This is a genomic window from Nostoc sp. DedQUE09 (assembly GCF_034530915.1).
In the GTDB taxonomy this organism is placed as follows: domain Bacteria; phylum Cyanobacteriota; class Cyanobacteriia; order Cyanobacteriales; family Nostocaceae; genus Nostoc.
In genome coordinates this window covers 1-45183 of sequence record NZ_JAVRCE010000035.1, presented here as the reverse complement: position 1 = coordinate 45183, position 45183 = coordinate 1, and the positions used below count along the sequence as shown (strand labels likewise).

The following is a 45183-nucleotide window of genomic DNA, read 5'->3' as shown; positions in this document are numbered from 1 at the left end:
AATCACGATAGCAATCAGCTAGCCGATACCACTGGTTAGCTATATCTTTCTCTTTGCCTAATTGCTCATACAGTTCACGGCTTTGTTGGTAGTAGGCGATCGCTTGTTCATATTTTCCCCATGCTTGATAGATACTACCTAGTTGATAGTACGCTAAGGCTACATCTGATTGGTTATCTAACTTCTGCCGTTTTGCCAGACACTGTTGCTGAAATTCAACCGCCTGCTCGTATTTGCCCCATTCCCGATAGCAATCACCTAACCTGTACCACTGGTTTCCTACATTCTCCTGTTTACCTAATTGCTCATATAGGTCACGGCTTTGTTGGTAATAGGCGATCGCTTGTTCATATTTACCCCATGCTTGATATATACGTCCTAGCTGATAATAAGCAAGAGCTATTCTGGTTTGGTCATCTAACTGCTGGCGAATTGCCAAATCTTTTTGCTCACACTCTAGAGCCTGCTGATATTTACCCCAATCACGATAGCAATCAGCTAGCCGATACCACTGGTTAGCTATATCTTTCTCTTTACCTAATTGCTCATACAGTTCACGGCTTTGTTGAAAGTAGGCGATCGCTTGTTCATATTTTCCCCATGCTTGATAGATGTGACCTGACTGCCAGTAGGCAAGAGCTATTCTGGGTTGCTCATCCAACTGCTGGCGAATTGCCAATTCTTTTTGTTGACACTCAAGTGCTTGTTCATATTTACCCCATTCCCGATAGCAATTAGCCAACCAATAACACTGGCTTGCGACATCCTTCTCTTTACCTAATTGCTCATATAGGTCACGGCTTTGTTGGTAGTGGGCGATCGCTTCTTCGTATTTACCCCACTCTTGATAGATGCGACCTAGCTGATAGTATCCTAAAGCTACATCTGATTGGTTTTTTAAGTTGTGCCGTTTTGCTATACACTGTTGCTGAAATTCAACCGCCTGTTCATATTTTCCCCATTCTCGATAGGAATTACCCAACCAATACCATAAGTTAGCCACATCCTTCTCTAAACCCAATTGCTCATAGAGATCACGGCTTTGTTGGAAGTAGGCGATGGCCTGTTTATACTTACCCCAGTCTTGATAAGTTCTACCTGTATTCCATAGATCACTTGCTTCATCTTCAGACTTATGAAACTCTCTGTCTATAGCTAACGCTTGCTGAAAGCATTCTAGTGACTGCTCGTATTTGGTGTATAAGCGATGACAAATACCCCGATTTCTCCAAAACAGTAGAAAAGCTGATGGATGAATATATAAGGGTAGTTTTTCAAAGCATTCTTGATAGTAGTCAATTGCTTTATCAAATTTATCTTGTTCCTGATAACAAGTTGCAATTGACCAAGCTATATAAGCACTGTGACTAACATTTGGCTGAATATTGATTTCTTCTAGAAGCTCAACAGCTTTTGTATATTTATCTGTACGAATATAAGATATTGCAGTGAGTAAGTTTAATGCATTGTGAGAGTTTTGATCGCCACCATGATTTTCTAGACAATTTTCTAAAGCAGGTGTCATTTCTTCACCTAGTTCTTTAACCAATTCTCTGAGACTACAAAATATATTAGGCTCTAGCTGATTAACAATATCAATGGCACAACTAACTAATCCTGCCCCTGATTCACCACAAGCAACATAAAGAATAGCTGTCTGTGCTTTTACCCGTATCTCTTCAGTAAGTATTGAGTCATTAGGGAATTCTTTCAGTTGTGCCAGAACTTCGCCTTTCTGGTTAAATAGTTCAATTTGGCGTAACAGCCTTAACAGTTGTTTAGTTGTCTCATCGTCAAAGTCTGTATCCAAACCAAGATAGGTAATAACTAATTTTTGAATTAGCTTTTTCCGACGACTTCTATTGACCTCAACTTGAGTTAAAACCTCCCCAGCAAATAATAAATCTTTCAACCGTAATTCCGACTGTTTACAGTTAGTAGTTGATTCCTCTTGCAAATCTGCCCAGATGATAATCGCATCCTGCGAAGATGCATTTTTTATTTTTAACTTACCACCTTGAATTGCAGGTTCATAAGCCTCAAGATTACTGAAAAGTTGCTCAACTAGCTTATTAACCTGTTTAGGAGAATAAATTCCGTAATAGCCTAAAGCCAGTAGAATCGGCTCATTCCAACGCGGCTCATGCAAATGTTTATGGATGATTTCTAAAATATCCCTTACTTCATTGTCAGCGATATAACGTGCAGCAAAATACTCCTCAAACGTCAGGTGCATAAAGCCGTAGACTCCTGGCGCACGTTCCACAAATAGACCTGTGGTTTCCCGCACTTTTCGTAAAAACTCCTGCACGGCTTGCCGTACTGAGTCTGATTCTAGGTCAGTATCATTTAGTTCTGCTAGCTTTGCTGCTAACTGTTGTTCAACTTCTGCCTCAGTGACCAAACCAGAGGGCTTCTCCTCATGCATCCAGTAAGCCAGTGGTGCTAAAAATGCCACTACTTCATTTTGGTTCAGCAGCACTTTCGGAGCATCTGGCAACTTCTTACCTAGCTGCCAATCTTCAGTCAAGGTTTGCACTGCTAATTCATAAAGTTTCACCCGGCGGTTAGGTAGGCGCTCACCATTGCGGTGAATCAGTGCCAAAATTGTCAACAGTAGAGGGTTCGCTGTCAAGCGCTTTACACCCTCATTGTCTTTAATTGCCTCTAAAATCTTCCTTGCTTGATCATCTCCTGCTCTTTGCCATTGCGCCTCACTAGCTTCTGGCTGCTGCGCTCTTTCTATAGCCAAACACCAGCGTTCCAGGAATTTTTCTACCTGTTCGCTACCCATATCTTCAATAGTGAACTCAGCAAAACGGCTGCTCAGTTTCACATCGCGGTAGCCAGCTATGCGGCTGGTAATGACAAACTTATTACTAGAGAAAGCATTCACAAACTGATCAATTCTTTCCACAATCAGCCTGCGGCTTTCTTGTTCAAATACCTCATCTAGCCCATCCAGCAGCATTAAGCACTGCCCTTGGCGCATTTTTTCTAATAGTAGTGCTGCCATCTCTGTTCCCGCTTCCACTTCATCTTGAAAGTAAGCTTCCCACTGGCGGTAAAATTGGTGCAGATAATCCAACAGACTTAACTCAGGTTCTTGTTGTAGTCGTTCTGCATAGTCGGCAATGCGAAAGAAAATTGGTAACAGAGGTTTACCCAATTCTTCTTGGGGTTCGCCACCTATTACTATTTCATTGCCATCACGTTTTGCCGTGGCAAAATGTAGCGCTAGATAACGCAGTAGCGTTGTCTTACCCGCACCTGGAGCGCCGAGAATCACGCAGTATTGGTTCTCACGCACTGCATGGGATAAATCAATTCTTTGTGTTACTGTTTTGGTGCTAGTAGTGGATATTGAACTTATTAAAACTGGTTCGTAATAGGAAGGTTCGTCTAAATCGTAGGGACTAGAGATACTCATGCTCAACCTATGTTCAGCTTGGCGAAATGTAGTCATCTCTTGGTCTAGTTTCGATGTTTCTGTAATCTGCTGTCGCCTTACTGCTTGCAGTGAAACATAAATTTGATCCAGAAAAATATCCACTTGGCGCTGGACTTGCATCACGCCACTGATTTTGAGATAGGAATTCTCAGCTATCAACCACTCCAGATAAGGATAAAACAGGGGATTTACGGGTGGACGTGCCTCAAATTTCACCAACTTACCCCGCCAATCCCAGAAATCAGGCGCACGGTTACGAAATTCTTCTAAAAATTCCTCTTTATTCAGCCAAAAAATTATAACTAATTCCCGACCAAATAGTGAATCTCTCCCTAAATTCAACTGCTTCATCTCTTGTTTCAGACGAGATGTTGGCAATTGGTCAATTCCAAACGCCATTATCAATTTGCGTTTACTTTGAGAATTGTATAGCCTTGTTTCATCTAAACTGTAAAGAAAGTTATAGAGTGAGTTATCACTGTAAAAAAAGTTTTGAGGTTCATTAAAAGTATGATCCCCATCAGATAAAAGTAATTTTATTTCCTCAACTACCGGATGTTGTGGCCCGCTCTCCGGTGCAATAGCAAAAATTGTTGTTGTCCCACTAGATAATTCTAAGAAACTAACTAATTTATTTAGCTCTGTTGCGTCATTTGCACTTAGAGAATAAGTGGTAGATTCGTTAGAAGCCATTTTTTTAAAGAATAATTGCTGATTATGAGAGAAAACAACTATTGAACTTTTGGAGAGTTAGCAGCTTGCCAACGTTGTAAATCTTCCAATAGAATAGGGTTCACATCAAACCAGGATTTTTTACTGCGATCGTAATAGCCTAATACAAATTTGTTTTGTAGAAGCTCATCACAAATCACAAACTGACCTTTGTTAGGCAAACTATGGGTGTTAGTAGTTAAGCAACCTGTGCGGTGAACTTTATCTAGTTCAGGGAAATGGTAATCACTTAAATTATATTCTCTGCGAACTTCTTGCACAGCTTCTTTAGCAACATCTAAGTTTACATATATCAAATTCAGCCTTAAAGAAACTTCACAAGCTGTACGAGCCAGTCGCACCAAGTCACGCATGACACCGCCACTTTTTTCCGAAATTAGTTCTAGCGCATCTGGATTAAATAAACCCTTATAAGCATCGCCCAAACTTGCTAAACGCTTATGAATTACACTATTAAGAATGTCTCTACCAAGTTGATTAGGGATTGTAGTAGGACATAAATTTTCATCGCACTCAAATACTGGTGGATTAGTTAAATCTAAGCATTTTTGAAAGCTTTCCATTGGTTGACGAAAGCTTGGAGAATACCTAAGTGAAATCGGAATTGCATATATAATATGGCAACTTAGCTGAGTCAGCAGTGGACTAGCGAACATTTCCAAAGCTGTAACTTGATCGTGTCGGTCAAGACCATCTACAATCACCAGTAACTTTTGGTTGTTTCTTTTCTCAGCAGCTTCTATGATGGCGTTAACTCGCTCAATTATTTTACTAAGCTGCGGACGAATATTGAGAGTTGTAGTAACTTTCCGAGTTAGTCCTTGTTTAAGAATTAAACCTAGTTTTTTGATAATTTCTGGAAGTTCAAGACCAGTGTTTTCAGCGTCTTCATCTTGATAAACTACAGTTTTGAGACTTTCGAGTAAATCATTTAATAAATCGTCTTTTAAACCCCAGTCTCGTTGAATAACTTTTTCAAAAATCTTAATTCCAATTAGGACTACAACCTCAGCATAGCCAATGTTGTACTGGTCGAGAGCAGTTACAGTATCAATCCAAATTACTGTATACCTGCTGTTCAAATGTTGTTCTAATCGTCGCAATTCTGTAGTTTTACCACCACCCCTGTGACCTGCTAGTAAAAATTTAGCTGGGTCGTCTTCCATATCCAAGAAAGTGATTAAATTCTCTACAGGACTGTTATCTCGTTGTACATAAAAATTTTTCAGTTCTTCAGGTGTAGTAAGTGGTTCCTCTGGCTTAAAAAGCTGATAAGCAGGTTTCCAAAAACTGGTATTACTCATGGTGACAAATCTCAACTGATATCAAACGCTGTTTTGACTTACACTCATGTAGCTCAGTATAACTGGGTAATTTCCTGCTGTAGATTGCTAGAAGTGAAAAACTTTATAATATAGTCTTAAATAATACTTGATTCTACTTTGATTGCATACTGAAAATTGATGTGCGATCGCTCGTTTTAAATAAATCGCCCGTTTTAAATAACTTGATTAGCCGCGTAGATACATTGACACAAAGCTGCTTCCCGTTAGCGTAGCGTCTCCAAAGAAAAAAGGTAGCAGCTCGTTGCCAAATCCAAATATTGTATGTGTATAAAATATATATAAACATTAATAATCCTTAATAGTATTAACTATTAAGGATTGTTAATATGAGCAAAAACTGCTCACAAACATGATTTTTCCTTAAAAATCATCGAGAAACTGACTAAGGCGACTGATTACGGGGTCAACCTCTTGAGGAGGGGTAGCAACAGTATAAGAAGTATTATTTACTACTTCTAATTGACTTGGAGACGGAATGAACGATCGATCGTTGACTATGAGCGCCAGTTGTGCAACTTGTTGAGAAAGTTGCAGTAGATGATGTTCCATCGCCTCCAAACGATTAGATCCCTTGGCAAAAAAACGTTCCTCAAGTCCAGCCACTTGACGTTGCAGTTCACCGATTTGTTGATCGATCGGTGTGTTTACTGCTGTTTGTGGAGCAGGTTGTACAGATTCCGGTACACATAAAGATTGCCACAAGGCTTCTTTACAGAGATCGCTGAAAGTCTTGTCTGGTTGTTTTTCCAAATAACTTTCTACTTGCGCTAACAAGCTTTCATCAGCAAGCTCTGGGTTGAACGTGACGGATTTAACTACCTTTTTTGACCATTGGAACATCAGCTTTATGCCCTAGCAGCGCGATTGGAGGATAATTGTGCCTCTCCATAAATATACTGCCCCAAAGCATTCGCCTGACGGGAAGGTGCTGCTAAATGAGCATTAATCTTTGCTTCTTTGAGTAGACGTTGAACGTCGTCCCAGAAGAACTCACCACCGCCGCCAGTGAGAATCACATCGGTGACGCGTTCTGGCAACCAGGCTAGCACACGGCTACAGATTTCGCGAGAAAACATCTCCGTAAGGTTGGGAAGAAAATCGTCTAGGTTGGTGGGCTTGCTAGCGCCTTTAGGACGGTAAAAGCGTTCACCTCTAGGTTTGTTCACAGCAGAAATCAACGCTAGAGATTGACTATCTGCTCCCTCGATTTCGGCAGACACCAATTCATAAAACTTATTCATCCCGAAGTCTTCGCTTTTAGAAGCACCTCTAGCAAAACGGAAGTTATCTACCATCAAAAGATCGACGGTTTGATGACCAATATCAACGATCGCCACCGAGATTTTTGTAAAATCGGGACTACCAGGGTTTTTCTTGGGTTGAGCTTCAGACCATAACAAGCTGCCGTAGCCTTCTGGCATGACCCATACCTTACTGACGTTGAGCGACACAGATTCGCCTCGGAAGTTCAACACATGAGGGCCACCAACTTGGCTAATCAACTGTGCTTTTTCCTTTTCAAATTGCTCTAAGGAAAGAAAAGGCAGACCTAGTACGACGGAGATATCATCTCTGAGTTTGAAGTAGCCAGCACTTGCTAACACTTTTACCAGTGCAGCCTCTACCTTAGATTGTCCGACTCCTAAATTCGCCCCAAAATCGGCTGCCAGTTGACCAACAGCATATCCATTTCCTTGATACTCCAGCCACAAATCCATTAAAGGGTCAGTAGCCCTGGCTTCAAAAACACCACCGCGTACTTGTTCGATTGACATCTGCTTGACGTTGGCAGGTACGAACACCACACTGCCAGGTTCACGACTCACACAAGTTTTTGTGGAAGTTCTGCCTAAATCAACACTGAGAATGGTTTTCCCTGGAACACCGCCTGGCTTGATACCGGCAGGAGGATTATTATTAACAGCATTGATAGGAGTTGATGCTAACGGCTGCCTATTCATGGGTATAGCAGCAGCATTTATGGGGGTAGCGGCGGAAGGTTGGTCTGTCATGAAAGCTCCTAGTTCAAACTTAACTGTAAAAAGTTGTCATGCTCATCTTACAAAAATGCGAGCAACCAGAAATTCTAGGTTGCGTCAAGTGTAGCTAGAAATACGCCAAAAATTAATTCTGGCAATACCTCTGGTAAGCTCTGCTAACGCACATCTAGTATTATTTGGCATAGTGTAGGCGAATTTTGGCCAGATGTAACCCCTGCTTTCACTGCTTTCAAATCAAAAGCGTCCGTGTTTCATTTTCTAGTGCGTCTTAACTGGCGCTTGAATATCCAGAAAGCAAATGCTAGAACCAAACCGCCAAGTACGATTTTAGATACAGGAGCAAGGTACTTGTCCACAAGTTCATACTGACTACCCAATATGTATCCTGAGTATGTTAACAAACCCACCCAAGCAGCGCTACCTAATGTTGTGTAAAACAAAAATGGTAGCAAAGGCATATTGCTAATACCTGCGGGAACAGAAATCAAGGTGCGGATTCCTGGCACCAGACGACCAATTAATACTGCTGTTTTACCTTGTCGGTCAAACCACTTTTTGGCCTTGGTGATATCTTTACTAGATATAGCCAGCCATTTGCCATACTTGTCAGCCCAAGCTTTTAAACGAGTTTCACCCAAGAACTTACCCGGATAGTACCAAATAAGTGCGCCCAATACAGAACCCAAAAGTCCTGCGAAAAATACACCAATAATATTCAGCTTTGCCCCTCCTGGTTGATATGGACTTGCTGTAAATCCAGCCAGTGGCATAATCAATTCTGAAGGAATGGGGGGAAAAAGGTTCTCTAAAAACATTAGTAGGGCAATTCCCCAATAGCCAAAATAGTTGATAGTATTAGTTATCCATTCAAGCATTGAGTCAATTCCTGAAATTGCTGGACTAGTCTTGTTGCTAAATTCAGCTTTAGCTTTTTTAAAGGGTAATTATCCCCGCTTGCTAGAGTCAAGTAATTTGACTACACTAAAAATTAGCAGCACAACTGAAAAACAGAGTAAGACAAGTGGAAGCTAGGGGTTTGTTTCATTAATGTTGAGAGTTATAAAAGTTCGTAAGTACCTCTAGCCCTTGAAATTAAACGATTTATCGCTCACTACAAACCTCACAAAATTAATGAAACGAACCACTAGGTTTTGTTTTCTAATTTTTTAGATCCCCCTTAGCCTGCTTTTAAAGGGGCTAGGAAGGATCTAAAGACTTGATGGCAAATTTAAAAACATACTCTGGGGTTTTCTGCTGAAGTTGGGGCTGTGGGGCAGCACGGGGAGAGAAAGGAGAAAATTTCACCTTGTCCCTCTTATCCCCTTCATCCCATCTTCTTTTAGACTGTGGGGGTCAAAGATTGTACCCTTGGTTCTGATTGCCAGTCTAAGGGATTCCAAACTCGATCTTCCAGCGCCATCTGCTCAATTAAACTTGCAAGCCTCAAGGCTTTGAGAGCTTGTTCGCCACCTACTGAAGGTTGATTGCCACCGTGTACGCAGTTGACAAAATGTTCTAACTCTGCACTTAGGGGTTGAATATTGCTGGTGTAGACTTTTTCAATTACACCGTCTTGCCTGTAAAGTACTTGTCGGTGGTCGGTGAGAGAATTGGCAGCCGTTTGGCGGTGAATCAAAATTTCATTCTTGAGAAAATCTGCCTCAGTAAATGAATTTTTGCAATGGGCGACAATGCGGCGAATTTTGCGGTGAGTGACTTTACTAGCAGTCAGAGTAGCAACAATACCATTGGCAAACCCCAAGGTGGCGGTTACGTAATCTAAATAACCAGAGTCTAGGGAGCGAGTACCACTAGCAGTCAATTTTGTGACTGGGGAAGCAGCTAATTCCAAAAGTAGGTCGATGTCATGGATCATTAAATCCAGCACAACTGAAACATCGTTTGCCCGATCTGAGTAAGGACTCATTCTGTGGGCTTCTAGCGCCAGTAATTCCTCTGTTTTTAGAACTTGGCTCAGTTCTTTAAAAGCTGGGTTAAAACGCTCAATATGACCTACTTGCAGAATACATCCAGACTCAGCTGCGGCATTTACTAAAGACTCTGCCTCAGAAATACTGGCTGCGATCGGTTTTTCAATCAAAACATGAATTCCCGCTAACAGACAGTTGATGCCCACGGCATAGTGCAGACGGGTGGGAACAGCTACACAAACTGCTTCCACAAGGGGTAGTAGATCGCAGTAATCTTCAAAAAAACGCACCTTGTAGTTGCTAGCAGTTTCTAACCCCCGCTCGACGTTAATATCTGCCACTCCGACTAGTTCAACATCTTTCATTGAACTCAGGACGCGAGCGTGGTGTTGTCCCATGTTACCCACTCCAATCACGCCTATGCGGATTGGTCGTGGCTGGTTGCGCTGTGTATATGGATTCGGTTCTGCCACTGACATGCTATTTTGCACTATTATTCTCTCCTCAACCACCAAATTTAGAGACGCTACGGCCGTTGGCGTTTATACTTGAAAGCCGGTTACGATCCGTCTAAAACCATCCAGATGGTAACATAGAGCCTATGTTTATGAAGAATTTCAAAGTTTGTGATCGGTTCCCGTAATCCAAATATCTTTTGTATAGATATTTCGAGTTTGCTTTGGATTTTACACTTTCTACAAAAATATATGTATTTTTATTAACTTTAAAACTTTCAGTAAGACCTAAGTATAAATTCCCCTTGGCATTGCTTTCTGGCATCTTGTTAAGGTTTGATGCAGTAATTTGAAATCCAAAATTTGCAACCGAGATGAAAGCTGTAATTCTGTTATCTGGGGGATTGGACTCTTCCACTATTCTGTACAAAGCTCAAGCTGATGGCTGTGAATGTCATGCTATTTCCTTTGATTACCAGCAGCGACATCGACGAGAGTTACAGTCAGCACTCAGTGTCGCTCAAAAAGCTGCGATCGCAAAACATCAGGTAGTTAACTTTGACTTACGGCAATGGGGCGGTTCGGCCCTTACTGATAATGCCATTGATTTACCCCAAGAGCGATCGCTAGATGAAATGTCTCAAAATATTCCTGTCACATACGTTCCGGCTCGTAATACCATCTTTTTAAGCTTTGCTCTTGGTTTTGCCGAAGCGATCGCAGCAGAGCGTGTCTATATCGGTGTTAATGCCCTAGATTACTCAGGATATCCTGATTGTCGCCCCGACTATATCCAAGCAATGCAGGAAGTTTTTCGCTTGGGAACCAAACAAGGGCGTGAGGGACAACCAATTAATATTGTTGCACCCCTAATAAACTTGAAAAAAACCGAAATCATCCAACTGGGGAACCAATTGGGAGTTCCTTGGGAACTAACTTGGTCTTGCTATGCAGGTGGAGATGTCGCCTGTGGTGTGTGTGATTCTTGTCGCTTGCGGCTAGCAGCTTTTGCCGAATTGGGACTTGTTGATCCACTGGCGTATGCACAGTAGAGACATTTGTCATTGGTCATTTGTCATTTGTCATTAGTCATTAATTATTACCCCCTGCCCCTTTGCTCCCCTGCTCCCCTGCTCCCCTGCTCCCCTGCTCCTCTGCTCTCCCCTCTTCCTCTAACCGTCGCAGTTGAATTTGATGCAGGCGTGGGCCAACGATTGATACCACGGTGAATTCGAGATTTTGATAACAAAATATTTCGCCTTTGGCAGGAATTTTCTGTAACTCATACAGCAAAAAGCCCCCTAGTGTTTGATATTCTCTGGTCAGAGGCAAATTGAGATGCAAAACTTCGTTGAGGTTTTCAAGGTTGATTTGTGCTTGCACCAAAAATTTTTGCTCACCTAACATCTGAATCAGTAAATCTTCACTGCTTTCAAGGTCGCTGGGGTCGCCAATAATTTCGGCAATGACATCTTTGATTGTCACTAGTCCCACAGTACCGCCAAATTCATTCACTACCATGACCATAGCGGGTTTCTCTTGCTGCATCATGGGCAAAAGTTCACTCAAGGGCGTGTGTTCTGGAACAAACCGGGCGGGACGCATCCAAGGTTGGATCTGTGTCTCTAAACTGAGGTTTCCGACTGCCAAGGGTTGTGCCAAATCTTTAAAATAAACAATGCCGCGAACATCGTCTAAAGATTCACCAATCACAGGATAGCGCGAGTAACCAGTAGAAGCCATTTCCCTGAGTAATGTCTGGAAGCTAGCATCTTTTGGCAGTGTGATAATACTGGTGCGCGGGATCATCACATCTTGCGCCATGACATCCCCAAACTCGAAGACATTATTGAGCAATTCTCGCTCTGCACGCTGTAACCCAGTAGACCCCCATTCTGTAGAGATGATCAGTTGCAATTCTTCGGGAGTTACAGGCGGTCGCCAGCCTTGACCTGTGTATTGGATGCCAAAAATTCGTAATAAAAAACGAGTTGATTGGTTAAGAATCCAGATGAAGGGGCCAAAAAAACGCACGATCGCTTTTACCGGAGGCCCCAAAAACCTTGCTAGCTGTTCTGAGTACAGCATAGCCAAGGATTTGGGACATAATTCTCCGATCACAATTTGCAAATAGGCAATCAAGAAAAAGGCGATAGGAATTGATAGGGAATGGGCGAGGAAGGTAGTCATCCCACTGGGTAAAGGCCAGGATCTTAACCAGGCATTCACCAGTACAACAATCGTACTTTCGCCAATCCATCCCAGTGCCAAACTAGAGAGGGTAATGCCTAACTGGGTGGTAGATAGCAGTCGGTCAATACTGCGTTGTAACATTTCTACAGCGATCGCTGGAATATCCCCAGCCTTAACTAGCTGGTGAATACGCGATCGTCGCACGCTCACCATCGAAAATTCCGCCGTCACAAAAAAGGCATTTATGGCAATCAGTAGTAGCACTGATAACAACCGCAGCGCCACTTCTATCAAACTTAAATTAGGAAAACCACTCACCACCAAAGCTCGTGTAAAACTCACGCCCTCCATTTAGGGGGAATAGGGAATAGGGAATGGAGAGTGCTGAGTGCTGAGTGCTGAGTGCTGAGTTGTGAATCTCACTTATTTACTTGGAACTCAGAACTGTTTCGCCCAATGCTCAATGCCCAATGCCCAATGCCCAATGCCCTTTCTACCTTTCTACAGGAATATTCGATGCCTCTAGCTTCAATTGTTGAGCGGGATAATCAGTCAGAGCAAGTGAGATTTTCTTGACATCATCAAGTAAAGCTGTAGGAATGCTCACTGTACCTGAAAATGCTGGTCCATTGACAGGCAATTCTGTTGGTAAACCCTCTGTACTAGCACTCAGGGTTCGTCCCTTGTCATCGGTAACATCTAAAAAACTATACAAGAAGCGCACAGAATCCTTACCTTTGTTCTGCATTTTCACTTTTAGTAGTAAATCACCACCAGAGTAGCGAGCAGATTGTACAGTCATTGTTACACCCTGACTTTGGGCAGTAACCGGAAAACCTGGTAGGGGCTTTTCTTCAACTACTTCTGGGGGTTTTTCCTCTGGCTTCTGCTTGCTGCTATTGGTTTCTTCATCATCTTCCTCTGGCTTTTCCGATTTAGCGGCTTTGGTCTTACCCTCAATTCGCGCCTTGACTATTTTCAGAATTTCTTCCTCTTTTAATAGCACTAGCCCTCCTTGTTGAGAGTTATTTGCCTTATTGCTGGCAAATTTGGTTGTGGGACGCCCATCTGGTGTAGTCACGCCTTTAAGTGCTGAACTCCCCAGGTCAAAGCCCAAAAACGCGCTCACAGAACCTGCTCCCATCATCAGAATTAACAAAATCAAAGTAAGAAGTACAGTAGAATTTATTTTCATCGCTGACAAGCTATCACAATAGAATGCTGGTCTATTTAAGAATAGTGAAGCTTTTGACCTCAATCCTTAAAGGAACTTAATCAATATTAGTTTGCACTATATCTATGATCAAATTATGTAGTATAAAAATCTAATAAACTATTGTCCAGTATTCACACGTGGTAAATGTGTGCTATATTCATGGAATTGGCTAAACTCAGTGCGTGAGGTATTTTTCTCACTCTAAAATTAGCAAATCAGGTTGACCTAAGAGTTTAAGTAATTTGCTCGTAGCAACCCACAACCCAAAAACAAGCGCCTTTGGCCGATTGGGGAGGCAACGAACTCATAATTCGTCTTCAGGCTGGTTCGATTCCAGCAGGGCGCACTGAGATCATCAAAAACTAGTAATAGAAAGGCATGGGGCACTTGTGCTGAGTGACTTGCCTTGACTTGTGCCCAGCATTTCGACTTACTTCGGCTACGCTCAGGATAAGCTCTGTATAAGTCGCTTGATGGAACCGGAGCCGAGGTACTGAAGTCGAAATGAGTGTTGGCGCGGCTTCTCCAAGAGTTGTATTGGAGTTAAGGGAGAGGTGAGGGGTGACAGGTGACAGGTGAGAGGGAATAATCTTTACCCTGTAAGCTGTACCTTTATTACCTTCTTTACTCTCCACTACCCAATCTTACCGAGATGGTAAAGTTTCAAACCGGAATTCAGTTCCTACTTTGAGTTTGTTGCTATAGCGAGGAGAGACGAGCAGCGATGTGTCATAAGGATTTGGTAAATCAGGAGTACGAATATAAGGATCGTTGCCAACTTGCTGAGTCAGGACATCATGATATAAAGTATTAATCAAATTAGCATCACGGGCAATTTCATTTTCTGGGAAGGAACCACCAAAACCAAAACCAGATCCTAGAAATGAGTCTAGCTGACGCTTGAGGCTGCCATTTTCGTAGAAATTGCGATCGTGACGAAAATAGGCTCGTTCAAATACATCATTCGTAGTTTCAGAATTAGGTGTTGCCGTTTGGGCAGATGCAATAGAGGGAAAAGCAATACCAGCAGCAAGCAGCACCAATAAACCACCAAAGGTTTTAAATTTTATACGCACGTTTCTGACTCCTCAACTTTTGCTTTAGGCGAATCTTAATTTATGCTGAAGTTCAGAACTCTGATGAGTTCAACCTTTGGTGTAGCACAACTTTTAATGTTTTGTAATGACGTATCCTACTGAAACTCTTACCCACTCAGATATTTGGGCAACCACTTCTGATTTGACTACTTTACGCCACAAGCTACTAGATTTATTTTGCCAACTTGCTTATCAAGAGGGTGATTTTCTCCTATCTTCTGGGCTGCGTAGTTCTTATTACGTCAATAAAACACAGGTAACACTCCATCCTCAAGGTGCTTTAGCAGTCGGACGATTACTATTTCCTTTATTACCTGTAGATACACAGGCTGTAGGTGGTTTAACAATGGGAGCCGATCCAATTGTGACAGCAGTGAGTATAGTTTCTGTTTATCAAAACCGCCCAATACCAGCGCTGATTATTCGCAAGGAAGCCAAGGGTTATGGGACAAGAGCTTATATAGAAGGCCCCAGTTTATCAGAGGGCGCAAAAGTAGTAGTTTTGGAAGATGTAGTAACAACTGGGCAATCTGCTTTAAAAGCGGTTGAGCGTCTTAAAGATGCAGGTTATACCGTCAATCAAGTAATTTCACTGGTAGATCGACAACAAGGGGGAGGTGAGTTGTACCAGTCAGCAGGGTTGAAGTTTGAAACTTTGTTTTCGATTCAGGAAGTTCAAGAACGCTACCGACAACTTGCAAATTCATGAACAAAAGGAGATAAACATGCAAGCAACAGTATCCACAGAACTAACACAAGAAAAAGTCGATAAAGCTGTGAGCGCAATTCTTGAAGTACTAGGAAAGCCAGAAAATGATTTACACCACAAAGCGTTAACAGCTTTTCAGGGTGGCGATCATCAAACTGTAAAGAGACTGGCATCTACCAACTTGAATGATTATTATTGCAAAGCTTTGGGATATCTGGGAGGAGCGTTGAAGCTGACTCCAAACACCGATACTATTTTGGCGGAATCGGCTCGTAGTGCAGCTGAATTTGTCAAAGAAAAAGCATTGCAGCACCTTGGTATTAAGATCGCTGATGCCTTGAATTAATCAATGCAATGAGCTTGCGTGATCGCTCTAAATAAATTACACAAACCCTCCTGAAAAACTTTTCAAGAGGGTTTGTGTAATTACCTATTGTGGTCATTTAAAAGTCATTGCTAAGAAACATTGTACTTACTTTTACTGACTTACTGTAGTAACAAAAGACTGATTACTTCACCAGTAAGGTGAGGGTGAACGCTGTTTAACCAGAAGGTGTTAAATCAAGGTGAATAGGAGTTACAGAAGCCCAGTTAAAGGCGGCATTGGGAGTTCCAGCCAATCCGCCAAATCCAGGCGATCGCAATCAACGCCCACCCAGACCTGATTTTAAAGCCGTAGCAGCAAAGCTGGGTGTCACTGAACAACAGTTGATCGACGCACTAGGTGTTGGCGGAGCCTCTCCCCAAGAAAATCGTCTTAATCAACCATAGAACACGCAGTAGGGGCGCAAGGCCTTGCGCCCCTACGACAGACAGGTAAGGTTTTTTCCCCTTTACCCTTTTCCCTTTCCCCCAAAACCCAACAAGTATTGGGTGTAGTTCAAATACATGAAAGATGCTGTATATATAGTGTGAGATTATTTGATTTTTTCTTTCACCAGAACTACTACAATTACTATTGATGCTAGATAATGGGAAGGCTTTGACATTTTCTTGCCAATCTAGCCCGGAAACAATAACTAAGACTTATGCGAACTCACTATTGCGGCGAACTCCGAAAAGAACATATTGGAGAAACTGTTACCTTTTACGGATGGGTAGACCGTCGCCGCGATCATGGTGGTGTGATATTTTTAGATTTACGCGATCGCTCTGGAATTGTCCAAATCGTCAGCGATCCGCAACGCACCCCAGATTCTTACGAATATGCGAACGCCCTGCGAAATGAATATGTTGTCGAAATCACTGGTAGGGTAACACAACGTCCCGAAGAATCATTGAATACCCGCATCCCCACAGGCGAGGTAGAAATCTACGCCGATAAAATTGAACTACTCAATGCTGTTCGCAAACAGTTACCTTTCCAAGTTTCTGTAGCTGACACCGAAACAGTACGAGAAGACTTACGGCTGAAATATCGTTATTTGGATTTGCGACGCGAACGTATGGCGCAAAATTTGCAACTGCGTCATCAAATTGTCAAAGCCATGCGTCGTTATCTAGAAGATTTGGAAGGTTTTATCGAAGTGGAAACCCCAATTCTTACCCGTTCTACCCCAGAAGGAGCGCGGGATTATGTTCTACCCAGTCGCGTCAATCCTGGTGAGTGGTATGCTTTGCCGCAATCACCCCAACTATTTAAACAATTGCTGATGGTATCTGGCTTAGATAGATACTATCAGATTGCCCGTTGTTTTCGTGATGAAGACTTACGCGCCGACAGACAACCAGAATTCACGCAGTTGGACATGGAAATGAGCTTCATGTCCCAAGAAGAAATTATCGAACTAAATGAAAATTTAATTTGCCATATCTACAAAACAGTTAAAGGCATTGAGTTACAGCGCCCTTTCCCGCGTCTCACTTATGCTGAGGGGATGGAACGTTACGGTAGTGATAAACCAGATACACGCTATGGTTTGGAATTAGTTGATGTCTCAGATATCGTCAAAGACTCTGGTTTCAAAGTCTTTCGGGATACTGTTACCAATGGTGGTATCGTCAAAATCTTGCCCATTCCTAACGGTAACGATGTAATTTCTAATGTCCGCATTAAACCAGGCGGCGATTTATTTAAAGAAGCCAGCGAAGCCGGCGCTAAAGGTTTAGCTTATATCCGCGTCAGGGATGATGGGGAAATTGACACTATTGGGGCGATTAAAGACAACTTAAGCGAAGAACAAAAACAAGAAATTTTGCGCCGTACAGGTGCAAAAGCTGGACATTTGCTGTTGTTTGGGGCAGGGGACGCTGCTACAGTTAATAAAACATTAGATAGATTACGACAAGCGATCGCTAGAGAATTTGATTTAATCAATGCCGAAAAAATTAACTTACTCTGGATTACTGATTTCCCGATGTTCGAGTGGAACGCTGACGAAAAACGTCTAGAAGCACTACATCACCCGTTTACAGCGCCACATCCTGATGATTTGAGCGACTTAAAGACTGCACGTGCCCAAGCTTACGACTTAATACTCAACGGCGTAGAAGTTGGCGGCGGAAGTCTACGGATTTATCAGCGAGAAATTCAACAGCAAGTGTTTGAAGCGATTGGGTTATCTCCTGAAGAAGCACAAAGTAAATTTGGCTTTCTCTTAGAAGCATTTGAATATGGTACACCGCCGCATGGTGGCATCGCCTACGGTTTAGATCGTTTGGTAATGTTGTTAGCTGGAGAAGAATCGATTCGGGATGTCATTGCTTTTCCGAAGACACAACAAGCACGTTGTTTGTTAACAGATGCGCCTTCGAGTGTAGATGCTAAACAGTTGAAAGAATTACACGTTGCTTCGACTTATAAACCAAAGTCTTAGAGGATGTTTGAAAAGGATTCAGGAGGCAGGAAAAACCCATCTTTAAAAACATGGGATTTTAGCTAGGACGCTTTGTATCGAGCGGAAAGTGCCGCGAGATACAATTCTTTTTTTTAGTGGGCAAATGACCCAGAAGTAAAGTTTTTACTTCTGCCTCCTGCCTTTATTTGCAAAATTTTATGCCAATCGTCTTACCATAATCCGAATGATCACAAGATAAATAAACGTTTCGGCAGTTTTAAGAAGTAGTTCATAGTCTTTATTTACAGCAATTTTCATGTATTTGAACCACACCCAATATTTGTCGAGTTTTAGGGCAAAGGGACTCATGTTAAAGGAGAAAAAACATTATATATCGAGTCTTCCGCTCTTTTTACCCTTATCATTTTCCCTTTAACCGAGTAGGGACGCAAGGCCTTGCCCCCCTAGCGCGTGGTCTATTTACCTGAGAATAGCTGTAATTGCCGACAGCAATAAAGCCAACCCAAAGTGCGCTCTATCATATCATGTCCGCCTAATTAGTTATGATTTCCACAGTCATTGCACCCCACCCCTTAATCCCCTCCCCGCTTGCGGGGAGGGGAGACGAAGCGTAGCTTTGGCGGGGTGGGGTTCTTCGGGTTTAGTAAGTAATCAAGCGGACATGATATCACCCAGTGTTTTGGAAGCAAAACAAACCCTTTGCGCTTTTTGAGTTGGAGTACTACTTGTATAATCCAACAGCAATTTTGATTATTTTAATATTTAAAACTCAGTGACAACGTTAACAGAGCAACAATTAAGAAAACGGAATATTTCCCAGTTGCTAAAGACTTTTGAAAAGCTTCACTATCAAGAAAAGCAAGTGGATCACAAGCTACTAATCTTCCTGAAGTTAAGATTAATTACCCAAGATAATGGGTTGTAAATGTAATATCCCTAATTGAACTAGATAGTTTTTCACCTCTTAAAACTTTATAAAAATTAACAGTATCACTTTTTGTATAAGGTTTGAAATAACATTGTAGCACAAGCTTAGTTTAAACCCTTGCAATGCTTAACTGCTTGATAGAACCTGTTGTATCTGATGAAGTTTGGAATGCAAATATTCTTTGCATTTAATCTGATTTATTCATTGGCTCTGATTGCAATTTGCTAGAATTACTATAGTTTTTATTTCTGAAATCTAGAAGAAATCTAGCATTTTATTATGATTATGCGCATTCCCACAATTGCTGCGACCTTTGTCGCGGCTAGTCTTAGTATAGGTACACTTTTGAGTATTGCTGCCCCAGCTTCGGCTCAAGAGATAATAACTTGTTCAAGCCAAAATAATCGAAGAAATAGTTGTTCGGTAAATGCAAGAGGTAGAGTGAGGCTTGTTAGGCAATTGTCTAACACCAGTTGTAGAGGAAATTGGGGCTATCGGAGAAATCGTATTTGGGTGAAAAATGGTTGCCGAGCTGAGTTTTCAGTTGGCGATCGCAGAAACGGCAGATATGACAGATACGATCGAAACGGCAGATATGACAGATACGATCGAAACGGCAGATATGACAGATATGATAGAAACGATAGATATGACAGATATGACAGAAACGATAGATATGACAGATATGACAGAAACGATAGATATGACAGATAAAAGACTGGGTAGTGCATCAATATAGATAGTTAAGCAGAAATTAAGAAACTTACTTCTGCTAACTTTTATAAGTAAAGCCCTTATCAACTCTAAGAGGGTATTGATTTCTATGTATTTTAATCAGACATTGCTTTCTACAGCGTGTCTAGTTGGTATTTATCCAGCGTTTCAAAACCTTTGGATAGATGTTTCTAGTATATACAGCGGATTTCAAGTTGATGAAGTACACAAGTTAATCTGAACGCCAAGTAAAAAGCTTGTTTTTCTTCTGTTAGCGCAGCAAGGCGTAGTCCATCCTTCTGAATTATGACTCTTGAATTCTGCTGTATTTTGACTTTTCAAACATCCTCTTGGGATTGACTAATAAAAAAAATACTCAACTACTTCTTGTGAGGTGAGCTTCTCGCCATTAGCGTCAACTTCAGGCAGATGCCCTGTCAAGTATTCTTTGCGTATCTTGCTAATGCGATCGCTTCTCCTTTTGTAGAAAAGCGATCGCAGTGCTTATTTTAAGTCGCGGATAAGATAAAGGAGTAATATCGCTCCTCACACACAAGTAGCAATGACATCAACCCTGCGGAAATTTCCCCGTCTCAATGCTCCGACGCTGCACAAGTTGCCCAATGGTTTGACAATCATTGCCGAGCAAATGCCAGTTGAAGCCGTAAACCTCAACTTATGGATAAAAGTTGGCTCTGCTGTTGAACCTGATGCCATTAACGGCATGGCTCACTTTTTAGAACACATGATTTTTAAAGGAACAGAACGACTGGCAAGCGGCGAGTTTGAACGTCGAATTGAAGAGCGGGGTGCTGTTACCAATGCCGCTACGAGCCAAGATTATACTCATTACTATATAACTACTGCTCCCAAAGACTTTGCCGAGCTTGCGCCACTACAAATAGATGTAGTATCGAATGCGAGTATTCCCGATGATGCCTTTGAACGCGAGCGATTGGTAGTTTTAGAAGAAATTAGGCGTTCAGAGGATAATCCCCAGCGGCGTACATATCGGCGGGCGATGGAGACAGCCTTTGATCGTCTACCCTATCGCCGTGCGGTGTTGGGGCCAGAATCGGTGATTGCCGGACTTAAACCCCAGCAGATGCGAGACTTTCATACTAATTGGTATCAACCCCAGTCAATTACGGCTGTGGCTGTGGGCAATTTGCCCGTGGAAGAATTAATTTCAACTGTCGCGGAAGGATTTACAAAAGCCACTAAAACTCATCACTCCCCACTTCCTACTCCCCACTCCCCCCTGAATCCTGAGTCACCATTTACAGAAATTGTCCGTCGAGAATTTATCGATGAAAGTCTGCAACAAGCAAGGCTAGTAATGGTTTGGCGGGTTCCAGGAATGGCTCAGTTAGATCGTACCTATGGATTAGATGTTTTAGCAGGAATTTTGGGACACGGACGGACATCAAGACTGGTGAGAGATTTACGAGAGGAACGGGGATTAGTTTCTTCAATTTCTGTGAGCAACATGAGCAACGAGTTGCAAGGGATATTTTATATTTCAGCTAAATGTGCAGTAGAAAATTTAGCAGTTGTAGAAGATGCGATCGCTCAACATATTAGCAAACTCCAAACAGAGTTGGTAACAGAATCAGAAATTGCCCGTGTGCGGCGGCGAGTAGCTAACAGATATGTTTTTAGTAACGAAACTCCAAGCGATCGCTCTGGATTGTATGGTTATTATCAATCTTTGGTGGGAGATTTGGAACCTGCCTTTAACTACCCAGCGATAATTCAGAGCCAAGATGCAACAGACTTGATGCAAGCAGCCAAAGAGTATCTATCTTCTAATGCTTATGGTGTAGTTTTTGTCAAGCCGTAAATTTGTCATTTGTCATTGGGCATAGGTAAAGAATTGAACTTTTAACTTCTTGCTCCTTTGCCCCTCTGCTCCCGATTCCCCACTCCCCAATTTAATCATGTGGACTCAAATCGACACCCATATTAGCCAGGTGACTGGCGAAAAATTTCAGAGTCAGCAACGGCGATCGGTTGGTGGCGGGTGCATCAACCAAGGTTATGCTGTCTCTAATGGTGAGATAACCTACTTCGTCAAACAAAACCTTGCATCCCAAGTTGCAATGTTTGAAGCTGAGGCGTTAGGTTTAAAGGAAATGCTAACAACAGCTAGTATTCGCGTCCCCAAACCAATTTGCTGGGGTACTGCTGATAATTCTAGCTACATCGTCCTAGAATGGTTGGAACTTGGTAGCGGTAACAGCAATTCGTGGTTAGAAATGGGACGCAAGTTAGCAGCGATGCACAAAGCTAGCAGCAGTCAAGTTTTCGGTTGGAAAATTAACAATACCATTGGTTCCACACCTCAAATTAATACTTGGACAGCAGACTGGACGGAATTTTATATTAAACATCGCCTGGGTTATCAATTTCAGTTGGCAAGGCGACGGGGAGGTAATTTTCCCAAACAAGACAAGTTACTGGCAGCTATCCCTGAACTATTGGCGGATCATCAAGTGCAACCTTCCTTAGTACATGGCGATTTATGGGGTGGAAATGCTGGGTGTACTGCATCGGGAGAACCAGTGATATTTGATCCAGCAACTTATTTTGCAGATAGAGAAGTTGATATCGCAATGACCGAATTATTTGGTGGTTTCCCCGCAGTGTTTTATAAGGGTTACAACGAGGTGTTTCCGTTAGATGCAGGCTATGAGCAAAGAAAAACGCTCTATAACCTTTATCACATTTTGAATCACTTCAATTTATTTGGGGGTAGTTACGATTCGCAAGCCAATAGGATGATTGACCAGATTTTACGATAAGGGATGCGGATTAAATAAAGTGCAAAACTAGTGACACGGCGTCGCGGAAAGTGCCACGAGACACAAGGGAGTCAGTGCAGTCTTGGGGCAAAGCCCCAAGCATCTGGCGGCATCCTTACTTCAATCCCACGTTTTTAAACGTGGGTTCCTTTCTGCCTCACTTCGACTACGCTCAGTGACCACCTGCCTTTTGAATTTGTCCTGTTGTCACAGACTCGATTGCAAGATTGATGGTATTTTATTTTTGCACAAACTCCTTTATCCCAATGGCATACAAGCTATGACACTCAATTTATATTTACTGCGACATGGAGAAACTACTTTTAGTCAAAGTGGTAATTTCTGCGGTGAAACTGATGCGGAGTTGACAACAGAGGGAATGCAGATGGCATCCGCTTTTGCCGATGTTTATCAACAATTGAAGTGGGAAGGGGTTTATGTTAGCCCGATGAAGCGCACAATTGCAACTGCCAAGCCATTTTGTGATGCTATCGGTATGGATATGCAGTTGCGTGAGGGACTTAGAGAAGGTAGTTACGGCGAATGGGAAACTAAGAGTAAATCGTTTGTTCAAGAGAATTACGCAGAAAACTATGTAAAATGGTTGACAGAACCTGCCTGGAATGCACCCATTGCTGGAGAAACTGCGGTAGATATTGCTAACCGTTCTATGCCTGTAATTGCTGAGATTCAAGAAAAACATCCCCAAGGTAACGTTTTAGTAGTTTCTCATAAAGCGACGATTCGGATTATGCTTTGCAGTTTACTGGGAATTGATTTGGGACGCTATCGTTATCGGGTGAATATTTTGGTCGCGTCGGTAAGTATGGTTAAATTTGACGTTAATGGCCCTTTGTTAGAAATATTAGGCGATCGCCATCATATACCCGATCATATTCGCTCTCGTCCGGGAACATAATAGTCTCTTAGGGACTTGCAAAAAATAAATTATCCCAAATTAATTATTTCTAGATTTGTAGGGGCGCAAGGCCTTGCGCCCCTACAATTGGATTATTTTTTTAACTGGAAGACGCTGCTTCGCCCGGCTAGCGATCGCGTAGGTTGACAAAGCCCTCAGTAAATAGGAGATTAATTTGATCGGGTATGAGGATTTATGCCCTGCCGAACCGATTTATTTTCATAGGTTCTAGCGTATCTTTGGTAAGATGCCTATCCCACAAGACTTAACTCCTGGTTTCGATATCGTATAACTGGCATAGGGTGAGGAGTTTTTGTTTAAGGCGATCGCGCACATTCTCTGGTAATATCACTACACAATCTGGCGCATACTGCATCACTTCTCGCATAAACCAAAATGTACTAGATACTCGCCTGACAACTCGCCGGACTCGTGGTTTATCTGCTAGCCACTCATTGATATTGTCTTCTGGTTTAGCTTGATAGGCAAAAGCCAAGCCAGCAAATAGATGCATTTCCACTTCTATTTCAGCTAAACTTCGCCATTCACCAGAAATTGGCATGACAGCAGCTTCAGTAATCCTGTCTAATCGTAAACTCCAGTTGTGAACTAGTTCTGGTACATCAAAGTTTCCTTCTGTTTCTTCGCACCAGCAATCAAGATATTGCCGCTTTTCGTGGGGTGTAGGTTTGGCATAGCGAACGGTAAAGTTTAATAAGCGTCCGGCTGCATCTTGATAAGAAAGCTGAAATGGTTGGTTTCGCAGGATGTAGTTATCTATTTGTAATCGCCAAGCTGGGGGCAAATTCTCTAAGAAACGTTCGATTTCACCCCGCATAGGTAATGATAATTCGCTGCGTTCGAGAAGTAAGTGTGCAATGATTTGGGCTTGTTCAATTTGCCCGATATCTGTCAACGCATTGATACATCTATGTAATGCTCTAATGCGTAGTTCTTTCCAATTGTTGTTGTTACCGATGAGTAACTTACGTTGAGCGATCGCTTTAATTAACTTAGAGATGTTAGGCTCCTCTCCCCACATCATACCAAATTCACGAGCGATCGCTTCTAGCTCGGCTTTATCACGTTCTGATATCGACAGTGTAATAGATTGACCTTTTCGACTCATTGAAAATGTCCGTATACTTTGTACTGCTACTCTCTTGTCAACTTCTATTTTGCGTGCCAATATAGTTTTTAACAACCAGTTACGGACACTATTTAAGTGTATGTCCGAAAATTACAGAATTACTCTCAAGCCTGTTTACTCGCAAACCGTCCCGACACCTGACGGGGTGAAATTACCTAAAGATTGGTTGCTTTCTTGGCATCAAGCCGCAACTTTAGAAGCGTTGCGCGATCCAAATATTGATGTTGTGTTCAACACTGCGATGACTGGCGATGGTAAAAGTCTCGCGGCTTACGTAGAAGTGCTTCAGGGTGAATTTTCTGCGATCGGACTTTACCCAACTAATGAACTCGCCCGCGATCAAGAAACGCAAATTAGAGGATATGTTGAAAAATTTCAGCCAGACAATCAGCCGCGTGTAGTGCGCCTCAGTGGGGCTGATTTAGAGATTTATGCTGAAAATGAAGGATTGAAAAAAGGAGCTGCGATCGCAACTCTCACTAACCAGAGAGAAGCATTATTAACCAACCCTGATATTTTTCATTATTTGCATAGAGGTGCTTACATAATTCGTGGCGATAGTCCAGATAAGTTATGGGGCAGAATTGATAAAGATTTTGACTTGTTTATTTTTGATGAATTTCATGTTTTTGCTGCTCCCCAAATTGCTAGTGTGATTAACACAATGTTGTTAATTCGCTGCACAAATCGCCGTAAGAAATTTCTGTTTCTCTCAGCCACACCAGATACAAACTTAATTGGGCGATTAGAAAAAGCAGGATTTCGTTGTAAAGAAATTGATCCTTTAAAACAAAATAAATATCAGTTTCCCGAAACACCAGAAGAAGGGCAGCAACTGCAAACACAGGGCTGGCGGCAAGTAGCGCGAACAATTACATTGAATTTTATTCCTTTGGAACCGTCCTTTAAAGCTTCGGAAACTTGGCTAAAAGAAAATAGTGATTTGATTTTGGCTCAGTTTCAGCAGTATCCAGGAAGTAAAGGTGCAATCATCCTTAACTCAATTGCAGGAGTCAAACGCCTAACTCAATTTTTTCGGGAAATATTACAGCCTTATGGATTGAACGTTGGAGAGAATACAGGGTTATCGGGAAAAGGAGAAAAGGAGCGAAGTCTTTCTGCTGACTTAGTTATTGGTACTAGCACAATTGATGTTGGGGTTGATTTCAAAATAAATTTCCTAATTTTTGAATCATCCGATGCAGGTAACTTTATCCAACGTTTAGGACGTTTAGGAAGGCATGATGAATATGAGAAAGATGGACAGATAGTTAAGTTTGAAAATTTTACAGCTTTTTCTCTAGTTCCTAACTTTTTGGTAGAGCGATTGTTTAAGGGAGATACTCCACCGTTAGAAGTGAATAGTATTTGCGATCGCCCCACTTTTCACAATACAATTACCGAGAATTATCGACAAATCAACGATTTTCGTGGTTATTATCGTCGATGGGGGGCTGTACAATCATTTTGGCTGTTTTATCAGTTGAGCGATCGCACAATTAAACAACAGTATGCCCAAAGCCGAGATAAGTTTCAAGAAGCCTGTGAACAAGTATTTGAAACAAGTCTGAAGTCACAAGCTGGACATATTCAAGGATGGGCGAAAGATTGGCAAGCACTTTCTGGTAAATCAGGAAATCCTATTGCTGAGGATGCCGCTAGTTTTCGAGGTTCAAGTCCTTTGCAGTGTGGTTTATACGACTTAACGGAACAAAACGAGGCAGATAGGTTTAAAACCTACGATTTACCGGGAATTTTGGGAAATTTAGAAATTGAAATGTGGACGGAAGCGGGATTTATACGAACACTCAAAGAAACCGCAGAACGCACCGGACAACCCATCGCCAAAGGTAGATTTGCTCATTGTCTAGCATTTATGAAGTTGCGTTCCTACCGAGAGGAACGGCTGAACTGGAAGTTTACCTATTCTGGAAACTTGCAGCCAATTGCTGACGCTTGGAAAGTTCAGGTTTTGACAGGTGTGGAAATTTGGCAACCTGACAACTATTGGGTTGGGGAAATTAACAAACGCCTAAAAAAGGAAGGTTTGGTTTGTTACGTGATTCGCCGTCCTCTTACTGAAGTGCGGATGCGCCTAAGGCTACCGATGAATTTTCAGATTTATGGCATTAGCGATCAGTATAGCTTTCATGATGCTACTGCACCGTATGCGATCGCTTTTGGTCACTCTGCGCTGCTGCTGGATACGCTTGCTTACACGTTTAAAAGCAAAGGAGATGAGATATGGATTACTTGAGGTTTCAATCCCTGATAGGGATTTTGGTTAATTTAGTAGGAAGTTTAGAGAAACGAACACCATTAGGCTCACAGTGAATTGTTTCAATCCCTGATAGGGATTTAATCTCATAATGTATTGTGAGATTTTCTCTAACTTTACCTACCCATATCATAATAAATCGTAATAGCAAGGATTACAATAACTATGTTTTTTCATCCCTTATACTTTAATGAGGAAAGTTTTACAGCTATCTGAGAAACGAGCGCGAGTAGGAACACAGATATGTAATCCTTGCCCTTCTTCATCTATGAAATGAACGGCTTGGTGTAAGTCTATCTGGGGGGGTTCAACCCCACCTATCGTCTTTAGGTAAGAGCTAGCTGTGGGGCTTTCCACCCTCTAAATAGACAAAAGGAGAATTAAATATGCCAAAGCTACGCGGTTCTAACTCTCAAGAGCCGTTACAATTGTTCATTCCCTATTCCTGGAAGCCATACCTAGACAACAAGAAAAAAGTCCGTGGTAAAAATAGGAAAATCTTTGAGCAGTTACAGGAAGTTGTTAGCCAACTACAAGTAGCCCTTGAAAAAGATGAGTTCGAGTCATTTGAAGTCAAAGAAGCAACTCGTGATTTCTTAATACTCGTTCAGGGAAATAAGAAATAGATAGAAATTATCTGTAAACTCTGAAGTTTTTCAAATAAGGCTCTACAGGGTTAGTTTCACTACACTTGAGCCTGTAGAGCTTTTTTGTCAAAAAATGGGAACAGATTTGTAGGGTGAGCCAATGATAGCGTAACGCTTTAACAAGTTGAATCTTTTCCGTTATGAGTAACCCAATTTCAGACGATTACAGACATTTGCTAATGGAAATAAAACAGCGTATTCGTTCAGCCCAGTACGAAGCACTAAAAGCAGTTAATCGGGAAATGATTAACCTCTACTGGGACATTGGACAGATAATTGTTACTCAACAGCAGGGCGCTAGTTGGGGAAAATCCGTAGTAGAACAGTTAGCAAAAGACTTACAAGCAGAATTTCCAGGAATTAGCGGATTTTCTGCTGCTAATCTCTGGCGGATGAGGCTTTTTTATGAATCTTATGTCAACAATGAAAAACTCGCACCAATGGTGCGAGAAATTGGATGGAGTCACAATCTAGTCATTGTAGAGAAGTGCAAAGATGACCTAGAACGGGAATTTTATATCAGAATGACTCGTAAATTTGGCTGGACAAAGAATGTTTTGATTCACCAAATTGAAAATCAAACCTATGAAAAGACTCTATTGAATCAGACTAATTTTGATAAAACTGTTCCAACAGAGATCCGTAACCAATTAAAATTAGCTGTCAAAGATGAATATACTTTTGATTTCTTGGAACTAGCAGATGAACACAGTGAACGACAGCTAGAACAGGCGATTTTGGTAAGAGTTGAACCATTCTTGCAAGAAATGGGTGGGCGGTTTACTTTTGTTGGCAGTCAGTATCGCTTAGAAGTTGGCGATAAAGAATTTTTTATTGACCTGTTGCTGTATCACCGTCAATTAAAATGTCTAGTTGCGATTGAATTAAAAACTGGAGAGTTCCTACCTGAGTATGTGGGAAAAATGCAATTTTATCTGGCAGCTTTAGATGATTTATCTCGATTCCCAGATGAAAATCTCTCAATCGGAATTATTCTTTGCAAATCCAAGAATAAAACTATTGTTGAGTATGCACTGAGAGAATCGAATAAACCAATTGGTATAGCAACTTATAAACTGTTTTCTACATTGCCTCAAGAATTAAAAAATCAACTTCCGGCTCCAGAGCAAGTTGCCAAGTTGCTAGAAGGCGTAGAGTAAAAAACTGGAGTTTAAAAATGTCTAATGATGATTGGTTATCAGGTGATTTTGGTTTTGATGGTGATTCTTCAGACCGCACTATTGAAACTAAAGGCGAATTATTAACACTCAAGCTATTACGAGAAGCAATTCAGTCTCAAAATCCAGATGATAAGATAATGGCAGATTTTGGTGAATATGTTTTACCAAATCTATTGCGGATAGCGATTGGTGTAACTGCGAAAGGCGGTAAGTTTTTTGATGAAATTGACCAACAGCGAGAAGCAGAAAGGAAAACTAAAGTTAGACGAGATAACGCTGCTGACCAATCACTGAATACTCATTTACTTAATGGTTTATTCCCAGCTAATTTAATTGAGAAACGGTTAGAAAAACTCAATACCACAGTGCAGCGAGTGGTGAAAGAGCGAGAACGGCGTTTAGTAATTGCTGGATTTATTTTACATGATTTTGAAAAGTTTCCTGATGTACCTGAAAACTGCCGCAAGCTACCGTTAGCAGAACATCGTGAAATTATTGATAAAAAAGTTCACCAATTAGGACTAAATAATTTTATAAATCCAGAAAATCCTGAAGCTTATCGAGAGTATCTAGATGATTTATTGTGCATGGCTTATAATGCTCAACGTCGCTGGGATACTAACTGGAATTTTTCTGAATTTGGGTTGAATCCTGTTCTCAAAGACCGTACCCTTCGCAGCTTATCCGATTTAACTTGTTTGGCTGATTCTCTCGCCTCAATTGTTAAACATCCCCAGGATGCAGAACATCCTAGACTCAAAGAAATCATCCACAGCCTCAGTGATGGACAATTGAAATTTACTTATCACAGCATTGCTGAGAATCGTGGTGTTTTAACTAATGTGGTGAATAATGCTTTAATTCAGGCTCATACCAGTCTAAATACTGATGAAGATATTTACTATGAACCTTTGTTATATCTAACAACAGGCGTGATTTATTTGGCTTCGCGCAATGCTCCAGCTATCTCGCCGGAAGATTTACCAGACCGTGTAGTTAACAGTATTAAATCGCTTTGTGCTGGACAATTACGCCTCAGACAAACAGGATTTGGTAGAGATGGCAAAGGCATGAAATATGCCGAATATTACAACTTATTTTTTGATGACATAGGCTTGATGAAAGTAGCCTTAGATGCTACATTACGCATCTTAAACCCTAATAAAGCCTCTGTTGCTAAAAGTCGCAGCGAAAATCTGATTAAGTTTCAGCAACAAAATGTTTTATCTGCTGATTATGACTTCAAATTTGAAGACGATATTCGTATTGACCAAATAGCAGAATTTGGTGATTTAGTTAGCCGGAAGATTTGGGAAGAGACAGTTAATCGCGTTGATTCGGCTCGGAAGAAAGATAAAAAGCTGCCAGCAGTTCCCAATTTTGATTTAACTCACAAAGTTGCAGAATTTTGGAATTTAGCAGAATGTTTACCCCAAATTAGAGAAATTCAACGCATCAATGAAAGTCTCAAAGAAAACAAGTTAAAGGGAAATACGGGAGGAGTACCTTACGAATGGTATTATCTGGCGGCTAAATATTTAGAACATCATCCAGGAATTGAAGATGTACGCGAAGCTTGTCAGCAAGTAATTGACTATTTGACAACGTTAATTTCTCCGATTATTTCTCAATATCAATTACCTGATGGTTGGGATGATTTAAGGCTTTGGGTAAAACGAGTTGTGATGTTACCTGGTACTAATCAAGAGCGATCTGTTAAAGCTCAAGTTGAAACATTTCTAAATGAGTTAGATAATTACAATGCTGCAAAAAAAGCAGGGCGAGGGAAACAATTAATATGCTCAATTTCTCATTCTGCTTACACGGTTACTGAGCAAATGGAATCAGCAGTTTTATTTACGCCACAAGTTTATACAAACAAGCAAATGTTAGGAGGTTCTAACGCTAAACGCAATATCTCCAGTATTGCAGGTGTGGAGATGATGCTCAGGCAAATCTTGATGAATCAAACTCAAGCTGTAGGTAAACGATTTGAAGATGGTAAATATCGCTATCTCTACTTTTATCCTACTTATTACTTTACTCCAGAGACTAATAAGTTTTTGCAGAAAGCATACAATGGTATTGCTCAAACTCGCTTTGATACGAGCGTTCGCAATCATTTTATCAGTAAGGATTTACAGGCGGATTTGGGGCGCGATCGCTACCAAAGTGTAGATAGTTTCTTAATCGATGAAAATCTCCAACGTGACAAGGATCGCACCTTTAAACTTTCCTATCCTGAAGACCAGCCTTTAACATTTTACTTCATGGCACTCCCGCCAGGAAGAGACAGCACCGATACAGAATCTTGGGTAATGCCAACTTGGTTAGCGTTTGCTTTCCCGATGATTTTAGATGTTAAAACTGTGGTTTCAGAGTCACCAATTCCACCTTTTAATGATGGGGCTGAATTTGAGGAAAGCGTTTTACTTGATAGTGCGCCTCATGCTTTCCGTGCTTTAGTAAGGCGCGATCGCTTCCGTCTTGACTATATCCTCGAAGGTTGGAACGAAAACAGCATCCAATACCCAGCACCTTTAAATGTGCTTACCGCCGCTTATGTCATTCATTTAGATGTGAATGCTAAACAAGGTAAGTCTGGTTACGATGCCAACTGGGGAAGATTTACAGAATTGGCTAAAGATTTTGAAACCAGTCCACTGTACGTCTTTTCTTACCTCAATCGCTGGGTGCGTAACCAGGGTTCAGAAACAGCGCGAATTGAAAAAATCCGGCTTTATGCCTATCATTTTTATCCTTGTTTTGATCCTTATGTGAAATATGACACTAATATGGAGCAATTAATTGTGGGAGAAGCATCAAGTCTGAATCATCCTAAAAAATTAACAGATTTATACCGTAGATTTTACCGAGCTAATAAGCGTTATAACCCTAAGTCTAATGCTGTGTTGAAACCAGTTGATATCGCGGCTGAAACTATACTCAAAGCTGAGTCAAGTGTGTTTCAGGGAGAAACATTAGTTGTGGCTGTTGCAGCAGAAGTTTTTAAACTCATGGATCGCATCCATTCTTCTACTGCTGAAGGACGCTGGATCATAAGCAAACGAGAAGAAGAACGGCAAGCTGTTCTAGATTTTGCCAAGTATTTTGTGGTGGAGGTATTTGATAACTCATTTGCAGGCGATCGCGCTCGTTTGGCTGGTCGTCAACTCAACTTAATTAGGGATACTTGCGAATTTCTTTATCGCCTAGAAGATGATAAAGAAAATGCAGTAAAAGATGAAAAATCTGCGGAAATAGATAACGACAATGAGTAGGGATTTACCCTTACCATTTTTGCTGAAACGTAAACAAGTAGTGAATAATTATTTGGAGATCAATCATGGCACTTTTGAAAACTGTTGAACCAGAATTCTTTCAAGCTGAAATTCCTTACAAACCAATGGGGAAATATGCTCATTTTTTGACCATCCGTATTACCGAATCTTATCCATTATTTCAGACAGATGCAGAACTGAATAAAGCACGGGTAAGGGCTGGAGTTAAAGACAAAACTACAATTAGCCGTTTGTCAATGTTCAAGCGCAAGCAGTCTACCCCAGAACGTCTAGTTGGTCGGGAATTGCTGCGTAACTATGGCTTGATGACTGCTGAAGAATGCGAATACAACGTGAATTTTGCAATGGATAATCCTGATTGCATCATTTATGGTTTTGCTATTGGTGACTCTGGCTCTGAAAAATCCAAGGTTGTAGTAGATACGGCATTTTCAATTACAGCTTTTGATGAATCACACGAAACTTTCACCCTCAACGCACCTTATGAAAATGGTACGATGGCTTCCAAGGGTGAAAATGGTTCTAAACCTGGTGAAGTTACCAGTCGAATTAATCAGCAAGACCATATTAGACCGCAAGTTTTTTTCCCTAGTATTATCACCTTGAAAGACCCCACTGAAGCTAGCTTCCTTTACGTTTTTAATAATATTTTGCGAACTCGTCATTATGGAGCGCAAACCACCCGTACAGGTCGCGTCAGAAATGAGTTAATTGGTGTTGTATTTGCGGATGGAGAAATCACCAGTAACCTGCGTTGGACTCAGGCAATATATGACCAAATGAAATCTAATAATACTATAAATTCTCCAGATCCACTAGATGAAGATGACGTAATTACTGCTGCAAAAAATGCTATTGAGGCGTTAATGGCTGACGAGTTTATTGTTCATACAGATTTCATTGGTGATTCTTTTGTATCCTTAATTAATGAAGTCAAAACTTTAACAGGAAGTGAGAAAGGAATCCAGGCAATTTTACAAAAAGCTGATGCAGAAGCTAAAGATTATGCCAAGAAGCATATTAGCAAGAAGAAAACTACTGCTAAAGCGGGGAAAGAGTAATGGTGTTTATTTGCCGTTGTCAAATAGAACTTCATGATAGCCTCTATTACGCAACTCGTGAAATCGGGCGATTGTATGAAACAGAGCCAATAATTCACAATTACGCTCTCTGTTATGCACTGGGTTTAGTTGATAGCCAAATCTACTCTACTACCGTTGCTGAAGAACATTCTTATCGCTATTTTTGCCCCGAACAAGTGCCAAAATATGAGGAGCATCTAACGCCACTCAATCAACAAGGAATTTACGTAACTCCGGCGCGATCGCTCAATCATTCCTCCATCCTCAACACCTGGAAGTATGCTAACAACAACTACCACGTTGAAATGGAGAAAACACAGAAAAATATTCCTAGTTTTGGGAGAGCAAAAGAAATAGCAGCAGAAAGTCTATTTGAGTTTTTTGTCATATCTCAAAAAGACCTCAAACTACCAAAATGGATTCGCTTGGGTAAATGGATGAGCAAGGCTGAAGTAACGGTTGAACCATTACCGAAACCTAAAATTGCTGAGGGTATATTCACTTGTACACATCCATTAAATCCTTTAGATGTGATGTTCACTAATCAAGTGATTAGCTATGATGTTGTGAATATGCCTCCAGTTAGCTTAATTCAGAATGTCCAAATGCGAGGTCAATACTATCAATTTGATGGCATTCAAAACTTAAAAATTCCAGTTCGGATAGAATATCGTTTTCGGAGTTAATTACTTCCCAAAGCCTTTACTACGGTTTTTATTTTTCCGAGGTTCTATCGTCATTAACTCGGCTTTAAAACCTCTAGAATCTTGCAACATTAACTTACGTATTCGCTGGCGTTGGTAAGCCTGTACTTCAGCAGCTAGAGGATGATTAAGATCAATCTTTAGATGAGTAATAGAAGAAACATATTTTTCTTCAGTTTCGGGATTATTTGGCTCTTTTAGTCCGCACATAATCCCACCTTCATCTCCTGAATAACCAACGAAATCAATTTCAAATTCTCTGTCTGGATCGGCGTTTACTCCTTTTTGCTTTAATGTCTTCAAAAACTCCTTCCCTGCTCGTGCTTTAATGGGTAAGTTCTCTTTGAGTTTTTCAGTTAGTGCCTTGGCTGCATTGTAATCATCAATTCTCATTGGTCTTTCTCACTATGTAGTTTTTCTCACTTAAAAGAATACTACTATCATCACTCGACAGTCTTTAAAATTTTAGATACCACATTCAGCGATCGCTCCTCTATCCCCAGTGAAACACTATCAACAGCAAACCAACGCCTTCCCCAGCGATTACCTAAACAACTTGTGGGGAGAAATCCAAGCTTGTCCTTACTTTGCTATCAACAACCTCAACCGCGATTTTGTAGCCACTAAAGGATTTTCCGTAGTATTTCAGCGTTCTGGATTAGCAAAAGTAGAACAGCAGTTTCCCTACTTCAAACCTTATCTAGATTTAGCTCTCCAGCCGAATTGTAATGCTTTTTACCTCAATCCTTTACAACTCAAAGAAGGTTCCCGCGTCGATCCGCATATTGATCGCTCCTTACGTTCCTACTCCAAAACCATTGAACTGCCTGTGGTTGTCAGTGTCCTTTATGTACGCGTACCTGCGGATATGGAAGGGGGAGAACTGGTATTGCGATCGCACAAACGCCAACTTGGGCAAATTAAGCCCCAATTCAATACTTTAGTTTATTTTCAAGGTGATTTAACCCATTCGGTTAACGCTGTCAAAACCCCAGGAAATCGCCTAAGTCTCGTTTGTGAACAGTATAGTTTGAGTGATGCTGAACTCCAGGAAATCCCTGAATTCACTGTAGAGTCAAGAATCACTCAGTCTACAACCAAAAAGAGAAAGTATGCCTCATAGTTTAGTGTTGAATTTGCTACCTCAATCGCCTATTCCACCACAGTATCTTACAGGTAGACATCTCCACGCCCTATTTTTAACCCTTGTTAGCTCTGTAGATAGCACATTAGGCGATCACTTGCACGATTCCACCGCAGATAAAGCTTTCACCCTCTCTCCCTTACAAATTAATTCCTCCCTTTTGAAGGGGGGTAAGGGAGCTAAATTGCAATACTCACATCAACAATCCATTCCCGCCGGAACTCCTTGTTGGTGGCGTATCTCTTTATTAGATGACACTCTATTTGGCAAACTTACCCAACTCTGGCTAAATCTTAATCCTAATCGTCCTTGGCATCTTGGCCCGGCTGACTTGTATATTACCAGCATTCAAGGCACACCCCAATCTATTCAACCTTGGGCAAATGCCAATACTTATGCTCAATTATATGAAGAAGCTAGCGATCGCAACTCTTCCATTAATCTTACCTTTTCCACGCCTACCGCCTTTCGTCAAGGACAGTATGATACTACTCTTCCTACTAGAGGATCTGTATTTAATTCCCTACTTTCACGGTGGAATAAATACAGTGGCATAGAATTGACTCAGATTGCGATCAAGTCAATATTTCCCTCATTTGTCAATATTCACACAGAAATATTAGCTGATTCTCGCAGCAAATTTATTGGCATTATTGGCGAAGTTAACTACAAGATTTTGGGAGCAGTTGAACCCATACAAATTAAGCAAATTAACGCTTTAGCTGACTTTGCTCTGTATGCAGGAATTGGTCGCAAAACAACAATGGGTATGGGGATGACACGGCGGCTGTATTCTCCATAATTTCAATAATTATTTAAAAACCACCTAAGTCATGAATCAAACTGAATATATTTCCATTGCGGCATTGAACCAATATGCCTATTGTCCGCATCGCTGTTGGCGGATGTTTTGTGCCGGAGAATTTACCGATAACCAATACACAATTGAAGGCACAACTTTACACGATCGCGTCCACACTACAAGCGATATACAGCGAGGAGAAACTTGGCAAGTTCGAGCAATTTGGCTTAAGTCAGAGCAATACAAACTCATCGGCAAATCTGATTTAATTGAAGCCGAATCTGGTCAAGTTTACCCAGTGGAATACAAACGAGGACGCAAAGGCGAGTGGGATAACGATGAATTGCAAGTTTGTGCCCAAGCCTTATGTTTAGAAGAGATGACAGGAGAACCTGTTAATACTGGATATATCTATTATGCCCACTCCCATCAACGGCAATTAGTAGAGATTAATGCAGAGTTGCGGCAAAGTGCGATCGCAACTATTCAATCTGTCACAAATCTCCTAGAAACAGGAGCAATGCCAAAACCAGTTTACAGCAAACGCTGCCAAGGATGCAGTCTTTATTCGCAATGTTTGCCCAAAGCAACTGATAAAGTCAAAAGTTATCAAGAAGTAAATTAAATTCTACCCCAATACAGTTCAGAATGAGCAACAAAAACCATCATGTAGAGACGCGATAAATCGCGTCTTAAAAGACCAATAAGCATTAATAGCCGCATTGAATTATACATAACAAGTCTATTCACCCAATCTACAATTATTACTAGGAATCATCAAAAATGGGAACACTTTACGTAACACAAGTTGATGCTTTTATCGGTAAAGTTGACGAACGTCTCACCGTCAAAGCTGAACAAAAAACAATCTTAGATATCCCTTTAATTAAAATAGAGGGAATTGTAGTACTAGGACGGGCTACTATTTCTCCCGCCGTCGTCAGTGAACTTTTAGAACGTCACATTTGTTTAACATTTCTCACACAAAACGGACGATATTTAGGGCGTTTAGAACCAGAAGCTACTAAAAATATTTTTGTTCGTAAAGCCCAATGGCAAGCTGTGGGAGAATCAGAACCAGCAATACATTTAGTTAGAGGATTTGTGCGAGGTAAGTTGAAAAATTACCGTCATAGCTTACTTCGCACTCAGCGAGAACATCCTGATACTGACCTGAATGATAATATCTCTCGATTGGAAAACGCGATCGCACCAATCGAAAAAACTAACAGTATTGATTCCCTCAGAGGCTTAGAAGGTGCTGGTAGTGCGGCCTATTTTGGTTGCTTTCAACAACTAATCAAAACCTCAGAATTTCGCTTTGAAGCCAGACGCCGCCGCCCACCAACCGATCCAGTTAATGCGTTATTGAGTTTTGGGTATTCATTACTACGTCATGACGTGCAAAGTGCTTTAAATATTGTTGGCTTCGATCCCTATCTAGGATACTTACACGTTGAACGTTATGGTAGACCTTCCCTAGCCTTAGACTTGATGGAAGAATTTCGTCCTTTAATAGTGGATGCTGTAGTTTTGTCGCTGATTAACAAGCGATCGCTAACCCTAACTGACTTTACCACCGAACCGCTCAGTGGTGCCGTGACTTTAACCAAAGAAGGACTGCATACATTCCTTCGCGCCTACCAACAAAAGAAACTATCGAGTTTCAAACATCCAGTCATGGGAAATAAATGCACCTACCAAGAAGCTTTTGAAATTCAGGCGAGGTTATTAAGTAAGTACCTCATGAACGAAATCGATAAATATCCTCCCCTAGTTCTCAAATAACTTGTAATTTATCCCCATTCCCCATTCCCTATTCCCTTCATGTATATTGTTGTCAGCTACGATATTCCAGAAGATAAGCGTCGGACTAAAATCCATTCAGTTCTCAAATCCTATGGACAATGGATGCAACTGAGTGTGTTCGAGTGCGATATCACTCTGACTCAGTATGCTAAACTGCGATCGCGTTTAGCTAAATTGATTAAACCCGACACAGACAGCGTTCGCTTTTATTTTCTCTGTGGCTGTTGTCAGCGAAAAGTCGAACGCATTGGCGGAGAACAGCCACGAGACGAAACAATTTTTTTTGCTGAGTCTCCTTCTAGCTAGGTTCCTGCATCTCAAATGCGCGGAAGGGTAGGTGTAGAAATTTCACAGCCATAAAAAAGTACTTCTATCCCAACTCCAGTAAGGCTTTCAAGCCATTCTTTGCCTAATCCTCATCAGCGCAATCTCTGAAATGCTTATCAAAGTACGATTCCAGCCTTTAAGTTTTCCTGGCACTCTTTCCAAACGAATTCTCTAATGCTATGATTGCTCTGGAATCGCGCAACCGCACCTTGAAAACTAAATACAGCTTGACTTTCAGGCTCCCGCTATTGCAATTTATCAAAATCCCTATTAGGGATTGAAACTCAAATAAAAGCGATCGCTTGTAAATGAAGTGACATTGCAATTTATCAAAATCCCTATTAGGGATTGAAACACTTTTATGATAATTCTAGTAGATAAATAAAAGGCAGGATTGCAATTTATCAAAATCCCTATTAGGGATTGAAACTTGCTGGCATTGTGTTGAGGGTGAAGGTATAAATTGCAATTTATCAAAATCCCTATTAGGGATTGAAACCAATTTTGAACTTGGTTGACATAACTCAAGTCAGATTGCAATTTATCAAAATCCCTATTAGGGATTGAAACAACAAAATCGATGGCTCCACAGACCAGACTTCCATTGCAATTTATCAAAATCCCTATTAGGGATTGAAACGATGCTTGATGAACTTCACCATTTTCATCTACAATTGCAATTTATCAAAATCCCTATTAGGGATTGAAACTCTACAACTTGCAAGATGTGGGCATCAGCTAACTATTGCAATTTATCAAAATCCCTATTAGGGATTGAAACGCGATTTCCCATCGCTGGCGATCTGGCTCATCCCAAATTGCAATTTATCAAAATCCCTATTAGGGATTGAAACAGATGAGAATAACAAACTTTTAGGGTATGACAATAAAGATTGCAATTTATCAAAATCCCTATTAGGGATTGAAACATTTATAGAACTCAGTAACAACCCACGCAATGCTTATTGCAATTTATCAAAATCCCTATTAGGGATTGAAACATGTATGCCGTCAAATACCTGACGAGGGTATTCTAATTGCAATTTATCAAAATCCCTATTAGGGATTGAAACAAGTGCATTCTCATTTGGGGATGTAGCTCCAAGTGTAATTGCAATTTATCAAAATCCCTATTAGGGATTGAAACCTACCAAGAAGACTTGGATGCGCGGCTCACCGATATTGCAATTTATCAAAATCCCTATTAGGGATTGAAACGACGAACTAGGCAACGAATATTATGCCGCCAATAAAATTGCAATTTATCAAAATCCCTATTAGGGATTGAAACAACTTCCTGAGTTGCTTTCTGCCACACTTCAGCTATTGCAATTTATCAAAATCCCTATTAGGGATTGAAACAGATACTGTAGAAAGTTTGCAAGATGGACTACAAATTGCAATTTATCAAAATCCCTATTAGGGATTGAAACCAACATTGAGAATTTCAAACCAAATGCCTTGGTTATTGCAATTTATCAAAATCCCTATTAGGGATTGAAACTGAAAGACAACTTTAACACCATTGCTTCTACTGAAATTGCAATTTATCAAAATCCCTATTAGGGATTGAAACCAAATGGATCGCCAAAACCAGTGAGTCTTTCTTCAATTGCAATTTATCAAAATCCCTATTAGGGATTGAAACGAAAACATTATACATGATCGTTAAGTATTTGGGGATTGCAATTTATCAAAATCCCTATTAGGGATTGAAACAAACTATTCGATGCGAGAAATCTCCTGCTGCTTACATTGCAATTTATCAAAATCCCTATTAGGGATTAATCATTTACTTATAGGTGTTCGTTATTTACTGAACACCTGAAGAATTTAGTTAAGCTTCAGCAATATCTTTGTTAAACCATCGCCTAACTTTTCAATAGATTCTTGCTGTTTCGGATCTTTTAACGTGCCATCAGCATTAAAGGCTTCATAAGCTTTGGTTACTGCTATTTGATCGGGTAGTACCAAAACTTTGATGTTTCCCAAAATAGACCGCAGGTGAACCAAACCCCGCAAACCACCAAGAGCGCCTGGGGAAGCACTCATAATAGTAGCAACCTTACCTGCAAAAGCAGCCAACGGTGCTTCATTTGGGGCTGGACGGGATGCCCAGTCAATGGCGTTCTTTAAAACTGCTGTGAGTGAACTGTTATATTCCGGCGAAGCAATCAGCAATCCTTGATGAGAAATCATCAAGTCTTTGAAAGTGCGGGCGTTGGCTGGTAGTCCTTCTTGAGCTTCCAAGTCTTCATCATACAGAGGTAAAGGCAAATCGCGGAGGTCTATATAAGTCACTTCTGCGCCTGCTGCCTTAGCGCCAGCCGCCGCAATTTTTACCAATTTTTTGTTGTAAGAATCTATCCGGGTGCTGCCGGCAAAGGCGAGGATTTTCGGTGTAGATGCCATAATTCTAGGTTGAATGGGAAGAATTAACCTGTTCAGCTGCATTATCCTGTTTTCAGGCGATCGCTGTTTGCTACCCTTAGATTTTCTTAACAAACTTTCTCTTATGGCAAATTGGTCAGACTCTTATCTCGGTAAGTTACGACAAATTGTAGGCGATCGCTTACTTCTATTATTTGGCGCACGTGTGATTATAGAGGATAATTTGGGGCGCGTTTTGTTGCAAAAGCGGAGTGATTTCAAACTTTGGGGGCTACCTGGTGGCTGTCCAGAAGTAGGTGACTCTGCCGAAGAATGTTCAGCACGAGAAGTTTTTGAAGAAACTGGTTTAACAGTTAAGCGTTTTGAAGCTGTGGGGTTTTCTTCTAATCCAGCCTTTGAAACTGTAACTTATCCCAATGGCGATCGCGTCCAAAATTTCATTTTAATTTTGCGAGCCGTTGAATGGTCAGGCAGTCTCGCTTGCTTAGATGGAGAATCGCTAGCGCTGGAATTTTTTGATTTAGCTGACTTACCTACGTTAATGCCAAACGATCGCCCTGTTTTAGAAAAGTTTCAAGAATATAAAGAAAGCGGCAAATTCCTAATGTTCTAAGAGGGTGTTTGAAAAATCTAAATTATTACTAGCCTTGGCGACTAGAAGTCACGGCTACACAGACAAAACCCACCTACGTGGGTTAAAGAGTTTGATTTTGTGTTAGTCCGCGCAGGCGGACTTTGCTTGTGTAGCCGCGATTTCCAATCGCCCAAAACTAGAAGTCACGGCTACACAGACAAAACCCACCTACGTGGGTTAAAGAGTTTGATTTTGTGTTAGTCCGCGCAGGCGGACTTTGCTTGTGTAGCCGCGATTTCCAATCGCCCAAAATTTTTCAAACATCCTCTAAAGCATTTTTTCTAAGAATTGCTTGGCGCGATCGCACTGAGGATTTTGGAAAAACTCGCTAGGAGTAGTATCTTCTGCTAAACTTCCCCGATCGAGGAACATAATTCGATTGGCAACTTCTTTGGCAAAGCCCATTTCATGAGTAACAATCGCCATTGTCATTCCAGATAGCGCTAAACCTTTCATCACTTCCAGCACATCTTTGACCATTTCGGGATCTAATGCAGAGGTGGGTTCATCAAATAAAATCATCTCTGGTTCCATTGCTAATGCACGGGCGATCGCTACTCGCTGTTTCTGTCCCCCAGATAATTTGGATGGATACACAGATACTTTTGATTCTAAACCTACCTTAGCAAGCAATTCTAAACCATGTTCTTCTGCTTTTTGCTTGTTAATTCCTTTCACCTTTATCGGTGCATAGGTGACATTTTCCAGCACATTCATGTGGGGAAACAAATTAAAATGTTGAAATACCATCACCAAATGCTGACGTACTTTAGCAATGTTTGTTTTAGGCTTAGTGATTTCTTGATCGTGAAAGTAGATTCTGCCTCTGGTGGGTTGTTCTAACAAGTTTATGCATCGTAAAAAGGTAGACTTACCTGAACCAGAAGGGCCTAGTATGGCAACCACTTCCCCTTGGTAAAACTCAGTGGAAATATCTTTGAGTACGTCGAGTTGGCCAAAGGATTTACATAAGAATTCCGTGCGAATTACTACATTATTCACTTTCCCGTAACCTCCTTTCTAAAGCGGATGCACCCAAGGTCATACCCATTACCAAAACATAGTAGATTAATCCTGCAAATAGCAGTGGTTCAAAATAAATATATTTGTTTGCACCAACAATTTGGGCGCTGCGTAATATTTCCACCACCCCAATCGTTGACACCAGCGCGGAATCTTTAAGCAATCCGATAGTTTCATTTACTAATGCTGGGAGAATGTTCTTCAATGCTTGGGGCAAAATCACATCCCACATCATCAACCAATAGGGAACACCCATAGACATCGCCGCTTCACTTTGTCCTTTATCTACTGCTTGAATCCCACCTCTGATGGTTTCCGACATATAAGCGCCAGAATTCAAGGTAAAAGTTAGCACCCCAGCCTCCAATGCGGAAATGTCATAGCCTGTAAGCTGGGGTGTTGCGTAATAAACTAATGCCAACTGTAATAGCAAAGGTGTACCTCGAAAAACAGAGGTGTAGGCATTCGCAACCCAGGTAAGCGGCTTGATGCCGAGAATTTTTAAGAGAGACAAGATTGTTCCCCAGATTAACCCCAAGGTTACAGATAATAGGGTAAACAACAAAGTTAATGGGATTCCCCGCAGAATAAAGGGAATATCAGGAAGAATTCTGGTAAAGTCGAGATTCAATCCGCCTTTTTCAGGAGTTGAGGATGCAGAATTGGCTGCGGTATTCTGTGAAAACCACTTGGTTACTAGTTTAGCCAATGTGCCATCGTCCTTCATTTGTTGAAGGACTTTGTTAAACGGTTCTACAAAAGAAGAACCTTTGGGAAAAGCGATCGCCGATCCACTTGCCTCTTCTGAGGGAATTGTATTAAATTCTAAATCTGGGTTAGCTTGGGCGAATCCTTTAGCGACGGTATCTTCAACAATCGCAGCATCAATTCGCCCAGATTTGATTTCTTGAACTGCTTCCGGCACTTTGTTGAGTTGCTTTAGCTGAATACCTGCAACTTTTTTAGCAATTTTTTGGGCATTTTGTTCTTGTATGGTTCCTAGTTGCACCCCAACCTTTTTTCCTGATAAGTCTTGGGGTTGCTTCAGATTGCTACCTTTAGGAGCGACAATTGTATCTTTAGCTTCGTAATAAATAATTGAAAAGTCAATATTTTTCTGACGTTCTGGAGTCGGAGTCATCCCAGCCATGACAAAATCGGCGCGATTTGCTTGGAGTGCAGGAATTAACCCATTAAAATCAGATTCCATTATTTGAAGTTTAAACCCTAGTTTTTCAGCAAGGGTTTTGGCAATATCTATATCAAAACCAACAATTTGGCGATCGCCTCCTTTCGTATCATAAAACTCATAAGGAGGATAATCTGGGGAAGTAATCATCGTTAGCGTGTCTTTCCCTAAAGGTGAAGCAGCTTTTAGAGAATTACTATGTCCGATGATGATGCTGATTCCTATTACTGCTACAACCAGTATTGTTAATAGCCATCCTTTTTTTTTCTTCATAAAATATTCCGCACTTAAACTGCTACATCAATCGAGCAAATAATACCTGTGACATCATGTCCGCTGAATGGCTATGGTGTACACACAAATTTTCTAAATATTTCCCCACTTCTTGTTTTGCAATGCCATTGCATTGACTTGTTATGCTATTGCATCGGCTTGTTATATTATGTCCCCTTGATTGCTTATTAAACCCGAAGAACCCCACCCCGCCAAAGCTGTGCTTTGTCTCCCCTCCCCGCCTGCGGGGAGGGGTTGGGGGTGGGGTTCTTTTATTATGGGTAATTTGGCGGACATGATATTATGCCAATGCATCGGCTTGTTATGCCATTGCATCGACTTGTTATGCCATTGCATCGGCTTGTTATGCCATTGCATCGGCTTGTTATGCCATTGCATCGACTTGTTATGCCATTGCATCGACTTGTTATGCCATTGCATCGGCTTGTTATGCCATTGCATCGGCTTGTTATGCTATTGCATCGACTTGTTATGCTATTGCATCGACTTGTTATGCCAATGCATCGACTTGCAAGCCTTAATTAATGCATAGTAAAGTCTCTGCTTAGGGAACTCTAATAAATAAATTATTCAATCTTGTGGGGTGGGCAACATGAGCGCCCAATTCACAGGACAGGCAAGATGCCCATCCCACAAGAAATATTGTGATATTTTATTACTTGGAAGTCCCTTAATCCCATAAAAACTTCGGGACTGTCAAATTCTGACTTTAGTCGCCTCCAGCAACTTAACGCTGGCATAAATCGCATCAATATAAGGTGTAGGAATTTGAGTAAGTTTTCCCAATTCTGCCACCGCACCAACGATCGCATCTATCTCCGTAGCGCGTCCGGCTTCAATATCTTGTAGCATTGAGGTTTTATGGGCACCAACATTTTCTGCCCCATTAATTCGCTGTTCTAGAGTGATACCAAACTTTATACCCAACTTTTCTGCGATCGCTTGAGTTTCAGTCATCATTTGTCGCGCTAGTTCGCGGGTGAGGGGATAGCGGCAAATATCCTCTAGAGTCGCACTAGTTAAGGCACTGATGGGATTAAACGCTACATTTCCCCACAATTTGATCCAAATTTCCGTGCGAATTTGATTGCGGATTGGTGTTTTAAATCCTGCTTGTTTTAAAGTCTGTGCCAATAATTGAATGCGTTCTGTTTTAGTGCCGTCTATTTCACCAAGAGTAAAGCGATCGCCTTCAATATGTTTAATTACACCCGGTTCAATTATCTCAGTTGCTGGGTAAACCACACAACCAATTGCACGTTCAGCACCGATACTAGTTTCAATAATCCCATCTGGATCAACAGATTGAATTCGCGTACCTTCATACTCACCGCCATGTTGACGAAAATACCACCAAGGAACGCCATTTTGGGCTGTTACCACCATTGTATGAGCATCGTAGAGTGCTGGGAGAGAAGGTGCGATCGTGGGTACACTATGAGCCTTCACAGTTAAAATTACTACATCTTGTGGCCCCGCTTCTTGAATATCGCTAGTTGCCAGAAATGGAGTAGCAATTTGGCTAGAACCATCTGCCATAAACAACTTCAGCCCATTTTTTTGAATTGCCTCCAAATGAAAACCACGCGCAATCAACGTCACTGCTTCACCTGCAAGTGCCAGTTTTGCCCCTAAATATCCACCAATCGCACCCGCGCCAACAATACAGATTTTCATTTAGCCAAAAAATATGATTTGTGGAAGACGGTATCCAATTCAGTTCCCAGTAGTGAGTTCTCCAGCTTAAAGTGGGAAGATTCACAAGTATAGCAAAGTGCTGAGTGCTGAGTGCTGAGTGCTGAGTGCTGAGTAAAAACCCAGTCGTTTCAAGCCTTTGAGCAATCAACACTGTCCTAATCTATGTGACTACGGCTATACTACTCATTACTCATTACTCATTACTCATTACTCATTACTCATTACTCATTACTCA

37 protein-coding genes, 1 tRNA gene, 1 pseudogene and 1 CRISPR repeat array are annotated in these 45183 nt (G+C 41.2%); of the genes and pseudogenes, 23 read left to right on the top strand and 16 right to left on the bottom strand.

The window, feature by feature from the left end; genetic code table 11:
- The 6 genes from RMY27_RS21290 to RMY27_RS21265 form a co-directional block, all read right to left on the bottom strand.
- A partial coding sequence (locus RMY27_RS21290) for a tetratricopeptide repeat protein (protein ID WP_322666530.1) occupies window positions 1–4144 on the bottom strand: 4144 nt, incomplete at its 3' end.
- A 38-nt stretch (window positions 4145–4182) separates the two neighbouring features.
- On the bottom strand, window positions 4183–5487 hold the full coding sequence (locus RMY27_RS21285; RefSeq protein WP_322666528.1) for a P-loop NTPase fold protein: 1305 nt from the start codon (window positions 5485–5487) through the stop codon (window positions 4183–4185).
- Between the two features lie 402 nt (window positions 5488–5889).
- Window positions 5890–6369: a plasmid segregation centromere-binding protein ParR gene (locus RMY27_RS21280; protein ID WP_194042537.1), complete on the bottom strand. Its 480-nt coding sequence runs from the start codon at window positions 6367–6369 to the stop codon at window positions 5890–5892.
- Window positions 6370–6374: 5 nt separating this feature from the next.
- Window positions 6375–7541 carry a ParM/StbA family protein gene (locus RMY27_RS21275; protein ID WP_292865177.1) on the bottom strand — a complete coding sequence of 389 codons (1167 nt, stop codon included), beginning with the start codon at window positions 7539–7541 and terminating at the stop codon, window positions 6375–6377.
- A gap of 239 nt (window positions 7542–7780) precedes the next feature.
- Window positions 7781–8404: a DedA family protein gene (locus RMY27_RS21270; RefSeq protein WP_322666523.1), complete on the bottom strand. Its 624-nt coding sequence runs from the start codon at window positions 8402–8404 to the stop codon at window positions 7781–7783.
- Window positions 8405–8868: 464 nt separating this feature from the next.
- Window positions 8869–9951 carry a Gfo/Idh/MocA family oxidoreductase gene (locus RMY27_RS21265; RefSeq protein WP_322666521.1) on the bottom strand — a complete coding sequence of 361 codons (1083 nt, stop codon included), beginning with the start codon at window positions 9949–9951 and terminating at the stop codon, window positions 8869–8871.
- A 338-nt stretch (window positions 9952–10289) separates the two neighbouring features.
- Here RMY27_RS21265 and queC point away from each other — a divergent pair, with 338 nt between their 5' ends.
- Window positions 10290–10967, top strand: coding sequence for a 7-cyano-7-deazaguanine synthase QueC (gene queC, locus RMY27_RS21260; RefSeq protein ID WP_322666519.1), 678 nt, complete (start codon window positions 10290–10292; stop codon window positions 10965–10967).
- Between the two features lie 40 nt (window positions 10968–11007).
- Here queC and RMY27_RS21255 read toward each other — a convergent pair whose 3' ends face one another.
- Together RMY27_RS21255 and RMY27_RS21250 are read right to left on the bottom strand one after the other, a co-directional pair.
- Window positions 11008–12459, bottom strand: a complete 1452-nt coding sequence (locus RMY27_RS21255) for a hemolysin family protein (protein WP_322666517.1) — start codon at window positions 12457–12459, stop codon at window positions 11008–11010.
- 142 nt (window positions 12460–12601) lie between these two features.
- Window positions 12602–13303 carry a hypothetical protein gene (locus tag RMY27_RS21250; RefSeq protein WP_322666516.1) on the bottom strand — a complete coding sequence of 234 codons (702 nt, stop codon included), beginning with the start codon at window positions 13301–13303 and terminating at the stop codon, window positions 12602–12604.
- A 294-nt stretch (window positions 13304–13597) separates the two neighbouring features.
- Here RMY27_RS21250 and RMY27_RS21245 point away from each other — a divergent pair.
- Window positions 13598–13670, top strand: a tRNA-Ile gene (locus tag RMY27_RS21245).
- A 298-nt stretch (window positions 13671–13968) separates the two neighbouring features.
- Here the strand turns inward: RMY27_RS21245 and RMY27_RS21240 are convergent.
- Complete coding sequence (locus RMY27_RS21240) at window positions 13969–14400, bottom strand: hypothetical protein (protein ID WP_322666515.1); 432 nt, start codon at window positions 14398–14400, stop codon at window positions 13969–13971.
- Between the two features lie 106 nt (window positions 14401–14506).
- Here RMY27_RS21240 and pyrE point away from each other — a divergent pair, with 106 nt between their 5' ends.
- The 4 genes from pyrE (at window position 14507) to aspS (ending at window position 17946) form a co-directional block, all read left to right on the top strand.
- The gene (pyrE, locus tag RMY27_RS21235) at window positions 14507–15130 is read left to right on the top strand and encodes an orotate phosphoribosyltransferase (protein WP_322666514.1); all 624 of its coding nucleotides are present in this window, start codon (window positions 14507–14509) and stop codon (window positions 15128–15130) included.
- 16 nt (window positions 15131–15146) lie between these two features.
- Complete coding sequence (locus tag RMY27_RS21230; protein WP_322666513.1) at window positions 15147–15476, top strand: hypothetical protein; 330 nt, start codon at window positions 15147–15149, stop codon at window positions 15474–15476.
- A 257-nt stretch (window positions 15477–15733) separates the two neighbouring features.
- Window positions 15734–15901 (top strand): hypothetical protein, encoded by a 168-nt coding sequence (locus RMY27_RS21225; protein ID WP_322666512.1) that lies wholly within the window; start codon window positions 15734–15736, stop codon window positions 15899–15901.
- A gap of 257 nt (window positions 15902–16158) precedes the next feature.
- On the top strand, window positions 16159–17946 hold the full coding sequence (aspS, locus tag RMY27_RS21220; protein WP_322666511.1) for an aspartate--tRNA ligase: 1788 nt from the start codon (window positions 16159–16161) through the stop codon (window positions 17944–17946).
- Window positions 17947–18683: 737 nt separating this feature from the next.
- On the opposite strand, the gene RMY27_RS35585 is transcribed toward aspS, so the two are convergent.
- A complete protein-coding gene (locus RMY27_RS35585; RefSeq protein ID WP_416212360.1) occupies window positions 18684–18827 on the bottom strand; it encodes a DUF4241 domain-containing protein in 144 nt (47 codons plus the stop codon).
- A 308-nt stretch (window positions 18828–19135) separates the two neighbouring features.
- Here RMY27_RS35585 and RMY27_RS35580 point away from each other — a divergent pair.
- From RMY27_RS35580 to RMY27_RS21200, 5 genes and pseudogenes are all read left to right on the top strand, one after another.
- A pseudogene (locus RMY27_RS35580) lies at window positions 19136–19369 on the top strand (DUF3011 domain-containing protein); the annotation flags it as partial.
- Window positions 19370–19376: 7 nt separating this feature from the next.
- Window positions 19377–19595 carry a hypothetical protein gene (locus RMY27_RS21215; RefSeq protein ID WP_322666510.1) on the top strand — a complete coding sequence of 73 codons (219 nt, stop codon included), beginning with the start codon at window positions 19377–19379 and terminating at the stop codon, window positions 19593–19595.
- A 537-nt stretch (window positions 19596–20132) separates the two neighbouring features.
- The gene (locus tag RMY27_RS21210) at window positions 20133–21413 is read left to right on the top strand and encodes a pitrilysin family protein (protein WP_322666509.1); all 1281 of its coding nucleotides are present in this window, start codon (window positions 20133–20135) and stop codon (window positions 21411–21413) included.
- A 97-nt stretch (window positions 21414–21510) separates the two neighbouring features.
- Window positions 21511–22374, top strand: coding sequence for a fructosamine kinase family protein (locus RMY27_RS21205; protein ID WP_322666508.1), 864 nt, complete (start codon window positions 21511–21513; stop codon window positions 22372–22374).
- Window positions 22375–22654: 280 nt separating this feature from the next.
- Window positions 22655–23293 carry a histidine phosphatase family protein gene (locus RMY27_RS21200; protein ID WP_322666507.1) on the top strand — a complete coding sequence of 213 codons (639 nt, stop codon included), beginning with the start codon at window positions 22655–22657 and terminating at the stop codon, window positions 23291–23293.
- A gap of 265 nt (window positions 23294–23558) precedes the next feature.
- Here the strand turns inward: RMY27_RS21200 and RMY27_RS21195 are convergent, their stop codons facing one another.
- Complete coding sequence (locus RMY27_RS21195) at window positions 23559–24422, bottom strand: WYL domain-containing protein (protein ID WP_322666506.1); 864 nt, start codon at window positions 24420–24422, stop codon at window positions 23559–23561.
- Between the two features lie 100 nt (window positions 24423–24522).
- Between RMY27_RS21195 and cas3 the strand changes: the two genes are divergently transcribed.
- The 6 genes from cas3 (at window position 24523) to cas5d (ending at window position 33619) form a co-directional block, all read left to right on the top strand.
- Window positions 24523–26700, top strand: a complete 2178-nt coding sequence (gene cas3 / locus RMY27_RS21190; protein WP_322666504.1) for a type I-D CRISPR-associated helicase Cas3' — start codon at window positions 24523–24525, stop codon at window positions 26698–26700.
- Between the two features lie 407 nt (window positions 26701–27107).
- Window positions 27108–27347, top strand: coding sequence for a hypothetical protein (locus tag RMY27_RS21185; protein WP_322666502.1), 240 nt, complete (start codon window positions 27108–27110; stop codon window positions 27345–27347).
- A gap of 161 nt (window positions 27348–27508) precedes the next feature.
- On the top strand, window positions 27509–28528 hold the full coding sequence (locus RMY27_RS21180) for a PDDEXK nuclease domain-containing protein (RefSeq protein WP_322666500.1): 1020 nt from the start codon (window positions 27509–27511) through the stop codon (window positions 28526–28528).
- A 17-nt stretch (window positions 28529–28545) separates the two neighbouring features.
- The gene (cas10d, locus tag RMY27_RS21175; protein WP_322666498.1) at window positions 28546–31830 is read left to right on the top strand and encodes a type I-D CRISPR-associated protein Cas10d/Csc3; all 3285 of its coding nucleotides are present in this window, start codon (window positions 28546–28548) and stop codon (window positions 31828–31830) included.
- A gap of 65 nt (window positions 31831–31895) precedes the next feature.
- Window positions 31896–32912 (top strand): type I-D CRISPR-associated protein Cas7/Csc2, encoded by a 1017-nt coding sequence (gene cas7d, locus RMY27_RS21170; protein ID WP_322666496.1) that lies wholly within the window; start codon window positions 31896–31898, stop codon window positions 32910–32912.
- The gene (gene cas5d, locus RMY27_RS21165) at window positions 32912–33619 is read left to right on the top strand and encodes a type I-D CRISPR-associated protein Cas5/Csc1 (RefSeq protein WP_322666494.1); all 708 of its coding nucleotides are present in this window, start codon (window positions 32912–32914) and stop codon (window positions 33617–33619) included. The genes cas7d and cas5d overlap by 1 nt, the downstream gene beginning before the upstream one ends.
- Here the strand turns inward: cas5d and RMY27_RS21160 are convergent, their stop codons facing one another.
- Window positions 33620–34030, bottom strand: coding sequence for a hypothetical protein (locus RMY27_RS21160; protein WP_322666492.1), 411 nt, complete (start codon window positions 34028–34030; stop codon window positions 33620–33622).
- A 109-nt stretch (window positions 34031–34139) separates the two neighbouring features.
- Here RMY27_RS21160 and RMY27_RS21155 point away from each other — a divergent pair, with 109 nt between their 5' ends.
- From RMY27_RS21155 to cas2, 5 genes are all read left to right on the top strand, one after another.
- Window positions 34140–34760 (top strand): 2OG-Fe(II) oxygenase, encoded by a 621-nt coding sequence (locus RMY27_RS21155; protein ID WP_322666490.1) that lies wholly within the window; start codon window positions 34140–34142, stop codon window positions 34758–34760.
- Complete coding sequence (gene cas6 / locus RMY27_RS21150; protein ID WP_322666488.1) at window positions 34750–35583, top strand: CRISPR-associated endoribonuclease Cas6; 834 nt, start codon at window positions 34750–34752, stop codon at window positions 35581–35583. Before RMY27_RS21155 ends, cas6 begins: the two co-directional genes overlap by 11 nt.
- A gap of 31 nt (window positions 35584–35614) precedes the next feature.
- Complete coding sequence (gene cas4 / locus RMY27_RS21145) at window positions 35615–36208, top strand: CRISPR-associated protein Cas4 (RefSeq protein WP_322666486.1); 594 nt, start codon at window positions 35615–35617, stop codon at window positions 36206–36208.
- A gap of 158 nt (window positions 36209–36366) precedes the next feature.
- Entirely contained in the window at window positions 36367–37371 is a 1005-nt protein-coding gene (cas1d, locus tag RMY27_RS21140) for a type I-D CRISPR-associated endonuclease Cas1d (RefSeq protein WP_322666484.1), read from the top strand.
- Window positions 37372–37410: 39 nt separating this feature from the next.
- Window positions 37411–37698, top strand: a complete 288-nt coding sequence (gene cas2, locus RMY27_RS21135) for a CRISPR-associated endonuclease Cas2 (protein WP_322666482.1) — start codon at window positions 37411–37413, stop codon at window positions 37696–37698.
- A 268-nt stretch (window positions 37699–37966) separates the two neighbouring features.
- Window positions 37967–39510: a CRISPR direct-repeat array (repeat unit 37 nt; unit sequence ATTGCAATTTATCAAAATCCCTATTAGGGATTGAAAC).
- Window positions 39511–39552: 42 nt separating this feature from the next.
- Here the strand turns inward: cas2 and RMY27_RS21130 are convergent.
- Entirely contained in the window at window positions 39553–40131 is a 579-nt protein-coding gene (locus RMY27_RS21130; protein ID WP_322666480.1) for an NAD(P)H-dependent oxidoreductase, read from the bottom strand.
- A 103-nt stretch (window positions 40132–40234) separates the two neighbouring features.
- Between RMY27_RS21130 and RMY27_RS21125 the strand changes: the two genes are divergently transcribed.
- Window positions 40235–40723, top strand: coding sequence for an NUDIX hydrolase (locus RMY27_RS21125; RefSeq protein WP_322666478.1), 489 nt, complete (start codon window positions 40235–40237; stop codon window positions 40721–40723).
- Window positions 40724–41011: 288 nt separating this feature from the next.
- Here the strand turns inward: RMY27_RS21125 and RMY27_RS21120 are convergent, their stop codons facing one another.
- From RMY27_RS21120 to RMY27_RS21110, 3 genes are all read right to left on the bottom strand, one after another.
- Window positions 41012–41746, bottom strand: coding sequence for an amino acid ABC transporter ATP-binding protein (locus RMY27_RS21120; RefSeq protein ID WP_322666476.1), 735 nt, complete (start codon window positions 41744–41746; stop codon window positions 41012–41014).
- A complete protein-coding gene (locus tag RMY27_RS21115; RefSeq protein WP_322666474.1) occupies window positions 41739–43229 on the bottom strand; it encodes an ABC transporter permease subunit in 1491 nt (496 codons plus the stop codon). The genes RMY27_RS21120 and RMY27_RS21115 overlap by 8 nt, the downstream gene beginning before the upstream one ends.
- A 717-nt stretch (window positions 43230–43946) precedes the next feature.
- A complete protein-coding gene (locus tag RMY27_RS21110; protein WP_322666472.1) occupies window positions 43947–44927 on the bottom strand; it encodes a 2-dehydropantoate 2-reductase in 981 nt (326 codons plus the stop codon).
- Between the last annotated feature and the right edge of the window lie 256 nt (window positions 44928–45183).

Excerpts from the sequence above, each read along its gene's own strand:
- RMY27_RS21285 (WP_322666528.1), bottom strand. The coding sequence starts at position 5,487 with ATGAGTAATACCAGTTTTTGGAAACCTGCTTATCAGCTTTTTAAGCCA.
- RMY27_RS21280 (WP_194042537.1), bottom strand. The coding sequence starts at position 6,369 with ATGTTCCAATGGTCAAAAAAGGTAGTTAAATCCGTCACGTTCAACCCA.
- RMY27_RS21275 (WP_292865177.1), bottom strand. The coding sequence starts at position 7,541 with ATGACAGACCAACCTTCCGCCGCTACCCCCATAAATGCTGCTGCTATA.
- RMY27_RS21270 (WP_322666523.1), bottom strand. The coding sequence starts at position 8,404 with ATGCTTGAATGGATAACTAATACTATCAACTATTTTGGCTATTGGGGA.
- queC (WP_322666519.1), top strand. The coding sequence starts at position 10,290 with ATGAAAGCTGTAATTCTGTTATCTGGGGGATTGGACTCTTCCACTATT.
- RMY27_RS21255 (WP_322666517.1), bottom strand. The coding sequence starts at position 12,459 with ATGGAGGGCGTGAGTTTTACACGAGCTTTGGTGGTGAGTGGTTTTCCT.
- RMY27_RS21250 (WP_322666516.1), bottom strand. The coding sequence starts at position 13,303 with ATGAAAATAAATTCTACTGTACTTCTTACTTTGATTTTGTTAATTCTG.
- pyrE (WP_322666514.1), top strand. The coding sequence starts at position 14,507 with ATGACGTATCCTACTGAAACTCTTACCCACTCAGATATTTGGGCAACC.
- RMY27_RS21230 (WP_322666513.1), top strand. The coding sequence starts at position 15,147 with ATGCAAGCAACAGTATCCACAGAACTAACACAAGAAAAAGTCGATAAA.
- aspS (WP_322666511.1), top strand. The coding sequence starts at position 16,159 with ATGCGAACTCACTATTGCGGCGAACTCCGAAAAGAACATATTGGAGAA.
- RMY27_RS21215 (WP_322666510.1), top strand. The coding sequence starts at position 19,377 with ATGGTTGCCGAGCTGAGTTTTCAGTTGGCGATCGCAGAAACGGCAGAT.
- RMY27_RS21210 (WP_322666509.1), top strand. The coding sequence starts at position 20,133 with ATGACATCAACCCTGCGGAAATTTCCCCGTCTCAATGCTCCGACGCTG.
- RMY27_RS21205 (WP_322666508.1), top strand. The coding sequence starts at position 21,511 with ATGTGGACTCAAATCGACACCCATATTAGCCAGGTGACTGGCGAAAAA.
- RMY27_RS21200 (WP_322666507.1), top strand. The coding sequence starts at position 22,655 with ATGACACTCAATTTATATTTACTGCGACATGGAGAAACTACTTTTAGT.
- RMY27_RS21195 (WP_322666506.1), bottom strand. The coding sequence starts at position 24,422 with ATGAGTCGAAAAGGTCAATCTATTACACTGTCGATATCAGAACGTGAT.
- cas3 (WP_322666504.1), top strand. The coding sequence starts at position 24,523 with ATGTCCGAAAATTACAGAATTACTCTCAAGCCTGTTTACTCGCAAACC.
- RMY27_RS21185 (WP_322666502.1), top strand. The coding sequence starts at position 27,108 with ATGCCAAAGCTACGCGGTTCTAACTCTCAAGAGCCGTTACAATTGTTC.
- RMY27_RS21180 (WP_322666500.1), top strand. The coding sequence starts at position 27,509 with ATGAGTAACCCAATTTCAGACGATTACAGACATTTGCTAATGGAAATA.
- cas10d (WP_322666498.1), top strand. The coding sequence starts at position 28,546 with ATGTCTAATGATGATTGGTTATCAGGTGATTTTGGTTTTGATGGTGAT.
- cas7d (WP_322666496.1), top strand. The coding sequence starts at position 31,896 with ATGGCACTTTTGAAAACTGTTGAACCAGAATTCTTTCAAGCTGAAATT.
- cas5d (WP_322666494.1), top strand. The coding sequence starts at position 32,912 with ATGGTGTTTATTTGCCGTTGTCAAATAGAACTTCATGATAGCCTCTAT.
- RMY27_RS21160 (WP_322666492.1), bottom strand. The coding sequence starts at position 34,030 with ATGAGAATTGATGATTACAATGCAGCCAAGGCACTAACTGAAAAACTC.
- cas6 (WP_322666488.1), top strand. The coding sequence starts at position 34,750 with ATGCCTCATAGTTTAGTGTTGAATTTGCTACCTCAATCGCCTATTCCA.
- cas4 (WP_322666486.1), top strand. The coding sequence starts at position 35,615 with ATGAATCAAACTGAATATATTTCCATTGCGGCATTGAACCAATATGCC.
- cas1d (WP_322666484.1), top strand. The coding sequence starts at position 36,367 with ATGGGAACACTTTACGTAACACAAGTTGATGCTTTTATCGGTAAAGTT.
- cas2 (WP_322666482.1), top strand. The coding sequence starts at position 37,411 with ATGTATATTGTTGTCAGCTACGATATTCCAGAAGATAAGCGTCGGACT.
- RMY27_RS21130 (WP_322666480.1), bottom strand. The coding sequence starts at position 40,131 with ATGGCATCTACACCGAAAATCCTCGCCTTTGCCGGCAGCACCCGGATA.
- RMY27_RS21125 (WP_322666478.1), top strand. The coding sequence starts at position 40,235 with ATGGCAAATTGGTCAGACTCTTATCTCGGTAAGTTACGACAAATTGTA.
- RMY27_RS21115 (WP_322666474.1), bottom strand. The coding sequence starts at position 43,229 with ATGAAGAAAAAAAAAGGATGGCTATTAACAATACTGGTTGTAGCAGTA.
- RMY27_RS21110 (WP_322666472.1), bottom strand. The coding sequence starts at position 44,927 with ATGAAAATCTGTATTGTTGGCGCGGGTGCGATTGGTGGATATTTAGGG.